Genomic DNA, 57,671 nt, shown 5'->3' with positions numbered 1-57,671 from the left:
TCCAGGCCAACCAGCTCGACGCGGTGGTGTGCATTGCTGCTGCGCTGCGCCGTGGCGTGCTGGATGAAGCCGAAGCCAACCGTTACCAGCGCCCCGCCGTGAACCTGCCGGCGCCCTGGGAACTCTCCGGCCTTGGCCAGTTGCACGAAGCGGCCCAGCTGGCTGATCGGCTCGTGTGTTTTGGAGGCGATTGATATGGCCAAATCGTTGTTGATCATCAGCCGCCAGGCCCCGTGGAATGGCCCATCGGCCCGCGAAGCACTGGATATCGCACTGGCGGGCGGTGCCTTCGACCTGCCCCTGGGCATGGTGTTTCTGGACGATGGCGTGTTCCAGCTTGCCAACGGCCAGCAGCCTGCCGCATTGCAGCAAAAAAACCTGGGGGCCAACCTGCAGGCGTTGCCGATGTTCGGCGTTGACGCACTGTTTGCCTGCGGGCACAGCCTCGCCAGCCGGGGCCTGGCAGCAGGCGACCTGGCACTGCCGGTGCAGGTGCTGGATGACGCCGCACTCACAGGGCTTATCGCGCAATACGACCAGGTGGTGACCCTCTGATGGCGACCTTGCATGTAATTGCCCACTCCCCCTTCGGCGATGAGCGGCTGCGCAGCTGCCTACGCCTGCTCGGGGCTGACGACGCAGTGTTGCTGTGCGGTGACGCCGTTTACGCACTGCGGCCCGGCGCTGCACCTCATCAGCAGCTGCAACAGGCCAACCTGGCGGATCGCCTGTTTGCCCTGGACGAGGACCTGCAGGCCCGCGCAATAGAGAACCCACTGGCAACGGCGGTCGATTACCCAGGTTTCGTCGCGCTTTCACTGCACTACGACAAGGTCAACAGCTGGTTATGAACACGCTCGATAGCGGCGGCCAGGCCATCGCGCTGGACAAAGACGGCTTTCTGGTGGACTTGCACGCCTGGTCCCACGAAGTTGCCCAGGGGCTCGCCGCCCGTGAAGGCATCGCCCTCACTGCCGACCACTGGGAAATCCTCGAACTGCTGCGCCAGTTCTACCAGGAGTACCAGCTCTCACCGGCCACGCGCCCGCTGATCAAGTACGCAGCGCTGAAGCTGGGCGCCGAGAAAGGCAACAGCCCACACCTGAACCGACTGTTCAATGGCACCCCCGCCAAACTTGCCGCCAAGCTGGCGGGCCTGCCCAAGCCGACCAATTGCATATGACCCAGCCCACCCCGCCCCGTCCACTCACCCTGCAGACGCCAGCTGAGCACCCATTTGCCGAATTCGTGCGCATTCTGGGCAAAGGCAAGCGCGGCGCCCGCGGCCTCACCCGGGAAGAAGCCTTCGCCGCCATGACCCTGCTGCTGGAAGGCAAGGTCGAGGACGCCCAACTGGGTGCCTTCCTGATGCTGCTGCGGCACAAGGAGGAAAGCGCAGAGGAGCTCGCCGGCTTCACCGAAGCCCTGCGCGCGCACCTGCAAGCCCCCGCCATTGCCGTAGACCTGGACTGGCCCACCTACGCGGGCAAGAAGCGCCACCTGCCTTGGTACCTGCTGGCCGCCAAGTGCCTGGCGGCCAATGGCGTGCGCATCCTGATGCATGGCGGCGGTGCACACACCGCAGGGCGGCTGTACACCGAGCAGTTGCTCGACTTGCTGCAGATTCCGCTGTGCCGCAGCTGGGGTGAGGTCGAGCGCACGCTGGGCCAAGACAAGCTGGCGTTCTTCCCCCTGCAGGACTGGGCGCCGCAGTTACAGCGCATGATCGACCTGCGCAACACCTTGGGCCTGCGCTCCCCCATTCACTCCCTGGCCCGGGTACTCAACCCGCTGGGGGCGAAGTGCGGCTTGCAGAGCATCTTCCACCCTGGCTACCAGGCCGTGCACCGCGAAGCCAGCCGGTTGCTGGGCGACCATGCCGTGGTGATCAAGGGCGATGGCGGCGAGATCGAGGTAAACCCGGATGTCATCAGCCACCTGTACGGGGCCACCGATGGCCAGGCGTGGGACGAAGAGTGGCCAGCACTAAGCGAACGCCGGCACGTGAAACCGGCGAGCCTGCAGCCCGAGTATCTGCTGGCCTTCTGGCGCGGCAACGTCGAGGACAGTTACGGTGAGAAGGCTGTCATCGCCACCATGGCCCTGGCCCTGCGGGGGCTTGGCCAGAACCGCGACACTGCCTTCGCCACCGCTCGCCAGTACTGGGACGCCCGCAACAGATCGATTTGATCGATCATATCGCCTGACTCTTTGGGTTATTCGTTCGAACCACATGCCCTAGACTGGGCTCCAACGACAAATCGCTTTTGTTAAGGAGCTCATCATGGGCCTGTTGATCGATGGCCGCTGGCATGACCAGTGGTATGAAAACGGCAAGGACGGCACGTTCAAGCGCGAGAACGCCCAGCGCCGCAATCAGCTGCCCGCCGCCGAGGCCGGTCGTTACCACCTGTATGTATCGCTGGCGTGCCCCTGGGCCCACCGAACCTTGATAGTACGCGCCCTCAAAGGCCTGGAGCCGCTGATAGATGTCTCGGTGGTGAGCTGGCTGATGCAGGACCAGGGCTGGACGTTCGATCAGCAGCAGGGCTCTACTGGCGACCATCTCGACGGCCTGCAGTATCTGCACCAGCGCTATACCGAGGACGATCCTAAGTACACGGGCCGGGTGACCGTACCGGTGCTGTGGGACAAGCAGGAAAAGCGCATCGTCAACAACGAGTCGGCGGAGATCATCCGCATCTTCAACACGGCGTTTAACGGGCTGACTGGCAATACGCTGGACCTGTACCCCGAGCACCTGCACGCAGCCATCGATGGGCTGAACGAGCGTATCTACCCGGCTGTAAACAATGGTGTGTACCGGGCTGGCTTCGCCACAACCCAAGCTGCCTACGAAGAGGCGTTTGATGACGTGTTCAGCGAGCTGGACCGTCTGGAAGCGCTACTCGACCGCAACCGCTACCTGACCGAAGCCGATGTTCGCCTGTTCACCACGCTTGTGCGCTTCGATGCGGTGTACCACGGGCACTTCAAGTGCAACCTGCGGCGCCTGTGTGATTACCCCAATCTGACCAACTGGCTGCGCGAGCTTTACCAGTGGCCGGGTGTGGCAGGCACAGTGAACATGGAACATATCCAGAAGCACTATTACCTGAGCCACACCAACATCAACCCGAACGGCATCGTGCCAAAAGGCCCGTTGCAGGATTTCAGCCAGCCTCACGAACGGGCGCGGCTGCCTGGTAAAGGGATCTATACCCGGTAGCCGACACCCCGTGTGGGAGTGGGTTTACCCGCGAAGCAGATACCGAGGTGGATGGCACCGGCTTTGCCGGTGTTCGCGGCTGAAGCCGCTCCCACAGGTACATGAGCTGAAAACAGGTTATGTAGCGGCCCCTTCGAACCAGGCCAGCTTGTCCCGCAGCTGCACCACCTCACCGACGATCACCAGGGTGGGCGCGTGCACCTCGTGCCGGGCCACTAGGTCAGGCAGGTCTGCCAGTGTGCCGGTGAACACCCGCTGGTTGCGGGTGGTGCCCTGCTGAACCAACGCCGCAGGCGTACTGGCCGCACGGCCATGACGGATCAGTTCGGCGCAAATTGTCGGCAAGCCTACCAGGCCCATGTAGAACACCAGGGTCTGGCCTGGCGCTACCAGGTCGGTCCACGGCAGGTTGCTGGTGCCGTCCTTCAGGTGACCGGTGACGAACCGCACTGATTGCGCATAGTCGCGATGGGTGAGCGGAATGCCGCCGTAGGCGGAGCAGCCGCTGGCAGCCGTGATGCCTGGCACCACTTGGAACGGGATGCCGTGCTCGGCCAGCTCTTCGATTTCCTCACCGCCACGGCCAAAGATGAACGGGTCGCCCCCCTTCAACCGCAACACGCGCTTGCCTTGCTGGGCCAGGTCCACCAACAGGCGGTTGATCTGATCCTGGGGCACGGCATGATCGGCGCGGCGCTTGCCCACGTAAATGCGCTCGGCGTCGCGGCGGCACATGTCGATGATCGCCGGCGCCACCAGCCGGTCATACAGCACCACGTCCGCCTGCTGCATCAGGCGCAAGGCACGGAAGGTGAGCAGATCCGGGTCGCCCGGCCCTGCCCCCACCAGGTACACCTCGCCGCCCTGTTGAACCGGAGCACCGTCGACCATGGCCTGCAACAACCGCTCGGCCTCGGCGCCCTGCCCGGCCAACTGGCGCTCGGCAATCGGGCCCTGGAATACGGTTTCCCAGAACCCGCGACGCTGGTTGACGTCCGGGTACAGGGATTTGACCCTGTTCCGGAAGCGCGCTGCCAAACCGGCCAGCTCGCCATAGGCGGCGGGTATCCAGGCCTCCAGCTTGGCGCGGATCAGACGCGCCAGCACCGGCGCATCGCCACCGCTGGACACGGCGATCACCAACGGCGAGCGGTCGACGATGGCGGGGAAAATCACCGTGCACAAGGCCGGCGCGTCCACCACGTTGACCGGCAGGCTCAACGCCTGCGCATCCGCCGACACCTGGGCATTGAGGCCAGGGTCGTCGGTGGCAGCGATCACCAGGCGGCATTCGGCAAGGTCGGCTGCCTGGTAACCACGCACCCGCACTTCACCGCCGCCTTCCCGGGCCATGGCGGCCAGCTGGCCGTCCACGTCCGGTGCGACTACGCGCAGCGCGGCGCCGGCCTCGGCCAGCAGGCGCGCCTTGCGCAAGGCAATTTCGCCACCGCCGACGACCAGCACCAGGGCGCCCTGCAGCTTGTGAAACAGCGGCAGGTAATCCATTTAGCGAATGACCTCGACGCCGCCCATGTACGGCTTCAGCACATCCGGTACGCGGATCGAACCATCGGCCTGCTGGTAGTTTTCCAGCACAGCCACCAAAGTACGGCCAACAGCCAGGCCGGACCCGTTGAGGGTGTGCACCAGCTCAGGCTTGCCGGTTTCCGGGTTGCGCCAGCGCGCCTGCATGCGGCGCGCCTGGAAGTCGCCACAGTTGGAGCACGAGCTGATTTCACGGTACTTGTCCTGGCTGGGCACCCACACTTCCAGGTCGTAGGTTTTCACTGCGCCAAAGCCCATGTCGCCTGTGCACAGGGCCAGTACGCGGTAAGGCAGTTCCAGCAACTGCAGCACACGTTCGGCGTTGGCGGTGAGGCCTTCCAGGGCTTCCATCGACTTGGCCGGCTCTACCACCTGCACCATCTCGACTTTGTCGAACTGGTGCTGACGGATCATGCCGCGGGTGTCGCGGCCAGACGCACCGGCCTCACTGCGGAAACACGGCGTGTGTGCGACCAGCTTGAGCGGCAGTTGCTTGGCATCGAGGATTTCCCCGGCCACCAGGTTGGTCAGCGACACTTCAGCGGTCGGGATCAGGTAGAAATCAGCCTCACCCTCACGGGTGATCTTGAACAGGTCTTCCTCGAACTTCGGCAACTGGCCGGTGCCCTGCAACGCCGGGGCCTGCACCAGGTAAGGGGTGTAGTGCTCTTCGTAGCCATGCTCACCGGTGTGCAGGTTGATCATGAACTGCGCCAGCGCACGGTGCAGGCGGGCGATGGGGCCACGCAGCACGGCAAAGCGGGCGCCGGACAATTTGGCAGCCGCCTCGAAGTCCAGGCCGCCGCTCACTTCACCCAGGGCAACGTGGTCCTTGATCTCGAAATCGAAGGCTGTCGGCGTGCCCCAGCGGCGCACTTCGACGTTGTCGTCTTCACTGGCGCCCACCGGTACGCTGGCGTCCGGCAGGTTGGGGAGGGTCAACAGAATGCCGTCCAGCTCAGCCTGAATACCGTCCAGCTCGGCCTTGCCAGCAGCCAGCTCGTTGGCCATGCGCTCGACGTCGGCCATCAGCGGTGCAATGTCCTCGCCCTTGGCCTTGGCTTGGCCGATGGACTTGGAGCGGGCGTTACGCTCGGCCTGCAGCTGCTCAGTGCGGGTCTGCACCGCCTTGCGGCGTTCTTCCAGTGATTCGATGCGCGCGACATCCAGGCTGAAGCCACGGGAGGCCAGGCGTTCTGCCACTTCCTGAAGTTGGCCGCGTAACAGTTTGGAATCGAGCATATCGTTCTCTCGTTATAGGTAGGTGTTGGTTCAGAATCGGGTAAGGCACAACCCGGCCCAGGTTGCGAGCAGGCCGCCCACCACACTGATACCGGTATAGCCCAATGCCAGGGGTACCTGCCCGCTTTCCAGCAAGCGTACGGTATCCAGCGAAAAGGAAGAAAAGGTGGTCAGGCCGCCCAAAAAACCCACGATTAGGCCGGCACGCAGCTCCACCGGCACCATGGGTTTGTGCAAGAACAGCCCGTACAAAAGACCGATAAGCAGGCAGCCGACCAGGTTCACGGCCAGCGTACCCAGATAGAAATGCCGTGGCCAGTGGGCGACCACCCAATTGCCGGTGGCAAAGCGTAGCAGGGTGCCGGCGATGCCACCGGCAGAGACTGCGGCGATCAATGCAATCATGGCTTTCTCCGTTGGCGAGGGCTGTTGCGGTCCAGGTCAGCCAGGTGCCGCAGCTTTTCGCCGATCTTCAGTTCAAGGCCGCGGGGTACAGGCTGGTAATAGGGACGCGGCTCAAGCGCATCCGGGAAGTAGTCTTCACCTGCTGCGTAGGCATCTGGCTCGTCGTGGGCGTAACGGTACTCGTCGCCATAGCCCAACTGCTTCATCAGCTTGGTCGGGGCGTTGCGCAGGTGCAGCGGCACTTCCAGCGAGCCATGCTCGGCAGCTTCGCGCAGGGCCGTCTTGAAGCCCACATAAACGGCGTTGCTCTTAGGGGCGCAGGCGATGTAGGTGATGGCCTGGGCCACGGCGAGCTCGCCTTCCGGGCTACCCAGGCGCTCCTGCACATCCCAGGCCGCCAGGCACAGGCTGAGCGCACGGGGGTCGGCGTTGCCGATGTCTTCGCTGGCCATGCGCACCACACGGCGGGCGATATACAGCGGGTCGCAGCCACCATCGAGCATGCGCGCGAACCAGTACAGGGCCGCATTCGGATCAGAGCCACGCACCGACTTGTGCAGCGCCGAAATCTGGTCGTAGAACGCTTCGCCACCCTTGTCGAACCGGCGGCGGCTGTCGCCCAGCAGGCTCTGCAGCAGTTCTACATTGATTTCGCTGCCGTCCTCGGCCAGGTCGGCGGCGTTTTCCAGAAAGTTGAGCATGCGCCGGCCATCGCCGTCGGCGGCGGCCATCAGCATCTTGAACGCCTCATCGCCAACGTGCAGGTTGCGCTTGCCCAGGCCACGTTCTTCGGTCAGTGCACGGTTCACCAGCTTGCGCAGGGCCGCTTCGTCCAGGCTCTTGAGCACGTACACCCGTGCCCGTGAAAGCAAGGCGTTGTTGAGTTCGAACGATGGGTTTTCGGTGGTCGCGCCGATGAACAGCAGGGTGCCGTCTTCCACAAACGGCAGAAAGGCGTCCTGCTGCGACTTGTTGAAGCGGTGAACTTCATCGACGAACAGGATGGTGCGCCGGCCGTATTGCCCGGCCTGCTGCTTGGCCACCTCCACCGCCTGGCGGATTTCCTTCACCCCGGCCAGTACCGCCGACACGGTTTCGAAATGCGCATCGCAGAACTGGGCCAACAGCCGCGCCAGGGTGGTCTTGCCCACCCCAGGCGGCCCCCAGAAAATCATCGAATGCAATGCGCCCTGCTCCAGCGCCTCACGCAGCGGCTTGCCGCGGGCCAGCAGGTGCTCCTGGCCCACGTACTCGTCCAGGTTGGACGGGCGCAGCCGCGCCGCGAGGGGCTGGGCGACAGGTTCGCTTCGAAACAGGTCCATGACGGGCTCTGGTTACTCCTTGATCACATCCGCGCCTTTGGGGATGTCGAACTTGAAGCGGCTATCGGCCACTGCCTGGTTGGCCTTGACGCCGTTGAACAGGATGTTGGTGCGCTGGCCGACACTGTCGATCAGCTGCATGTCGTTGATCAGGCCCTTGCGGAACGACACGCGCAGCGAATCGAACAAGGTGTCCTTGGTTTTGGGCTTGAGGGTGAAGTCCATCACGTCGCCCTGCTGCTTCGACGTAATGTCGAAGCTCTGGCTGATCTTCGAGACGTCACCGGACAACAACAGCGCCGGGGTCTGGTTCAGGCGCACGTCGAGCTTCTTGATGGTGGCCTGTTCCAGGTCAGGGTCCCACAGGGTGACGTTGATGCCGTCGGACACCACTACCTGCTCCTGGGGCGCATCGGTGTGCCAGTAGAACAGGCCTGGCCGTTTCACGGTCATCTTGCCAGACGTTTCCTGCAGGCTGGTGCCACCGGCATCCAGGGTCAGCTGGGAGAAATTGGCCTCGATGGTTTGCGACTTCTCCAGCAACTGGGTCAGGCGTTGTACGTCTTGCTCGCCGGCAAAGGCTGCAACAGGGCCCAGGGCAAGGGCAGAAACCAACAGCATGCGAATTGCGCGCATGGGAATCCTCATTGAGCGTTAATAGGCCGGCCGCCATGGCTGGCGACCGGCAGGGTGATCATCAGTCGCGCGGGCCGCCTGGGGCAATCACTTCGCGCGAGCCGTTGCTGTTCATGGGGGTGACCACACCGGCCATCTCCATGGCTTCGATCATGCGGGCAGCGCGGTTGTAGCCGATCTTGAGCTTGCGCTGCACGGCCGAGATGGACGCACGGCGGCTCTCGAGCACGAACTGTACGGCTTCATCGTACAAGGCGTCGCTTTCGGAATCGTCGCCATCACCACCGCCGCCACCACCTTCGAAGCCGCTGCCGGCTTCCTCGACACCGTTGAGGATGTCGTCGTTGTAGTCCGGGGCGCCGCGCTGCTTCCACGCTTCCACCACGCGGTGCACCTCATCGTCGGACACGAACGCGCCGTGTACGCGGATAGGCAGGCTGGTACCGGGCGGCATGTACAGCATGTCACCATGGCCCAGCAACTGCTCGGCACCGCCCTGGTCGATGATGGTACGCGAGTCGATCTTGCTCGATACCTGGAAAGCCATGCGGGTCGGGATGTTGGCCTTGATCAGGCCGGTGATCACGTCCACCGACGGGCGCTGGGTAGCGAGAATCAGGTGGATACCCGCCGCACGTGCCTTTTGCGCGATACGGGCGATCAGCTCTTCGACCTTCTTGCCGACGATCATCATCATGTCGGCAAACTCGTCCACCACCACCACGATGGTGGGCAGGGTTTTCAGTGCTGGCGGCTCGTCCTCCATGCTTTCGCGACGGTACAGCGGGTCGTGAATGATTTCACCCGCTTCCTGGGCGTCCTTCACCTTGCGGTTGAAGCCCGCCAGGTTACGCACGCCCATGGCCGCCATCAGCTTGTAGCGGCGTTCCATTTCGGCCACGCTCCAGCGCAGCGCATTGGCGGCGTCCTTCATGTCGGTGACCACCGGGCACAGCAGGTGCGGGATGCCTTCGTAAATGGACAGCTCAAGCATTTTCGGGTCGATCATGATCAGCCGCGCGTCTTCCGGGCTGGACTTGAACAGGATCGACAGAATCATGGCGTTCACACCCACCGACTTACCGGAGCCGGTGGTACCGGCCACCAGCAGGTGGGGCATCTTGGCGAGGTCGGTGATCACCGGTTTGCCACCGATGTCATGGCCCAGCGCCAGCGTCACCGGGGACTTCTGGTCATCGTACTGCGGCGTGGCCAGCACCTCGGAGAAGCGCACCATCTGCCGGTTTTCGTTGGGGATCTCGATACCGACGGTGGTCTTGCCCGGGATCACTTCCACCACGCGCACGCTGGTCACGGCCAGCGAGCGCGCCAGGTCCTTGGCGAGGTTGGCGATACGGCTGACCTTCACACCGGCCGCAGGCTGGATTTCATAGCGGGTGATCACGGGGCCCGGATGGATGGAATCCACCGTCACTTCGACGCCGAACTCCTTGAGTTTGATCTCCAGCAACTGACCTACGCCCGCCAACGATTCAGGCGAATACTCGATCTTTTTCTGTTCGGCCGGGTCCAGGATGGAAATGGACGGCAAGGTGCCCTCCACGGCGCTGTCGATGAACAGTGGCGCCTGCTTCTCTTTCATCACCCGCTTGCTGGGCTCGGGCGCCTTGGCGGCGGAAGGCGGCACGATCGTTGGCATGGCTGCCTGCGGGCGCGGTACCACGGGCTCGCGCTCCACCACCGGTTCGCGGGCCAATACAGGTTCACGCCCCAGGGTAGGCTCACGCGGCTCTACTGCCTGGGCAGGGGCTTCTTCGCGCTTGAACAGGCGCTCGCGCAGCGGTGTCTTGGCCGGTTCGCGTTTTTCAGGCGTAACGGGCGCGGCCTTGGCCGCAGGCACCACTGGTTCATCGTCGCGCAGCTGCGCCTCCAGGCGCTTGCGCTCATTGCGCGCCTCCCACCAGCGCGACGCGGCGCCTTGCACCAGTTCCAGCAGGTCGAGGGTGATCTTGCCGGTAAGGTCCATCACCTTGAACCACGACAGGTCTGTGAATACGGTCAGGCCGAACAGGAACAGGGCGATGAACATCAGGGTGCTGCCCTGCACGTTCAAGAAGTTGCGGGCCAGCTCGCCGAGGCTTTCGCCCAACGCCCCGCCAGCCGAGAACGGCATGCTGGCCGGGGGGTGGAAATGAATGTGCGCCAGGGCCGCGCCCGACAGCACCAGGAACACCAGGCCGATCAGCCGCCAGGAGAACAGCCAGCCGCTCCAGTCCCAGGGCTGGTGACGCTGACGGAAGATCTGCCAGGTCTTGAGCGCCAGCAGCAGCGGGAAGATGTAGGCGAAATAGCCGAGCACCATGAACAGGATGTCGGCGAAGTACGCCCCGGCACGCCCGGCGGCATTCTGCACCTGGTCGACCGTGGCCGTGTGGCTGAAGGCCGGGTCCGAGGTGTCGTAGGTGAGCAGCGCCATCCACAGGTACAGGCACAGGGCGCCGACAGCGATCAACGCGCCTTCCTTCAGGCGATAGTGCAGCTGCTGCCGCCACAGGGGCACAGGCAAGGGAGCTGGGGTTGCGGTGGATTTCTTCAAAACGCGTCTATTCCTGCGCGTGGTGCGCGTCCAGTAGTGACCGGCCAGGCCTGGGCCAACGGATCACTACTTTTAACATTACTGCCCGCCAGCCGCCATGGCGCTTAGCCATAAGGGGTCTGACCGGGGGCGACTTTCCAATAGCTGCAATTTGAGCACGCATTGCCTTCTGTGACAAAGGCTTATGCTGTGTTTTTGCACAGGTGTGACAGCAAATGTGGCAGATGGTGCCGACGCTTTCATGAATGCGTGGGAATTTGCCTATTCGGTCGTGAGGCGCCGCCGCACATCAGCACCCTCGGCATTGACCCTGGCAAGTACCCGCGCCATGCTGCCCCTCTCCCCTCCCCCACCGTTAGGCAGACCATGCTGACCTGGCTCACCCGCGACGCCCTCACCTTCCCGCCACTGGAAAAGGCCCTGCAAGAACCCAACGGCCTGCTGGCCGCCGGCGGCGACCTGAGCCCCGAGCGCCTGGTGCAGGCGTATCGGCATGGCTGCTTTCCGTGGTACCAGGACGGCCAGCCGATCATGTGGTGGTCGCCCGACCCACGCACGGTGCTGCTGCCCGGCCAGCTACATGTCTCGCGCTCGCTGGCCAAGCTGATGCGCCAGGGCCGCTACCAGGTCAGCTTCGACACGGACTTTGCCGGGGTGATCGCGGCCTGCGCCGCGCCGCGCAGCTACGCCGACGGCACCTGGATCACTGACAGCATGTGCGCTGCCTATTGCGAACTGCATCGCCGCGGCATCGCTCACTCCGTGGAGGTACGCCAGGATGGCGAGCTGGTGGGTGGCCTGTATGGCCTGGCCATGGGCCAGCTGTTTTTCGGGGAGTCGATGTTCAGCCACGCCGACAACGCCTCCAAGGTAGGCTTTGTAACCCTGGTGAACCACTTGCGCGAGGCCGGCTTCGTGCTGGTCGACTGCCAGATGCCCACCAACCACCTGCACAGCCTGGGCGCGCACGCCATCAGCCGCGCCGAGTTCGCCCGCTACCTCGACCGCCACCTGGACCAACCCAACAGTGCCAGCTGGGTCGCCTAGGCGAGTTTCTACAGCTGGCTTACACTTAAGGCAACGTCTTACCGAGGGGGTTGATCATGACAGAGCTGGCGCGGTTGAAGTTTTATGCCACTCAACCCCACTCCTGCAGCTACCTGCCAGACGAGCAGGCCACCACCCTGTTTCTGGACCCCAGCCAGCCAATGGACGCGCACGTGTACGCCGATCTGTCGGAAATGGGCTTCCGTCGCAGCGGCGATCACCTTTATCGCCCCCATTGCCAGAACTGCAATGCCTGCGTGCCGGCACGCATCCCGGCTGCACGCTTCGCCCCCAGCCGCCAGCAGCGGCGCATTCTCAAGCGCAACACCGACATGACGGTGACCGCAGCACGCCCCGCCTTCAAAGAAGAATATTTCGAGCTGTACCGGCGCTACATCGAGGCCCGGCATGCCGACGGCGACATGTACCCACCCAGCCGTGACCAGTTTTCCACCTTTCTGGTACGTGACCTGCCGTTTTGCTGGTTCTACGAGTTCCGTGCCGGCGGGCGCCTGCTGGCGGTAGCAGTGTGCGACCTGTTGCCCAACGGGCTGTCTGCCGTCTACACCTTTTACGAGCCTGACGAAGAGCGACGCAGCCTTGGCCGCTTCGCCATTTTGTGGCAGATCGGCGAGGCGTTGCGCCAGGGCCTGGAGGCGGTTTACCTGGGTTACTGGATCAAGAACTGCAAGAAGATGAACTACAAGACGCAGTACCGGCCCATCGAATTGCTGATAAACCAGCGCTGGGTCACCCTCAATTGAAAGCATTGGCTTGAAACACAGTTTTCCGGCATAATCCACGCCACTTTTTTGCCCGGTGCGGTTATGCGTCGGGCCAACACTGGATCCGAGGGCTCAACTGCATGTCGAAAGAAGACAGCTTCGAAATGGAAGGTACTGTCGTCGACACCCTGCCCAACACCATGTTCCGCGTGGAGTTGGAAAACGGGCACGTCGTAACCGCGCACATCTCCGGAAAGATGCGCAAAAACTACATCCGTATTCTCACTGGCGACAAGGTTCGCGTCGAGCTGACGCCATACGACCTGAGCAAGGGCCGCATCACCTACCGTGCGCGCTAAGCTCCAGCCATGAAAAAGCCCGGCCATGTGCCGGGCTTTTTTGTGGGCGACAGAGGGGCCGCAAGGCGGCCCCAACACCCTTACGCCACCTCGGCGGTAGTCTCGAAGTCGAACACCAGCTCGCCGTCGCGCAAGTCGACATGCACCACACCGCCATGCTCGGCCAGCTCCCCGAACAGGATCTCCTCGGCCAGCGGCCGCTTGATCTTGTCCTGGATCAACCGCGCCATCGGCCGTGCGCCCATCTGCACGTCGTAGCCCGATACCGCCAGCCAGCCGCGCGCGGCATCGCTGACTTCCAATAGCACGCGCTTGTCCTCCAGCTGCGCCTGCAGCTCGATAAGGAACTTGTCGACGATGCTCTTGATGGTCTCGGTGCTCAGGCGGCCAAACTGGATGATGGTATCCAGGCGGTTGCGGAACTCCGGCGTAAAGCTTTTGCGGATGACTTCCATGGCATCGGACGCATGGTCCTGGTGAGTGAAGCCGATCGAGGCCCGCGCTGCCGTTTCTGCCCCGGCATTGGTGGTCATGATCAGGATCACGTTACGGAAGTCCGCCTTGCGCCCGTTGTTATCGGTAAGGGTACCGTGGTCCATCACCTGCAACAGCAGGTTGAAGACTTCCGGGTGGGCCTTCTCGATTTCGTCGAGCAGCAATACGCAGTGAGGTTGCTTGGTGATGGCTTCGGTCAGCAGACCGCCCTGGTCGAAGCCCACATACCCGGGTGGCGCACCGATCAGGCGGGACACGGTGTGGCGCTCCATGTATTCCGACATGTCGAAGCGTACAAGCTCCACACCCAGGGCCTTGGCCAACTGCCGTGCCGCCTCGGTCTTGCCCACGCCGGTAGGGCCGGCGAACAGGAACGAACCGACAGGTTTGTCGGGCGATTTGAGCCCGGCGCGAGACAGCTTGATCGCGGTAGCCAACGAGTCGATGGCAGCATCCTGGCCGAACACGGTCAGCTTCAGGTCACGCTCCAGGTTACGCAGCAGTTCCTTGTCGGAGCTGGTGACATGCTTTGGCGGAATGCGCGCGATCTTGGCAACGATGTCTTCAACCTGCGGCACATCGATACGCTTCACACGGTTGGCTTCTGGCTGCAGGCGCTGGTAAGCACCCGCTTCGTCGATCACGTCAATGGCCTTGTCAGGCATGTGGCGATCGTTAATGTACCGCGAAGCGAGTTCCGCAGCGGCGCGCAGCGCCTCATCGCTGTACTCGATGTTGTGGTGGCTCTCGAAGCGGCCTTTCAGGCCACGCAGGATGCCCACGGTGTCTTCCACCGACGGCTCGCTCACATCCACCTTCTGGAAGCGGCGGGCCAACGCCCGGTCTTTCTCGAAGATGCCGCGGAATTCCTGGAACGTGGTAGAGCCGATGCAACGGATTTCACCCGACGACAGCAGCGGTTTGAGCAGGTTGGAGGCATCCATCACCCCGCCCGACGCCGCACCGGCACCGATGATGGTGTGAATCTCGTCGATGAACAGAATGGCCTGCGGGCGTTTGCGCAGCTCGCCAAGCAGCGCCTTGAAGCGCTTCTCGAAGTCGCCGCGGTACTTGGTACCGGCCAGCAACGCGCCGAGGTCCAGGGAGTAGACCACGCTTTGGGCCAGCAGGTCGGGCACCTGGCCATCAACGATGCGCTTGGCCAGGCCTTCGGCGATGGCGGTTTTGCCCACCCCCGCCTCACCCACCAACAGCGGGTTGTTCTTGCGGCGACGCGCCAGAATCTGCGCCACGCGCTCCACTTCCTGTTCGCGACCCACCAGCGGGTCGATACGCCCGGCACGGGCCAGCTCGTTCAGGTTGCTGGCGTAGGCATCCAGCGGGTTGCTGGAGGATGTGGTTTCGCCGCCGTCCTCGTCCTGCATTTCCTGGTCGCTTTCGGAATGCGGGCCGTGGCCAGGCACCTTGGAGATGCCATGGGCGATGAAGTTGACCACGTCGATACGGGCCACGCTCTGCTGCTTGAGCAGAAACACCGCCTGGCTTTCCTGTTCGCTGAAAATGGCCACCAGCACGTTGGCCCCGGTGACTTCGCGCTTGCCGGAGCTTTGCACGTGGAACACGGCACGCTGCAGCACGCGCTGGAAGCCCAAGGTGGGCTGGGTTTCACGGTCTTCGTCGCTGACCGGGATCAGCGGCGTGGTTGAATCGATGAACTCTTGCAGGTCGTGCTTGAGCTTGTCGAGATTGGCGCCACAGGCGCGCAGAACGGTCGCGGCAGCCTCATTGTCAAGGAGTGCCAGCAGCAGATGTTCGACGGTCATGAACTCATGACGCTTCGAACGGGCCTCCTTGAAGGCAAGATTGAGGGTGACTTCGAGCTCGCGGTTTAACATAGCTTCACCTCATACCCAAGTGGTCGGCGATTAACCGTCCTTCTCGATTTCACAGAGTAGCGGATGCTGGCTTTCCCTGGCGTATTGGTTGACCTGCATGGCCTTTGTTTCGGCGATGTCGCGGGTAAACAATCCGCACACTGCCCGCCCCTCGGTATGGACGGTCAGCATGATCTTGGTCGCCAGCTCGCGGTTCAGATTAAAGAACGTTTCGAGCACTTCGACGACGAAATCCATCGGCGTGTAGTCATCGTTGAATAAAACCACCTTGTACATCGGTGGGGCCTGCAGGATCGGCTTGGCTTCCTGAACCGCCAGACCAGCGCCATCGTCCTCGTTGGATTGAGGGCGATCCTGATTGAATGTTAGTCGAATCTGGCTGTGTGCATGCATGGAAAGAATTTCATCACATCGACAGGATAAGGTTATGGGTTGACCCTGCAGCAGGCCGTTGGTGCAGCCGCCGCATGACCTTGACTATCGGCAAAACGGTGTTACAACCAATAAGAACCCACCGTGGTCAATAAAGATCCGCGCAGTCAACCCGATTTTTTCGCAGGTTCGTATGCGGATGACGTGGATGATACTCCAGTGATGGAGTCCTTTGCAGAGGGACATAGGGATGGCAAGCGGTAAAGTCAAGTGGTTCAACAATGCCAAGGGCTATGGGTTCGTCCTTGAAGATGGCAAGGATGAAGACCTTTTCGCCCACTTTTCAGCCATCCAGATGGACGGATACAAAACCCTGAAGGCCGGGCAGGCCGTGACGTTCGATATCATCCAGGGGCCCAAGGGGCTACATGCGGTGAACATCACGAGCGCTGTCACCCAGGCCCAGGCTAGCACGGCTGCAGCCAGCAACACCGCCGACGCCTGACAGGGCTCGGCGCCTTTGCTCGGCCAGTGACCGGCCGCTTGCCTGCAAGGCAGCGGCCGGTTTGCCGTGCCGTTACATGTGCTTGATCATTGCCTCGCCAAAGCCTGAACTGCCCACCAGGGTGGCGCCATCCATCAGCCTTTCAAAATCATAGGTCACCGTCTTGGCGGCGATGGCCCCGTTGGTGCCCTTGATGATCAGGTCGGCTGCTTCGGTCCAGCCCATGTGCCTGAGCATCATTTCTGCAGACAGAATCACCGACCCCGGGTTGACCTTGTCCTGCCCCGCATATTTGGGCGCCGTACCGTGGGTGGCCTCGAACATGGCGACCGTATCGGACAGGTTGGCGCCCGGCGCGATGCCGATACCCCCGACCTCGGCGGCCAGCGCATCGGACAGGTAGTCACCGTTAAGGTTGAGGGTGGCGATCACATCGTATTCGGCCGGGCGCAGCAGGATCTGCTGCAGCATGGCATCGGCGATGGCGTCCTTGACGATGACCTCGCGGCCGGACTTCGGGTTCTTGAAGCGCATCCACGGGCCGCCATCGAGCAGTTCGGCGCCGAACTCGTCACGCGCCACCTCGTAGCCCCAGTCTTTGAAAGCGCCCTCGGTGAACTTCATGATGTTGCCCTTGTGCACCAACGTCAGCGATTCGCGGTCGTTGTCCACCACGTATTGCAAGGCCTTGCGCACCAGGCGCTTAGTGCCCTCGCACGACACCGGCTTGATGCCGATGCCGCAGTCCTGGTCGAAGCGGATCTTGGTGACCCCCATCTCTTCTTTCAGGAACTTGATCACCTTGTCGGCTTCAGGGGAGCCCGCCTTCCACTCGATGCCGGCATAGATGTCCTCGGAGTTCTCGCGGAAGATCACCATGTCCACGTCACCCGGCTTCTTGACCGGGCTGGGCACCCCCTGGAACCACAGTACCGGGCGCAGGCAGACGTACAGGTCAAGCTGCTGGCGCAGCGCCACGTTCAGCGAACGGATGCCACCCCCCACCGGCGTGGTCAGCGGCCCCTTGATGGACACCACGTAGTCGCGCACAGCATCCAAGGTTTCCTGAGGCAGCCAGGTATCCTGGTCATAGACCTGCGTGGCCTTCTCCCCGGCGTATACCTCCATCCAGGCGATCTTGCGCTTGCCGCCGTAGGCCTTGTGCACCGCAGCGTCGACCACCTTGATCATGACCGGCGAAACATCGATGCCGATGCCGTCCCCTTCGATGTAGGGGATGATGGGGTTGTCAGGCACATTGAGCGAATGGTCGGCATTGACGGTGATCTTGGCGCCATCGGCTGGCACCTTGATTTTCTGGTATCCCATGCTTGCACTACTCCGCGGTCGGGTGTGGGTTGGACATCATGCGATCCACACAGCCTAATCCAGCTTTCACACCCTGCAAGTTAGAAGCAGCAAGTTACAAAATCCCTAGCCTCGGCCGCCCCCCGCCAGCTGCGACAACCGGCCACATTGCCGCTACGTCTTTCGTCTTATAAATGGGCTGATATCACCTGGCCTTGCTGATTAGTCCGATTGGTTTGATATACTGCCCCGCGACCGTAGGGTCATCGGGGCGATCCCTTGGAAAAATGCGGACCGCCCTTGGCCATCGAAGGCCACGAAGCCCGGGTTGTTACCGCAGCTCGGCACTTGACGCTCGACTGATGCATCCACCATCACCGCTCGCAGCCTCTCGACTTTCCGCTCATGGCGCTGCCAGGGCGATGCGCCTACCCTGCGCAGCACGAGACTCGAGCACGCTCAGCACACAGAGAGTTAACCCGCATGCCCACCCGTTCCAAGATCATCTATACCTTCACCGACGAAGCCCCCGCCCTCGCCACCTACTCGCTGCTGCCGATCATCGAAGCCTTCACCGCTTGCGCTGACATCGCCGTCGAAACCCGCGATATCTCCCTGGCCGGTCGCATCCTCGCCGCCTTCCCGGAGCAACTGGGCGCAGAGAAGCAAGTAGGCGATCACCTGGCGGAACTGGGCCAGCTGGCTACCACCCCTGAAGCCAACATCATCAAGCTGCCGAACATCAGCGCCTCGGTACCGCAGCTCAAGGCCGCGATCAAGGAACTGCAAGCCAAGGGCTACAACATCCCTGACTACGCTGACGAGCCGGCCACCGCGCAAGAGAAAGAATCCCGCGCCCGCTACGACCGCATCAAGGGTTCGGCCGTAAACCCGGTACTGCGCGAAGGCAACTCCGACCGCCGCGCCCCGCTGTCGGTCAAGAACTACGCACGCAAGCACCCGCACAAGATGGGCGCCTGGGCCGCCGACTCCAAGTCGCACGTGGCTCACATGACCCAAGGCGACTTCTACGGCAGCGAAAAGGCCGCCCTGATCGAAGCTGACGACAGCCTGCGCATCGAGCTGGTCGGCAAGGATGGCACCACCACCGTCCTGAAAGAAAAAACCGCCGTCAAGGCAGCTGAAGTCATCGACTGCGCCACCATGAGCCGCAAGGCCCTGAAAGCCTTCATCGCCGAGCAGATCGCCGATGCCAAGGCGTCTGGCGTGCTGCTGTCGGTGCACCTGAAAGCCACCATGATGAAGGTGTCCGACCCGATCATGTTCGGCGTGATCGTCGAAGAGTTCTACAACGATGTGCTGGCCAAGCATTCTGCGGCGCTGGCCGAAGTCGGCTTCAACGCCAACAACGGCATCGGCGACCTGTACGCCCGCATCAAGGACCTGCCAGCCGACAAGCAGGCTGAGATCGAAGCCGACATCCAGGCCCTTTACGCCCAGCGCCCGGCCCTGGCCATGGTCAACTCCGACAAGGGCATCACCAACCTGCACGTGCCAAGCGACGTGATCGTCGACGCCTCGATGCCGGCCATGATCCGTGACTCGGGCAAGATGTGGAACACCGCAGGTGAGCTGCAGGACGCCAAGGCCATCATCCCGGACCGCTGCTACGCCGGCATCTACCAGGCCACCATCGAAGACTGCAAGGCCAACGGCGCCTTCGACCCGACCACCATGGGCAGCGTACCGAACGTTGGCCTGATGGCGCAGAAGGCCGAAGAGTACGGCTCCCACGACAAGACCTTCCAGATCCAGGCCGACGGCGTGGTACGGGTGGTCGACAGCAAAGGCACCGTGGTGCTGGAGCAGAACGTCGAAGCCGGTGACATCTTCCGCATGTGCCAGGTGAAAGACGCCCCGATCCAGGACTGGGTCAAGCTGGCCGTCAACCGTGCCCGCCTGAGCAACACCCCTGCGGTGTTCTGGCTGGACCCGGCCCGCGCCCACGACGGCGTCATGATCGAGAAGGTACAGAAGTACCTGAAAGACCACGACACCTCCGGCCTGGACATCCGCATCCTGGCCCCGGTAGAGGCCATCAAGTTCTCCCTGGCCCGCATCCGCGAAGGCAAGGACACCATCTCGGTGACCGGCAACGTGCTGCGCGACTACCTCACCGACCTGTTCCCGATCATGGAACTGGGCACCAGCGCCAAGATGCTGTCCATTGTCCCGCTGATGAGCGGCGGTGGCCTGTTCGAAACCGGCGCTGGCGGCTCGGCACCCAAGCACGTACAGCAACTGGTGGAAGAGAACTTCCTGCGCTGGGACTCGCTGGGTGAATTCCTGGCCCTGGCCGCATCGCTGGAGCACCTGGGCAACACCTACGACAACCCACGTGCAAAAGTGCTGGCCAGCACCCTGGACCAGGCCACCGGCAAGTTCCTCGACACCAACAAGTCGCCTTCGCGCAAGGTCGGCGGTATCGACAACCGTGGCAGCCACTTCTACCTGACCCTGTACTGGGCCCAGGCACTGGCCGCACAGAACGACGACGCCGCCTTGCAGGCTCGCTTCGCGCCACTGGCCAAGGCCCTGGGCGATAACGAAGAGGCCATCGTTGCCGAACTGAATGCGGTGCAAGGCAAGCCAGTCGACATCGGTGGCTACTACGCCCCGGATGCCGAGCTGACCGCCAAGGTAATGCGCCCAAGCCAGACCCTGAACAGCGCTATTGCAGCCCTGTAAGCTTGGCTTGAAGTAACCGCAAAAACCCCGGCCACGCACCGGGGTTTTTTTTAGCTGCAAGCTTGAAGCTGCAAGCGACAAGTAGAAGCAGTCCGCGCACGCCTTGGCTTGCAGCTTGCAGCTCCTAAGGAGTATTGATCGTGTCCTGGCAACCCCATATCACCGTCGCCACCGTAATTGAGCAAGACGGCAAATTTCTTTTTGTCGAGGAGTTCAAGGCCGGCAAAGCCGTATTCAACCAACCTGCTGGCCACCTGGAACCTGATGAAAGCCTGGCCCAGGCCGCCTTGCGCGAAACCCTGGAAGAAACCGCCTGGGAGGTCGAGTTAACCGGCCTGGTGGGTATCTACCTGTACACCGCACCCAGCAACGGCGTGACCTACCAGCGCGTCTGCTTTGCCGCACGCCCCGTGCGCCATCATGCCCACCTGGCCCTGGACAGCGACATTACCCGTGCGCTGTGGCTGACCCGCGACGAGCTGCTGGCCGACCCGGCGCGCTGGCGCAGCGAACTGGTACCGCGCTGCCTGGACGACTACCTGGCCGGCCCCTTGCACAGCCTTGCCCTGCTGCGCGACTGACGCGCCGCTGCGGGTTTGATAGAATCGGCGTTTTTCCCCCTTGATACACACCGGTAATCATGACCAGCCCAGTACTTAAAGACCCCGCCAAGACCCGCGTCATCGTCGGCATGTCCGGCGGCGTGGACTCTTCCGTCTCCGCCCTTCTGCTCATCGAGCAGGGCTACCAGGTGGAAGGGCTGTTCATGAAAAACTGGGAAGAGGACGACGGCACCGAATACTGCACCGCCCGCGAAGACCTGGCAGACGCCCAGGCCGTGTGCGACCGCATTGGCATAAAGCTGCACACGGCCAACTTCGCCGCCGAGTACTGGGACCATGTGTTCGAGCACTTCCTCGAAGAGTACAAGGCGGGCCGCACGCCCAACCCCGACATCCTCTGCAACCGGGAAATCAAGTTCAAGGCGTTCCTCGATTACGCCCTGTCGCTGGGTGCCGACCTGATCGCCACCGGCCACTACGTACGCCGCCGCGACACCGGCGCTGTCACCGAGCTGCTCAAGGGCCTGGACCCGAACAAGGACCAGAGCTACTTCCTGCATGCCGTGGGCGGCAAGGAAATCGCCCGCACCCTGTTCCCGGTGGGTGAGCTGGAAAAGCCCGAGGTGCGTGCCATCGCCGAGAAACATGGCCTGGCTACCGCCAAGAAGAAAGACTCCACGGGCATTTGCTTTATTGGCGAGCGCCGATTCAGCGACTTCCTCAAGCAGTACCTGCCGGCGCAACCAGGCGACATCGAAACCACGGACGGTGAAGTGATTGGCCGCCACCACGGCCTGATGTACCACACCATCGGCCAGCGCCAGGGCCTGGGTATCGGCGGCCTGAAAGACGCCGGTGACGAGCCGTGGTACGTGCTGCACAAGGACCTGGAGCGCAACGTGCTGGTGGTCGGCCAAGGCAACGATCACCCCTGGCTGTTCTCCCGCGCCCTGCTCGCCTCGGAGATTTTCTGGGTCAACCCGGTTGACCTCAGCGGCCCACGCAACCTCACCGCCAAGGTGCGCTACCGCCAGAGCGACCAGCCCTGCACGTTGGAGCGCACCGCCAGTGGCTACCGCGCTGTGTTCGACGAGCCGCAACGGGCCGTTACCCCTGGCCAGTCGGTGGTGTTCTACGACGGCGAGGTGTGCCTGGGTGGCGGCGTCATCGAAACCGCAGAGCCCTGGAGCCCGCGCTCATGACCAACCTGCAGGAGCAACTGGTAGCGCTGGGCGGGGTGTTCCAGGCTGCGGTGCTGGTCGACCGCATTGCCCGTACCGGCCAGGCCAGCGAGGCTAACATCGGCTGCATGCTGGGTAGCCTGCTGGTGCGTGACCCCAAGGACACCCTGGAGGTGTTCGGTGGCGACGACCTCAACCTGCGCGACGGCTACCGTGCACTGGTAGGCGCCCTGGAGCGCGACCCCAGCAGCCTGCAGCGCGAACCCCTGCGTTATGCCCTGTCGATGCTGGGCCTGGAGCGCCAGCTGAACAAGCGCGGTGACTTGTTGGACACCATCGGCAACCGCTTGCCGCAAATTCAGTCCCAGGCCGACCATTTCGGTCTGGTTCATGAAAACGTCATCGCCTCCAGTGGAGCCTTGTACCAGGACACCCTCAGCACCTTGCGCCAACGTATTCAGGTGCACGGCGACATGCGTTTCCTGCAGCAGGCCAGCAACGCCTCGAAAATCCGCGCCCTGCTGCTGGCCGGCATCCGCGCCGCCCGCCTGTGGCGCCAGCTGGGCGGCCACCGCTGGCAACTGGTATTCAGCCGCCGCAAACTGCTCAACGAACTTTACGACATGGTTAGGTAGCTTCAAGCGGTAAGCTGCAAGCTGCAAGTAGAAGCAGTTCGCCTTTAGCTTGTGGCTTGTGGCTTATGGCTTGTGGCTTGTGGCTTGAAGCTTGAAGCTTGAAGCTTGAAGCTTGAAGCTTGAAGCTTGAAGCTTGAAGCTTGAAGCTTGCAGCTTGCAGCTTGCAGCTTGCAGCTTGCAGCTTGCAGCTTGCAGCTTGCAGCTTGTGGCTTGCAGCTTCGTGGATTGTGGCTGCCTTTTAATGTATGATATGCGCCCTCCAAAAGCCTGACTGTCCGAGAACACCCCATGCAGCTTTCTTCGCTCACTGCGGTTTCCCCTGTTGACGGCCGTTACGCCGGCAAAACCCAGGCCTTGCGCCCCATCTTCAGCGAATTCGGCCTGATCCGTTTCCGCGCCCTGGTCGAAGTGCGCTGGTTGCAGCGCCTGGCGGCCCACCCGCAAATCGGCGAAGTGCCGGCGTTCTCGGCCGAGGCCAACGCCGTGCTCGACAGCCTGGCCACCGATTTCAAGCTTGAACACGCCGAACGCGTCAAGGAAATCGAGCGCACCACCAACCACGACGTCAAGGCTATCGAGTACCTGCTCAAGGAGCAGGCTGCCCAGTTGCCAGAGCTGGCCAAAGTCAGCGAGTTCATCCACTTCGCCTGCACCAGCGAGGACATCAACAACCTGTCCCACGCCCTGATGCTGCGCGCGGGCCGTGATGACGTGCTGCTGCCGCTGATGCGCCAGATCGCCGAGGCCATCCGTGCCCTGGCCCATGCCCACGCCGAGGTGCCGATGCTGTCGCGCACCCACGGCCAGCCAGCCTCGCCAACCACCCTCGGCAAGGAACTGGCCAACGTCGTGTACCGCCTGGAGCGCCAGATCGCCCAAGTGGCTGCCGTGCCGCTGCTGGGCAAGATCAACGGTGCCGTGGGCAACTACAACGCCCACCTGTCGGCCTACTCGCAGGTCGACTGGGAGCAGAACGCCCGCGCCTTCATCGAAGACGAGCTGGGCCTGCAGTTCAACCCCTACACCACGCAAATCGAGCCGCACGACTACATCGCCGAGCTGTTCGATGCCATTGCCCGCTTCAACACCATCCTCATCGACTTCGACCGGGATGTGTGGGGCTACATTTCGCTGGGTTACTTCAAACAGAAGACCGTGGCTGGCGAAATCGGCTCATCGACCATGCCGCACAAGGTCAACCCGATCGACTTCGAGAACTCCGAAGGCAACCTGGGCATCGCCAACGCGCTGTTCCAGCACCTGGCCAGCAAGCTGCCGATCTCGCGCTGGCAGCGCGACCTCACCGACTCCACCGTGCTGCGCAACCTGGGCGTGGGTTTTGCCCACAGCGTCATCGCCTACGAAGCCAGCCTGAAAGGCATCGGCAAGCTGGAAGTGAACGAAGCCCGCATCGCGGCCGACCTCGACGCCTGCTGGGAAGTGCTCGCCGAGCCGATCCAGACCGTCATGCGTCGCTTCAACATCGAGAACCCCTACGAGAAGCTCAAGGAGCTGACCCGTGGCAAGGGCATCACCCCTGATGCACTGCTGACCTTCATCGACGGCCTGGACATCCCAGCCGACGCCAAGGCCGAGCTCAAGCAGCTGACCCCCGCGACCTACATCGGTAACGCGGCAGCCCAGGCCAAGCGCGTCTAAAGCAACCGTCGCGCCCAACGCCCGGCCTGGCCGGGCGTTTTTATTCCCGTACGAAAATTACGATTTTTCAATAGGTTGAACATGAATCCTGATACTCCACTGCAGCTGCTGGGCGGCATTTCTGCCCGTGAATTCATGCGCGACTACTGGCAGAAGAAGCCGCTGCTGGTGCGCCAGGCGTTCCCCGATTTCATCAGCCCGATCGACCCCGACGAACTCGCGGGCCTGGCGCTGGAAGAAGAAGTCGAGTCGCGGATCGTGCTGGAGCACGGCGCCCACCCCTGGGAACTGCGTCGCGGCCCGTTCAACGAAGACACCTTCGCCGAGCTGCCAGAAAAAGACTGGACCCTGCTGGTTCAGGCGGTGGACCAGTTTGTGCCGGAAGTGGCCGAACTGCTGGAAAACTTCCGTTTTCTGCCCAGTTGGCGCATCGATGACGTGATGATCAGCTTTGCGGCCCCAGGCGGCAGCGTTGGCCCGCACTTCGACAACTATGACGTGTTCCTGCTGCAAGGCCACGGCCAGCGCAACTGGAAAGTGGGCCAGATGTGCAGCAGCGACAGCGCGCTGCTGGAACACAGCGACCTGCGCATCCTGGCCGAATTCGAGCAGAGCGGTGAGTGGACCCTGGAGCCCGGAGACATGCTCTACCTGCCACCGCGCCTGGCCCACTATGGCGTGGCGGTGGACGACTGCCTTACCTACTCTGTCGGCTTCCGCGCGCCGAGCGCCGCCGAAGTACTGACCCACTTCACCGACTTCCTCGGCCAGTTCCTGCCGGACGAAGAGCGCTACAGCGACGCCGACGCGCAGCCCGCCAGCGACCCTCACCAGATCCAGCACGATGCCCTCGACCGCCTCAAGGCGCTGCTCGAGAAGCACATGGGTGACAAGGACCTGCTGCTGACCTGGTTCGGCCAGTTCATGACCGAGCCGCGCTACCCCGAGCAAATCGTCGGCGAAGAGCTGTCGGAAGAAGAACTGATCGATGCCCTCGAGCAGGGTGCGATCCTGATCCGTAACCCGAGCGCGCGCATGGCCTGGTCGGAGTTCGAACAAGACCTGTTGCTGTTCGCCAGCGGTCGCAGCTGCCCGCTGCCTGGCAAGTTGCGCGAATTGCTGAAGCTGGTGTGCGCAGCCGATGCCCTGCACATCGACAACCTCGGCCAATGGCTGCAGGATGAAGACGCACTGATGCTGGTGCAGCAACTGGTCAAGCAAGGAAGCCTGGGATTCGCCAATGAATAAAATTCGTGTGCGCCTCGCCGATTGGCACAAGGACAACGCCGACATCCGCCGCATCCGTGAAGCGGTGTTCATCGCCGAGCAACACGTGCCGCCTGAACTTGAATGGGACTCCGACGACCCGACGGCGGTGCACTTCCTGGCCGTTGAAGGTGACTATGCGATCGGTACGGCCAGGCTGCTGTCTGACGGCACCATCGGCCGTGTGTCGGTGCTCAAGGACTGGCGGGGTTTGAAGGTGGGCGATGCCTTGATGAATGCGGTGATCGCCGAAGCGCAGCACCGTGATCTGAAAACGCAGCGCCTGAGTGCCCAGGTGCATGCCACACCGTTTTACGAACGGCTGGGCTTTCGCGTGGTAAGCGAGGAATTCCTGGAGGCGGGTATTCCGCACGTGGACATGTTGCGCGACGCTCAAGGCTGACCCGCAGGGCCGCGCTGCGGCCCTGTCACGCGGTGCGCTCGCGCCTACCGAATGGGTAAACGAGCGAGCGCATGCCGTGATGACAGAACACAAACACTCACAAAAACCTGTACATCCATCCAGATAAAACTTGCCTCCCGGCGCCTGCTTGCGCATCCTAGTGCCCATCTACCTGATGAAGCGTCTGCGGCCATGCGCCTGTTCCTCTGTGAAAAGCCCTCCCAGGCAAAAGACATCGCCAAGGTGCTCGGCGCCCATCGCAAGGCCGACGGCTGTTGGCAGGGTACCGACGTCTGCGTAACCTGGTGCATCGGCCACCTGCTGGAAACCGCCCCGCCAGACAGCTACGACGAGCGCTACAAGCGCTGGAACCTCGCCGACCTGCCGATCATCCCGGCGCAGTGGAAGATGCAGGTCAAACCCAAAACGGCCAGCCAGTTCAAGGCGGTCAAGCGCCTCCTGGGCGAAGCCCGCGAGCTCGTCATCGCCACCGATGCGGACCGCGAAGGCGAAATGATCGCCCGCGAGCTGGTCGAGCATTGCCGTTACCGAGGCCCGGTACAGCGGTTGTGGCTGTCGGCCCTGGACGATGCGTCCATTCGCAAGGCCCTGGCCCGCCTGCTGCCCGGCCACGAAACCTTCAACCTGTACCATTCGGCCCTGGGCCGCTCCCGGGCCGACTGGCTGATCGGCATGAACATGAGCCGGCTGTTCACGCTGCTGGGCCGGCAATCGGGCTATCAGGGGGTGCTGCCAGTGGGCCGGGTACAAACCCCTACCCTGCGCCTGGTGGTCGACCGCGACCGCAGCATCGCCGATTTCGTGCCTGTCCCCTTCTGGGCTATCGATGTGCAACTGGCCCACGCCGGCCAGGCCTTCAACGCCCAGTGGCGGGCACCGGAAGACACCTGCGACGAGCAGGGCCGCTGCCTGAACCAGGCACTGGCGCAACAGGCCGCAGCAGACATCAGCAATGCCGGGGTCGCACAGGCCACCCAGGTGAGCACAGAGCGCGTGCGCGAAGCCGCCCCCCTGCCCTTTGATCTCGGCACCTTGCAGGAGCTGTGCTCGAAAAAATTCGGCCTGGGTGCCCAGGAAACCCTGGACATCGCCCAGGCCCTGTACGAAACACACAAACTGATCACCTACCCACGCAGCGACTGCGGCTATCTGCCGCTCAGCCAGCACAGTGAGGCGCCTGGCATTCTGGCTGCACTGCAGCGGGCCGATGCCAGCCTGGCACCGCTGCAGCCACACCTGGAGCCCCAGCGCCGCTCCCGGGCGTGGAACGACGCCAAGGTCAGCGCGCACCACGGCATCATCCCCACGGCTGCAGCCAGCGACCCGGCGCGGCTACCGGCCAAGCACAAGGCTGTGTATACCCTGATCCGCGCCCGCTACCTGGCGCAGTTTCTGCCAAACCACGAATACGACCGCACCCAGGCCGACTTCGATTGCGCCGGCCACGCCCTGCGGGCCGTCGGCAAACAGATTGTCGAGCCGGGCTGGCGACGCGCCCTGCCCGAAGCCCTCACACCCGCCAAGGGCCGTGAAGCCGCCCCGCCTCAGGTACTGCCGGCGCTGAGCCAGGGCCAGAGCTGCGCCGTACAGGCGGTGCAACTGAAGGACCTGTGGACCCAGCCACCCAAGCCGTTCACCGAGGGTGATCTGATCAAGGCCATGAAGAACGTGGCCAAGCTGGTGGACGACCCGCGGTTGAAACAGAAGCTGAAAGAAACCACCGGCATCGGCACGGAGGCCACCCGCGCCAGTATCATCCAGGGCCTGCTCGACCGCGGCTACCTGGTCAAGAACGGCAAGGCGCTGTCTGCCACCCCTGCGGCGTTCAGCTTGATCGATGCAGTGCCCCGCGCCATCGCCGACCCAGGCACTACCGCTATCTGGGAACAGGCATTGGACATGGTGCAAAGCGGCGAGATGAGCCTGGACGAATTCGTCACCCGCCAGTCGGCCTGGATGGGCAAGCTGGTAGAACGCTGCAGCGGATTGCGCATGACCATCAGCGGGCCAGCAGCCGGCGTGGCCCCGCCGTGGAAAAAGAAGCGCAGAAGCGGCGGCAAAACCAAGGCTGCTGCAGGCAAAGCGGCAACCGGTAAGGCCGCAGGGGATAAAGCAAGGGTAACCCGCAGAAAGGCCAGCACCTGACCCAGGCCAAGGGTCCAGCACGCGGGCCTGGCACCGGGTAGGGCTTCTGCTAGATTGGAGTGGAAACCCTCTCGGATACGTTTCATGAGCTCAGGCTTGGACAGCACGGCCAACACCACCACCAACTTCCCCGACCTGCCCAGCGAAGTGCGCGCATTCAGGGCGCGCTACCCTGAGGTACGCTATGTCGATCTGCTGTGCCTCGACATCCCTGGCCACTTCTACGGCAAGCGCTACCCCATCGACATGCTGGAAAAGGTTGCTGCAGGCAGCCCCCTGAAGCTGCCACAAAATGCCGTGCTGCTAGGGGCACAGGGCGGCTTGTTCCCCATCGGTGATTACTGTTTCAGCGATGGAGACCCGGATGCCGTGCGCCGGCTGATACCCGGCACACTCAAGCCGGTGACCTGGGAGCAGCAACCGCTGGGGCAGATGCTGATCACCACCGACGGCACCCCCGCGCCCATCGAGTTCGAACCCCGTGAAGTACTGGCCAGGGTGCTGCAACGCCTGGCGCGGCGGGGTATCCACCCGGTAGTCGCATTCGAATTGGAGTTCTATCTGTTCGACCGCGCGCTGAAAGACGGCTTGCCGCAGTTCCCCCGCGACAGCCTGACAGGCGATGCGGATAACCAGCCGAACATGCACATGGAGCGGCTGTCGCGCTTTGGCGACGTGCTGCGTGACATGGTCGACACCGCCAACCTGCAAGGCGTGGACGCCAACGTGATCAGCGCGGAGCTGGGGCCCGGCCAGTTCGAGATCAACTTTGGCCACTGCGATGATGGCCTGCGTGCGGCAGACTGGGCCGCACTGTTCTGCCGCAGCACCCGTGGCGTCGCGCTCAAGCACGGCAACCGCGCCTCGTTCATGAGCAAACCCTACCTGCAGGCACCTGGCAGCGGCATGCATGTGCACGTCAGCCTGTACGATGCAGCGGGCAGCAACCTGCTGGCAGTGGACGGCCAGCGCCCGCTTCGCCACGCTGTGGCCGGCTGCCTGGCACTGCTGCCCCATTGCATGCCGATTTTTGCTGCCAACCACAACGCCTTCCGCCGCTACGGCGCCATGGTCAATGCGGCCAGCCGCGCCAGTTGGGGCTTCGAAGACCGCGACGCATGCATCCGCATCCCGGAGTCGGACCCGGCCAATTTACGCATCGAACACCGGCTTGCCGGTGCCGATGCCAACCCTTACCTGGTCTTGGCGGCTATCCTGTGCGGTATGGAACAAGGGCTGGATGCCAGGCAGGAACCGATCGCCCCGCTGAACGAGGACCGCAGCAGCGGCATCGATTTCCCCACGGACATGCTCAGCGCCGTGGCCGCCATGCGGCACCACCCGGCGGCCAAACGAGGCCTGGGGGAGGAGTTCGTGATGGTGTACTGCGAAAACAAGCGCCAGGACCACCTGGCGTTCATGCAAGAGGTGAGCGCCCGGGAATACCGCTGGTTCCTGTGACGAGGCCAGCAAACGGCATGCTGTGCGTGCTGCAAAGCACTCGGCACTGGCACCGGCCCCTTCACGGCATTACCATGGGCTGCTTCGCACGCGGCTTGTTGTCGCACCCAGCCTCCCTGCCTGCCAGAACGCCATGCCCTTCGAGCTCACCGTTGAACCCCTCACCCTACTGATCCTGGTCCTGGTTGCCTTTGTCGCCGGTTTCATCGATGCCATCGCTGGCGGTGGCGGCCTGCTGACCACCCCCGCCCTGCTGACGGCTGGCATGCCGCCGCACCTGGTGCTGGGCACCAACAAGCTCAGTTCCACATTTGGCTCTGCTACGGCGGGGTTCACCTACTACCGGCGCAAGCTGTTCCACCCGGTGCAATGGCGGCGGGCATTGCTCGGCACCTTGGTCGGGGCGCTGCTGGGCGCAGTGGTGGCCCACTACATGCCGGCCGAATGGCTGAACAAGATGCTGCCCGTGATCGTGTTTGCCTGCGGTATCTACCTGCTGTTCGGCGGCACGCCCAAGGCGCCGCTGGATGCCGAAGCGCCAATCAGCAAGAAGTGGCAGGCGCCGCAGGGCCTGGCCCTGGGCTTCTACGACGGCGTTGCCGGCCCCGGCACTGGGGCATTCTGGACGGTGAGTACACTGCTGCTGTACCCCATCGACCTGGTGCGTGCCAGCGGCGTGGCCCGCAGCATGAACTTCGTCAGCAACATCGCAGCGCTGACGGTGTTCGTGTTGTCCGGGCAGGTGGATTACATAGTAGGCCTGTGCATGGGCCTGTCGGTGATGGTCGGCGCGTTCTTTGGTGCGCGCACCGCCATCAGCGGGGGCAGCAAGTTCATCCGCCCCGTGTTCATCACCGTGGTGCTGGCGCTGACCGTGCGCCTAGCGTGGCAGCACTGGTTCGGGCAGGCCTAACCGCCGCGCCACATACAGGTCGATGAGGTGGCGGGCGATGGAGCGGCCCGCCGGCAGCGGTGGCAGGTGGTGCACACTGAACCACTGCGCATCCTCGATTTCATCGGGCTGCATCACGATGTCGCCACTGGCGTACTCGGCATGAAAACCCAGCATCATCGAGTGGGGAAATGGCCAGCACTGGCTGCCCACGTACTGGATGTTCTTCACCTGCACCGCCACTTCTTCGTGTACCTCGCGCACCAGGCAATCCTCGGCCGACTCGCCGGGCTCGGCGAAACCTGCCAGGGTGCTGTATACGCCGGCCACAAAGCGCGGGGAGCGTGCCAGCAGGATCTCATCGCCACGGGTCACCAGCACGATCATGCTCGGTGAAATACGCGGGTAGCTGCGCAGGTCGCAGGCCGTACAGTGCATGGCCCGCTCCCAGCGGATTTGCGTCATGGCCTGCCCGCAGCTGCCGCAGAACCGGTGTTCCCGCGCCCAGGTGCCAATCTGTGCGGCATAGCCCAGCACCTTGTAGGTGTCGAAATCACCCTCCAGCATGAACGCGCGCAAGCCGCGCCAGCTGCAGCCTGGCAGGGCCGCTGCGCTGTGCAGCTCCAGCAGGAACACTGGCTGGCCGTCGAAATGGCCGATGCCGTGTTCACACAGCACGTCCAGGCCCTGGCGTTTCAGCCAGTCCCGGGGGAACATTGCCCCCTCGTCGGCCACCAGAAACCCTTCCGGGCTACGGGCCACTGCCAGGCCGCCGGTGATCTGGGGGTCGAGTACTGCAGTGGTCCAGCGTGCTGACATATCAGGGTTCCTGTAAGGCGCGTCCCCCGGGGTTGTCAGTCGGTGAACGTCGGTTTCTGTTTGCTCATGTGCGCTGCCATCGCCAGCCGAAGGTCTTCGGACTGCAGCATCGCAGCGTTCCAGGTAGCGATGTAGTCGAGGCCGTCATCAATGCGGTGGTCGCGCATGTAGCTGAGCAGGTGCTTGGTGCCGGCCACGGCAATGGGCGATTTTGCGGCAATGTCCCGGGCCATGGCAAAAACCCCGTCCAGCAGGGTAGCAGCGTCATCGTACACGCGGTTCACCAGGCCAATGCGCAGCGCCTCGTCAGCCTCCACATTGCGCCCGGTGTAGGCCAGCTCCCGCATCATGCCGTCGCTGATGATACGTGGCAAACGTTGCAGCGTGCCGACATCGGCCGCCATGCCCATGTCGATTTCCTTGATGGAAAACTGCGCGTCAGCGCTGCAATAGCGCATGTCGCACGCTGATATCAGGTCGATGGCCCCGCCGATGCAATAGCCCTGCACCGCCGCCAGCACCGGCTTGCGGCATTGGTCCACCGCATTGAACGAAGCCTGCATGCGCAGGATGGTCTTGCGCAACAGCCGCGCATTACGCCCCACATCCTTGCCCAGCTGGCCCGCCACCGACGCCAGTAGCGCCAGGTCGATGCCGGCAGAAAAATGCTTGCCGGCGCCACTGATGACCACCACCCGTATGGCATCGGTGTCGTCCACCCACTGGAAGATGTCGATGATCTCCTCCCAGAATGCCGCATTCATGGCATTGAGCTTTTCAGGCCGGTTGATCTGGACGTGTGCGATGTTGTCGATCAGTTCGACCTTGAACGCGCTGTATTCGGCCATGGGCGACACTCCTGGGGGTATAAGGCGATGCCATCGATGGTAACTCAGGCAGGTGGCTGCACGTCTGCCAAAACCGGGACTGGTGCATCGTGCGATTGCGCACAACTTTTGCTCGCGCCCGGCATCGAAACAGTCAGGCACCCAACTTCCGGGAGAAACGCAATGGCGATACGCAAGGCATTGATGCTTTCCTGCATGGCCCTGGCCCTTTACGGCTGCGCCGGCAACGATCACCCAGCCCCGCCGCGCACTCAGCAAGTGGACCTGCAACGCTACCAGGGCACCTGGTACGAACTGGCGCGCCTGCCAATGTTCTTCCAGCGCAACTGCGTGCAGTCCGAGGCCCACTATGCCCTGCGCACCGACGGCCGCATCGACGTCACCAACCGCTGCAAGGAGAAGGACGGCGAGTGGAACGAGGCCAAGGGCATTGCCGAGGCCCAGCAGGCTGGCAGTACCGACAAGCTGTGGGTACGCTTCGACAACTGGTTCAGCCGCCTGGCACCGGACCTGACCAAAGGCGAGTACTGGGTGCTGTACCACGACAAGGACTACCGCGTGGCGCTGGTAGGCCACCCGAACCGGGAATACCTGTGGCTGCTGTCACGTACCCCCGCCATCCCCGACCAGACCCGCGACCAGTTGCTGGGCATCGCCCGTGAACAGGGTTACGACACCAGCAAGCTGGTGTGGCGCCAGGCTGATACCAAGGCCATGAACTGAACACCGCCCCGGCATAAGCCGGCCATTACAGGGGTAAGAATGGACCTGCTGTTTCTCGGCACTTCGGCCGGAGTGCCGACCAAGGCCCGCAATGTCAGCGCAACAGCACTGCTCGAAACCACGGGCAGAGGCTGGTACCTGGTGGACTGTGGTGAAGGTACCCAGCACCGCCTGTTGCACACGCCGTTGTCCACACAGGATCTGGCGGGCATTTTCATCACCCATGTGCATGGCGATCATTGCCTGGGCCTGCCCGGCCTGTTGTCCAGCGCAAGCATGAATGGCCGGCGCGATCCCCTGGACGTGGTGTTGCCTGAGGCGTTGCACCCTTGGCTGCGCCTGAGCCTTGCGGCTACCGACAGCCACCTGTCTTTCGAGCTGCGGCTACTGGCGGTGGAAGGTTTCGAGGGTTGGCAGAACGGCACGGTCAGGGTCACCACTGTCGCGCTCTCCCATCGAGTGCCCAGTGTGGGGTATGTATTCGACGAAGTGTGTCCGCAGCCGCGCCTGAACACCGACCGCCTGGACGCCGAAGGCGTCCCGCGCGGCCCGCTGTGGGGGGATTTGGCAAAGGGCCTGCCTGTGCAGCATGGTGAACGTGCACTGGATGCCGCCGATTACCTGAACCCCGGCCGTGCACCGCGTCGGGTCATCATCTGCGGGGATAACGATACCCCCGACTTGCTGGCAGGGGTGGCAGCCGATGCCGACGTACTGGTGCACGAGGCCACGTTTACCCAGCCGGCGGTGGAACGCACAGGGGTTACCTACGGCCACAGCACCGCCGCTGATGTGGCGCACATGGCCGAGAGCGCCGGGGTACGAAACCTGGTGCTGACGCACTTCAGCGCCCGCTACCAGGCAGACCCCCAACGCAGCCCCTCCATCGACGACGTACGCCACGAAGCCCAGGCGCATTATCGCGGCAACCTGACCTTGGCCGCCGACCTGCAGCGCTACCACCTGGGGCGCGATGGCTTGCTGGTGCCAGCATCCTGACTAGGCCACCAGCTGCGCCTTGGCCACCGCCTGGGAAGCCGCCAGCATCGCTCGCAGCAACACCGCACAGCCCGCAGCCAAGTCCTCTGCCGTGGCGTTCTCGATCTCGTTGTGGCTGATGCCATTCTCGCAGGGCACGAAAATCATCCCTGCCGGGCCCAGCTCTGCCAGGAAGATCGCGTCGTGCCCTGCCCCGCTGACGATGTCCATGTGCGGTAAACCCAGCGCCTCGGCCGACTGGCGCACCGCGTCGACACAACCTTTGTCGAAGTACAAGGCCGGGAAGTCTGCCGTAGGCACCAGCTCATGGGTCAGGCCATGGGTGGCACAGGTGGCCTCGATCACCCCGCGCACTTCAGCAATCATCGCATCCAGCCGTTCACCTTCAAGGTGCCGGAAGTCCAGAGTCATGCGCACTTCCCCGGGTATCACATTGCGCGACCCCGGGTACGCTTGCAGGCAACCCACAGTGCCACAGGCGTGGGGTTGGTGAGCCAGCGCGGTACGGTTTACCGCCTGCACCACGGCCGCCGCACCTACCAGGGCGTCCTTGCGCAGGTGCATGGGGGTGGGGCCGGCATGCGCTTCGACCCCGCGCAAGGTCAGGTCGAACCACTTCTGGCCCAGCGCCCCCAGCACCACACCGATGGTTTTGGCCTGGTCTTCCAGAATCGGGCCTTGTTCGATGTGTGCCTCGAAGTACGCACCCACCGGGTGGCCGGTCACGCTGCGGGGCCCGGCATAGCCTATGGCACCCAGGGCCTCGCCGACGCTGGTGCCCTGGGCATCACGTTTGGCCAACGTGTCAGCCAGGCTGAATTTGCCGGCGAACACGCCTGAGCCCATCATGCACGGCGCAAAACGCGAGCCCTCTTCGTTGGTCCACACCACCACCTCCAGCGGCGCCTCGGTTTCCACGCCCAGGTCGTTGAGGGTGCGGATCACCTCCAGGCCAGCCATCACCCCAAAGCAGCCATCGAACTTGCCGCCCGTGGGCTGCGTATCGATGTGGCTGCCCGTCATCACCGGTGGCAGCGCCGGGTTGCGCCCGGGGCGGCGGGCAAACAGGTTGCCTACACCATCGATGCTGACCGTGCACCCGGCCTGTTCGCACCACTGCACGAACAGGTCCCGGGCCTGGCGGTCCAGGTCGGTCAGGGCCAGGCGGCAGACACCGCCTTTTGCAGTGGCCCCCAGGCGGGCCAGGTCCATCAGCGATTGCCACAGGCGTGCGCTGTCGACGTGCTGGTCAGTGCTTTGCAGAATGTCTTGGGCTGGGTTCACGGGTTCATCCTCAGGCATTGTTGTGATCGTGGCGCACGGCGTGTGTGCCGGCTTCAAGGCAACGGCTTGGCCACCCGCGCAGGGCTGCGGGCGGCCAGCCCGGCGAACAGGTAATACAAGGCGGCCCCGAGCAACGACCCGGTGAACCAGCCATAGTCGTAGAACCAGCTGAAGCGGCTGTTGCCGATGGCCATCACGGTCAATGCCACCGGCACGCCAAAGGCGGCAAACCCGGCCCAGTTCCAGGCCGGGTAAACGTCGTCGCGGTACAGCCCGGCCAGGTCCAGCTGCTGGCGACGCACCAGGAAGTAGTCCACCACCATGATGCCGGCAATCGGCCCCAGCAGGCTGGAGTAGCCCAGCAGCCAATTGGAATACACGCTTTCAAGGCTGAGGTCGGACACAATCAAGCCCAGCTTCTTCAGCAACTCGTGGCCCATCAGGGCCAAGCCGATGAACCCGGTAAGCCATACCGCCCGGCTGCGGCCAATCAAACGCGGGGCAATGTTCTGGAAGTCGTTGGTGGGCGAGACGATGTTCGCCGCCGTATTGGTCGACAGAGTGGCTATCACGATCAGCGCCATGGCCAGGGCCACCCAGAACGGGCTGTGGATCTTGCCGATCAGGCTGACCGGGTCCGACACGGTTTCGCCCACCAGCGACGCGGAAGCCGCCGTGAGTACCACGCCCAATGACGCAAACAGGAACATGGTCAGCGGCAAACCGAAAATCTGCCCCAGAATCTGGTCCTTCTGGCTGCGGGCATAACGGCTGAAGTCCGGTATGTTCAGCGACAGCGTGGCCCAAAAACCGACCATGGCGGTAAGCCCGGCGCAGAAGTAGCCGACCATGCTCGCCCCCTCGGGGCGTTTGGGCGGCTGGGCCAGCAGTTCGGTCATCGACATGTGCGGCAGTGCCCATACCAGCAGGCCCAGGCCCACCGCCACCAGCAACGGCGCCGAAAGGGTTTCGAGCCACTTGATGGACTCGGCACCGCGCAGCACCACCCACAGGTTCAGGCACCAGAAAATCATGAAGCCGATCACCTCGCCGGTGCCGCCCAGGGCCTTCCAGCCCTCGAACACCGAGCCCAGGAACAGGTGGATGGCCAGCCCGCCGAACAAGGTCTGGATGCCGAACCAGCCGCAGGCCACCACCGCCCGCACCAGGCACGGTACATTCGAACCGAACACACCAAACGACGAGCGCAGCAGTACCGGGAACGGGATACCGTACTTTGTCCCAGGGAATGCATTGAGCGTCAGCGGAATCAGCACGATCAGGTTGGCCAACAGGATGGCCATCAACGCTTCGCCCACGCTCAGGCCAAAATAGGCCGTGAGCACGCCCCCGAGGGTGTAGGTGGGCACACACACCGACATGCCGACCCACAGTGCAGTGATGTGCCATTTGTTCCAGGTGCGCTGGTGCACCTTGGTAGGTGCGATGTCGGCGTTGTAGCGCGGGCTGTCGAGTACATCGCTGCCCTCGCACAGCTCGAACAGGCCATTTTGCTCGACCACTTGCGATCTGCTCTGTTGCATGGGGCCTTCTCCAGATTTGTTGTAGTTGTTTGCTCATCGGGCTAATGCGATGGCCGGAGTACACACGCTGAATGTGGTTAAAATCTTGACCAGATCTGCATCTTGTCAAGTCAGTCAATCTCCTCTGAAACCCGCATGCTAGACCGCGAAATAATTATTTGTTGTTTACTTTCAACAACTTAAAAACCACAAAATTCGTGGGAATTATTTCTTGCTGAATGCGCAATCAGCATCTAGCCTCGATTCTTGTCAGTACTGACAGGATCAAAACCTGCCAGGCCTGCCCCGACAATTCCAAGAACCGGCCAAGACCGGTCAGCCTGCGAGGAAGACGGTATGCCCCTGTTGATCCGTGGCGCCACCGTGGTCACCCACGAAGAAAGCTACCCCGCCGATGTGCTGTGTGCCGAGGGCCTGATCCAGGCCATCGGCCAAGACCTTGAAGCGCCCACCGACTGCGAAATACTCGATGGCAGCGGCCAGTACCTGATGCCCGGCGGCATCGACCCGCACACTCACATGCAACTGCCGTTCATGGGCACGGTGGCCAGCGAAGACTTCTTCAGCGGCACCGCTGCCGGGCTCGCGGGCGGTACCACGTCCATCATTGATTTCGTCATCCCCAACCCTCAGCAATCGCTGCTGGAGGCCTTCCACACCTGGCGCGGCTGGGCACAGAAAAGCGCCAGCGACTATGGCTTCCACGTCGCCATCACCTGGTGGAGCGAGCAGGTGGCCGAAGAAATGGGCGAACTGGTGAGTCAGCATGGGGTGAACAGCTTCAAGCACTTCATGGCGTATAAGAACGCGATCATGGCCGCCGACGACACCTTGGTGGCCAGCTTCGAGCGCTGCCTGCAACTGGGCGCGGTGCCCACCGTGCATGCCGAAAACGGCGAGCTGGTGTACCACCTGCAGAAAAAACTGCTGGCCCAGGGCATGACCGGGCCCGAAGCGCACCCGCTGTCGCGCCCCTCCCAGGTCGAGGGAGAAGCGGCAAGCCGAGCCATCCGCATCGCCGAAACCCTGGGCACCCCGCTGTACCTCGTGCACATCTCCAGCCGCGAGGCCTTGGACGAAATCACCTATGCGCGCAGCAAGGGCCAACCGGTCTACGGTGAAGTGCTGCCGGGCCATCTGCTGCTGGATGACAGTGTGTACCGCGACCCCGACTGGGCGACCGCCGCCGGCTACGTGATGAGCCCGCCGTTCCGCCCACGCGAACACCAGGAGGCCCTGTGGCACGGCCTGCAGTCTGGCAACCTGCACACCACGGCCACCGACCATTGCTGCTTCTGCGCCGAGCAGAAAGCCATGGGGCGGGATGACTTCAGCCGCATCCCCAATGGCACTGCGGGCATCGAGGACCGCATGGCCGTGTTGTGGGATGCCGGGGTGAACAGCGGGCGCCTGTCCATGCACGAGTTCGTCGCGCTGACCTCCACCAACACGGCGAAAATCTTCAATCTGTTCCCCCGCAAGGGCGCCGTGCGCGTGGGGGCTGACGCCGACCTGGTGCTGTGGGACCCGCACGGCACCCGCACCCTCTCGGCCAAGACCCACCACCAGCGCGTGGATTTCAACATCTTCGAAGGGCGCACGGTACGTGGCATACCCAGCCACACCATCAGCCAGGGCAAGGTGGTGTGGGCCGATGGTGACCTGCGCGCCGAAGCCGGGGCGGGCCGTTACGTGCAGCGCTCAGCGTACCCGTCGGTGTACGAGGTACTGGAGCGACGGGCCGAGCACCAGCGCCCTACACCCGTGCAGCGCTGAGCACCTGCCACGCAACCCTCGCGTTGTCTGCACTCATAAAAAAAAGAGGCTACCACCGTGATCGATCCCCTGAACCATCTGCCGCGCCCCCAGGCCCGTGCAGACCAGCTGGCCGAGCGCTTCAGCGACCTGGCCCCACCCCTCACCGCCCGCCAGGCCGCCGTAGAAAGCGCGCGCTGCCTGTACTGCTACGACGCCCCGTGCATCAATGCCTGCCCCAGTGAAATCGACATCCCGTCGTTCATCCACCGTATCAGCGACGAAAACCTTCAGGGGGCGGCCCAGCGCATTCTCTCGGCCAACATCCTCGGCGGCAGCTGCGCCCGCGTATGCCCTACCGAAATTCTCTGCCAGCAGGCCTGCGTGCGGAACAATGCCCAGGAATGCGCACCCGTATTGATCGGCCAGTTGCAACGCTATGCACTGGATAACGCGCACTTTACAGAACACCCGTTTCGGCGCTCACCGGCCACCGGCAAACGTATCGCCGTGGTCGGTGCCGGCCCGGCCGGGCTGTCGTGCGCCCACCGCCTGGCACTGCATGGGCACGAGGTGGTGGTGTTCGAAGCCAGTGACAAGCCAGGCGGCCTGAACGAATACGGCATCGCCCGCTACAAGCTGGTGGACGACTATGCCCAGCGTGAAGTGGCATTTCTGCTGGGCATTGGCGGTATCGAAATCCGCCACGGCCAGCGCCTGGGCGGCAACCTCAGCCTGGCCAGCCTGCGGGAGCAGTACGACGCGGTGTTCCTGGGCCTGGGCCTGAATGCCGTGCGCGCCTTGGGCCTGCCGGATGAACATGCCCCGGGGCTGCTGCCGGCTACCCACTACATCCGCGAACTGCGTCAGGCCGATGACCTGAGCCAGTTGCCCCTGGCCGACCGCTGCCTGGTGATCGGCGCCGGCAACACTGCCATCGACATGGCCGTGCAGATGAGCCGCCTGGGTGCACGCGACGTCAACCTGGTGTACCGCCGCGGCCACGCCGACATGGGCGCCACGGACCACGAGCAGAGCATCGCCAAGGCCAACCAGGTGCGCCTGCATACCTGGGCACGCCCCGACACCGTGCTGCTGGACGAAGCCGGGCAGGTGCGCGGCATGCGCTTTGCCCGCACCACCCTGGCAGAGGGCCGCCTGAGCGACACGGGCGAAACCTTCGAACTGGCCGCCGACGCCATTTTCAAGGCCATCGGCCAGTGCTTCGACGATGCCAGCCTGGCCGACCCGGCCGCCGCCCAGCTGGCGCGCGAGGGGGAGCGCATTCGGGTAGACGCGCACATGCGCACCAGCCTGCCGGGCGTGTACGCCGGAGGCGACTGCACCGCGCTGGGCCAGGACCTCACCGTGCAGGCAGTGCAACACGGCAAGCTGGCGGCTGAAGCCATCCAAGCCCAACTGATGACCAACGTGGAGGCTGCGTAATGGCTGACCTGTCGATCGAATTTGCCGGCATCAAGGCACCCAACCCGTTCTGGCTGGCGTCAGCGCCGCCAACCGACAAAGCCTATAACGTGGTACGGGCCTTCGAGGCGGGCTGGGGCGGCGTGGTGTGGAAGACCCTGGGCGAAGACCCGGCTGCGGTGAACGTGTCGTCGCGCTACTCGGCGCACTACGGCGCCAACCGCGTGGTGCAAGGCATCAACAATATCGAGCTGATCACCGACCGCTCGCTGGAAATCAACCTGCGTGAAATCACCCAGGTAAAGCGCGACTGGCCTGACCGGGCGCTGATCGTGTCGCTGATGGTGCCGTGCGAAGAAAACGCCTGGAAATTCATTTTGCCTCTGGTGGAAGCTACCGGTGCAGATGGGATCGAGCTGAACTTCGGCTGCCCCCACGGCATGCCCGAACGCGGCATGGGCGCCGCAGTGGGCCAGGTGCCGGAGTACGTGGAAATGGTCACGCGCTGGTGCAAGGCCTACTGCTCGCTACCCGTGATCGTCAAGCTCACGCCCAACATCACCGATATCCGCCAGTCGGCACGCGCCGCGCACCGGGGCGGGGCCGATGCGGTGTCGTTGATCAACACCATCAACTCCATCACCAGCGTCGACCTGGAGCGCATGGTGGCCCACCCCATCGTTGGCGACCAGAGCACCCACGGCGGCTATTGCGGGTCGGCGGTAAAGCCGATTGCCCTGAACATGGTGGCAGAGATCGCCCGCGACCCGGCGACCCACGGCCTCCCCATCTGCGGCATTGGGGGCATTGGCAGTTGGCGGGATGCCGCCGAGTTCATCGCCCTGGGCAGCGGTGCGGTGCAAGTGTGCACGGCGGCGATGCTGCATGGCTTTCGCATCGTGGAAGACATGAAAGACGGGCTGGCGCGCTGGATGGACCAGCACGGGCATCGCAGCCTGGAAGCATTCCGTGGCCAGGCGGTGGGGCACACCACTGACTGGAAGTATCTGGACATCAACTACAAGTCCATCGCCCACATCGACCCGCAAACCTGCATTGGCTGTGGTCGCTGCCACATCGCCTGCGAAGACACATCACACCAGGCGATCGCCAGCACCCCTGCAGCCGATGGCACCCATGTTTACCAGGTGATCGAGGAAGAATGCGTGGGCTGCAACCTGTGCCAGATCACCTGCCCGGTGCAGGACTGCATCGAGATGGTGGCCCAGGACACCGGCAAGCCCTACCTGAACTGGACCCAGGACCCACGCAACCCCTACCGCGAGGCCAGTTGAGGCCAAGCCTGCGCATCAGGGCTCCAGGCCGATGCCCCGCAGGATCACGCAGGTCACTGTCTGCACCGCGCTTTCAAAGGCGCGGTCAGACAGCGGCTTGCCGCCGTTGAGCAGGGTTACCTGGAAACCGAAGTCCGCGTAGTGCTGGGTGGAAGCCCAGATCATGTACAGCAGCGCAGACGGCTCCACCGGCTGAATGCGCCCCTCTTCTACCCAACGGCGGATCTTGGCCTCCTTCAGCCGGGCCCAGGGCACCAGGCTTTCGCTGAGGTTGATGCCCAGCACCGGGGCACCGTGCAGCATCTCCTCGGCCCAGATCCGCGAACCCAGCGGCCGCGACCGGGAATGGCCCATCTTCGCCCGTATGTAGCTGGTCAGCACCACACGCGGGTCATCGAAATGCTCGAAGCACTGGGCGTCCTGCTTCCATTCCTCCAGCAAGTCTTGCAGCACGGCACGGAACAGCTCGTCCTTGGTGGTGAAGTAGTAGTGCAGGTTGGAACGCGGCAGCCCGGCCTGCTCGGCGATGTCGCCCATGGACGTGCCGCCGTAGCCCTGCTCGGCGAACACTTTTTCCGCCGCTTGCAGAATTTTTTGCACGTTACGCCGGCGTATCTCGATCTTGTGGTTGGCCATCAGCCCACTGCCATCTGAAGGTAATACGCAAGATTACCCCATGTAGGACGGTAGGCCGCAAAATGGCCACGTCTGCTACCCACACCTCGCCCTGTCCCGCGCCGGGCACTGTGCCCGGTGCAAGTTGATGGCCGTATTGATAATGCCGATATGGCTGAACGCCTGCGGGAAGTTACCCAGCATGCGCTGGTCGGCCGGGTCGTACTGCTCGGCCAGCAGCCCCACGTCATTGCACAGGCCGGTCAGCCGCTCATACAGCGCCTGCGCTTCGGCCTGGCGCCCCAACAGCACATACACATCCGCCAGCCAGAACGAACACACCAGGAACGTGCCCTCGCCTGCAGTCAGGCCGTCACCGCAGCTGTCGGTGTCATAGCGCAGCAGCAGGCCGTTTTTCAGCAGGCGCTGCTCGATCTGCTCCAGCGTGCGCAGAAAACGTGGGTCTTCTGCGGGCAGGAAGCCGGTCAGGGCAATGTGCAGCAGGCTGGCATCCATCTCCGCAGAACCATACGCCTGGACGAAGTGACTGCCCCCGGCATCCAGGCCCTGCTCGCATACCTCCTGGTGGATCTGGTCGGCCACCTGGCGGTAATGGCGGGCCTGTTCGCGGCCTTCTTCCGTGGTTTCGGCAAGCCCGGCGGCACGGTCGAACGCCACCCAGGCCATGACCTTGGAGTGCACGAAGTGCTGCCGACCGCCGCGCACTTCCCAGATGCCTTCATCCGGGTCACGCCAGATGCTTTCGAGGTACGGCAGGATCAGCCGGGCGATGGCGGCACTGCGTGGGTGCCGAGGCAGCCCGCCGCGAATGGCCTGGCTCATGGCATCGGCGAGCTCGCCGTAGATGTCCAGCTGGGTCTGCGCCGATGCCGCGTTGCCTACGCGCACCGGCTGGGAGTGCTCGTAACCGGCCAGCCACGGCAGGGTGTACTCCTGCAAGTCCCGTTCACCGGCCAGGCCGTACATGATCTGCATCTGCTCGGGGTTGCCGGCGACCGAGCGCAGCAACCATTCGCGCCACGCCTGCGCCTCTTCGAAGTAACCCAGGTTCATGAACGCCAGCAAGGTCATGGTGGCATCGCGCAGCCAGCAGAAGCGGTAGTCCCAGTTACGCTCACCGCCCAGGCGCTCGGGCAGCGAGGTGGTCACTGCGGCGACGATGCCCCCGGTAGGTGCGTAGGTCATGGCCTTGAGCACCAGCAACGAGCGGCGCACCAGCGCGGTGTACGGCCCCACCTCCGGGCAACGGAAAGCAAAGGTTTCCCACTGGTCCACAGTGTCCTTGAGCGAGGCGTCGACATCCTGGTCAGGCTGCACCGGCAGGTGCGACAGCTGGTGGCGCAGGCTGAAGACCTGCCGCTCGCCAGCGCCCACCCGGAACCGCGCACCGGTGTGGTGATCGCGGGCGTGGGGCGGCACGCTGGTCGCCAGAATCAACCGGTCCGGCCCCGCCACGGCGCTGAGGGTAAGGGGCGCCAGGCGCTCGACCCAGGGCACCGTGCGCCCGTAGTCGAAGCGCATCACCAGGTCCATCTCGAAGTTGATTTCGCCGCTGATCCCCTCGACGATGCGCACCACCGAATTGACCTCACCCAGCGGCATGAAATCCAGCACACGGGCACGCCCGGTGGCCGTTACCCAGGTGGTTTCCAGCACCAGCGTGTCGTCCAGGTAGCGCCGGCTGCAGTGCTCCACGGGGTCGCACGGCGCCAGGCGCCACCGGCCGTTTTCTTCGTTGCCCAGCAGCGCCGCGAACACCGCAGGGGCATCGAAACGCGGCAGGCACAGCCAGTCGATCGAGCCGTCCTTGCTGACCAGGGCAGCACTGCGGCAGTTGCCCAGCAGGGCGTAGTCTTCAATATGAGCGGGCATTGAGGCTCCTGTGTGTGATTGCTGTTGGGCTCAACCCAAGCGGTGCCACTCGCGCTTGTCGCGGGCGAGCAACGCATTGCCCGCTTCGGGCCCATCTTCCCCTGCCGCGTAATCGTGCACCTCGCCGCCCGCTGCCCAGGCATCCAGAAACGGCTGCACCGCCCGCCAGCCGTTCTCGATGTTGTCGGCGCGCTGGAACAACGTCTGATCGCCGGTGAGGCAGTCGTAGATCAAGGTCTCGTACCCGGTGGCAGGGGTCATCTTGAAGTAGTCCTTGTAGGCAAAGCCCAGCTCCACGTTTTCCATCACCAGCTCGGGGCCAGGGCGTTTGGCCTGCAGGTCGAACCACATGCCCTCGTTGGGCTGGATCTGGATTTTCAGGTAGTTGGGCTTGGGCCGCTCCAGCTCCGACTCGCGGAACTGGGCATAAGGCGCAGGCTTGAAGCAGATGGCGATTTCGGTGTCACGCACGCTCATGCGTTTGCCCGTGCGCAGGTAGAACGGCACGCCGGCCCAGCGCCAGTTGTCGATCATCACCTTCAGTGCGACGAAGGTCTCGGTCTGGCTGTCCTCGGCAACGTTCTCTTCCTGGCGGTACCCGGCAATCTGCTTGCGCCCCTGCTTGCCAGCCACGTACTGGCCACGCACGGAGTTCTTCAATGCCATCTTGGTGGACCAAGGCCGGATGGCACCGATGACCTTGGCTTTTTCGCCCCGCACGGCATCGGCGGCAAACGCGGCAGGCGGCTCCATGGCCACCATTGCCAGCAGCTGGAACAGGTGGTTGGGTACCATGTCGCGCAACGCGCCAGTGCTGTCGTAGAAGGCCCCCCGGGTTTCTACGCCCACGGTTTCAGCTGCCGTGATCTGGATGTGATCGATGTAGTGGTTGTTCCAGAATGATTCGAACAGGCCGTTGGAGAACCGGCTGACCATGATGTTCTGCACCGTTTCCTTGCCCAGGAAGTGGTCGATGCGGTAGATCTGCCGCTCGTCCATCACCTTCAACAAGCAGGCATTGAGCGCCTGTGCGCTGGCCAGGTCGGTGCCGAAGGGTTTTTCAACCACCAGGCGGCGAAAACCACCGCCCGATTCATCCAGCAGGCCCGCCTCACCTAGCCGCTGGGCCACTTCGGGGAAAAAGCGCGGTGAGGTGGCGAGGTAGAAAATGGCGTTGCCGTGGCGGGTTTTGTTGACCCGTTCGGCGATGGCCTGGTACGTGGCCGGGTCCATGAAATCGCCGGTCTGGTAGTCCAGGCGTTTGGCCAGGCCGGCCCAGAGGGTTTCGTCCAGGCTGGCAGGCGCACCTTCGCCGCCCTTGTCGCGCTCGGCGATGAAGGTGTGCAGGCGTTCGGCAAATTCCTCGGCGGTGGCAGTGTTGTGGTCCACACCCACAATGCGCAGGTTGCGGTCCAACAGGCCATCACGGCTGAGGTTGTAAAGCGCCGGCATCAGCAGGCGCTTTACCAGGTCGCCATTGGCGCCAAACAGAAACAGGGTGCACGGTGGGGCAGCGGGGGTTTTCTGTTTTTTGCTCATTCAGGTTTTTTCTCGACGTGGCCACCAAACCCCAGGCGCATGGCCGAGAGCACTTTGTCACCGTAGGTACCCTGTTGCTGCCGGGAGCGGAACCGTGCGAACAGCGCGCTGGACAGCACCGGCACCGGCACCGCCTGCTCTACCGCGGCGTCGACCGTCCAGCGGCCTTCGCCGCTGTCCGACACCGAGCCGCTGAACTGGGCAAGCTGAGGATCGGCCGCCAGCGCATCGGCGGTGAGGTCCAGCAGCCAGGACGTCACCACGCTGCCGCGTCGCCACACTTCGGCAATTTCCGCAACGTTCAGGTCGAAGCGCTGGTCCTCGGGCAATTCGGTACCGCCCTTGCTGCGCAGCAGGTCGAAGCCTTCGGCATAGGCCTGCATCAGCCCGTACTCGATGCCGTTATGCACCATTTTCACGTAGTGCCCGGCGCCAGGCGGGCCAGCGTGGATGTAACCGTGCTCGGCACGCTGGTGTTCACCGCTCAGGCCATGGGTACGCGGGATTTCACCCACGCCAGGGGCGAGTGCCAGAAACAGCGGCTCCAGCCGCTCGAACACGTCCTTTTCGCCGCCAATCATCATGCAGTAGCCACGCTCCAGCCCCCACACGCCACCGGACGTGCCCACGTCCAGGTAATGCAACCCGCGCGTGGCCAGCTCGGCGGCGCGGCGCATGTCGTCCTTGTAGAAGGTGTTGCCGCCGTCGATGATCGCATCCCCCGGTTCCAGCAGGTCGGCAAGCTGGGCGATGGTCTGTTCGGTAGGCTCGCCTGCCGGCAACATCACCCACACCGCACGGGGTGCCTGCAGTTGTGCTACCAATGCGCCCAGATCCTGGGCAGCCTGGCTGCCCTCACCTTCCAGCGCGGTAACGGCATCCAGGTTGCGGTCGTGCACCACGGTGTGGTGGCCGGCGCGCATCAGCCGCCTTGCGATATTGCCGCCCATGCGGCCAAGCCCGACGATTCCCAATTGCATGAGCCGATGCTCCCCTTCTGAATTCTGGAATGGATGACGACAGTTCAACCTTTCAGGTTAGTCCAGCGCGCTGCGCGAGGGTTCAGCGACGAACGGCACAAGGCCATGCGCCGCTTCGTGGACCACGCTGCATTATGACGCACCATCACAGTGCAGCCATGATGTTCAGTGCCCCGCAGCCTGCCCTCGGATGTGCCCCACCCGGGCCCGCTTGCGCTGGCGGCGCAAGCGCCAACGTTTGCGTCTGGCACGGGGCCTGACAATAGTGACCAGCGGGTCACATTTGTCACATTTTCTACCCTACACTCGATTGTCGGCCCAGCTTTTGCTGGGGGTGTAAGTGACGAAAATAAGTCGAACTTTCACGAAAGCCGGCAGGTCAGGACATAAGTAGGCCAACGCAATGGGAAATTCGCCCAATCGGCCCACCCACCCCAGACAGTCCATTTGCCTTTCGGCCGGAATGCCGATTGAGCCGCGCTCGTGCGCATGACCCAGGGGCATGGAACGCAGTACGCAGAATTTAGAAACAGAGAGAACCACATATACGTAATACGGCCGCGTTATCAGCACCCGGCCAAGCTTAGGGATGGAGAGAAAGAATGATCAGTGCCGCTGTCGAGCCACATGTAGCTACCTTATTCACCACGGACCATCGCGAACCGCTCATCCCGGAGCTCCCCCCGGCAGGCAAGGCACCCGGCGCCCAACGCCAGAACAACCCGAACAAGCGCAAGGTGCTGTTCGTGACTTCGGAAATTGCCGACCTGGTCAAGACCGGCGGCCTGGGTGACGTCTCCGCCGCCCTGCCCCGCGCCCTGGCGCACCTGCATGATGTACGGGTGCTGATCCCCGGCTACCCCCAGGTGATGGACAGCGACAACCCCATTCACATCGTGGGTGAACTGGGCGGCCACGCGGCCCTGCCCCCCTGCAAGATCGGGCGCATGGACCTGCCCGACGGCCTGGTGATCTATGTGCTGATCTGCCCTGAGCTGTACCAGCGCCCCGGTACCCCGTACGCTGCCGAAAACGGCCGCGACTGGCCGGACAATCATATCCGTTTCGCCCGCCTGGGCCTGGCCGCCGCCGAGATTGCCGCCGGTGAAGGCATGATCCACTGGAAGCCCGAGCTGGTACATGCCCACGACTGGCCTGCCGGTTTGGCGCCTGCCTACATGCACTGGCGCGGCCTGAGCACCCCTACCCTGTTCACCATTCACAACCTGGCCTACCAGGGCGTGTACAGCCGTGCCTGCAGCCCGGAACTGGCGATCCCCGACCACGCCATGCAGCAGGAAGGCATGGAGTTCTACGGCAAGCTGTCGTTCCTCAAGGCAGGCCTGGCTTACTCCAGCCACATCACCACCGTCAGCGCCACCTACGCACAGGAGATCACCACGCCGGAGTTTGGCTGCGGCCTGGATGGCTTCCTGGCCAGCAAGGCCCAGCAGGGGCTGCTGGGGGGTATCCCAAACGGTATCGATGACAGCTGGGATGCCGCCACCGACACCTACCTGCAGCACAACTTCAGCCTCAACGATTGGGACGGCAAGGCGCGCAACGCCGAGGCGGTGCGTGAACTGTTCGAACTGGAACCGTCCGAAGGGCCGTTGTTTGCCGTGGTGTCGCGCCTGGTCTACCAGAAAGGCCTGGACCTGACCTTGGGTGTTGCCGAATACATTGTCGAGCAAGGCGGCCAGATCGCGATCATCGGCCGCGGCGAGCCCGAAGAAGAGCAGGCCATGCGCGAGCTGGCCCTGCGCCACCCGGGCCGTATCGGTGTACGCATCGGCTTCAACGAAACCGATGCTCGGCGCATGTTCGCCGGCAGCGACTTCTTGCTCATGCCGTCGCGCTACGAGCCCTGCGGCCTGAGCCAGATGTATGCCCAGCGCTTTGGCTCGCTGCCGGTAGCCCGCAACACCGGCGGCCTGGCCGACACCATCGAGAACGGCGTCACTGGCTTCCTGTTCAATGAATCGACCGTCGAAAGCTACCGCGAAGCGCTGAGCCGTGCCTTCTACATCTACCAGAAGAAGGACCTGCTCAACGCCATGCGCTGCCTGTCGATGACGCAGCCATTCAACTGGTGCCAAGCCGTTGAACCCTATGCGCGCCTTTACGAGGACCTGGTCAAGCAGGCTCACCTGGCTTATTACTGAAAAAGGGGTCGAAGATGCACAGGCATGGCGCACACTCACTGGACGCCACGTCGGCGCGCTTCGCCCTCTGGGCACCCGACGCGCGCAGCGTGAGCTTGGAACTGCAGCAACAACCTGGGGTTGAATTAAAGGCAGAGGGTGGCGGCTGGTTTACCGTTGATGCACCTGCCAAGCCCGGGGACCGCTACACCTATCGCATTGACGGCAAGCTGCAAGTGGCCGACCCGGCATCGCGCTTTCAGCCTGAGGGCGTTCACGGCCCAAGCCAGCTGGTGGATCTGGCTGGCTATGCCTGGCAACACACCTGGCAGGGCCGGCCTTGGCATGAAGCAGTCATTCAGGAAGTGCACGTCGGCGTGCTGGGTGGCTATGACGGCGTGGCACGCCAGCTGCCACGCATGGCCGCAACCGGCATCACCGCTATCGAACTGATGCCCGTTGGCGAGTTCCCGGGCACCCGCAACTGGGGCTACGATGGCGTGCTGCCCTACGCGGCGCAGCACACCTATGGCACCCCCGTGCAGCTGTGCAGCTTGATCGACCAGGCCCACGGCCATGGCCTGATGGTGATGCTGGACGTGGTTTACAACCACTTCGGGCCGGACGGCAACTTCCTGCATGCCTACGCTGGCCCCTTCTTCCGTGAAGACCGCCAGACCCCTTGGGGCGCGGCCATCGACTTCCGCCGCCCGGAAGTGCGCGAGTACTTCATCCAGAACGCCCTGATGTGGCTGTGCGACTACCGCTTCGACGGGCTGCGCCTGGATGCCGTGCACGCCATCGACCAGCCCGACTTCCTGGTTGAACTGGCCCGTCGCGTGCGCGAGGCGGTGGAGCCTGGCCGGCAGATTTGGCTGGTGCTGGAGAACGAGCACAACCAAGCGTTTCTGCTGGAACAAGGCTTTGATGCGCAGTGGAACGATGACGGCCACAACGCGCTGCATGTATTGCTCACAGGCGAGACCGAGGGCTATTACGAAGACTACAAGCACCAGCCGATCAACAAGCTGGCCCGGTGCCTGAGTGAGGGCTTTGTCTTCCAGGGCGAACCCAACCGCCATGGCCAACCCCGCGGCGAACCGAGCGGGCACCTGCAGCCCAGCGCCTTTGTGCTGTTCCTGCAGAACCACGACCAGATCGGCAACCGGGCGATGGGCGAGCGCCTCACCCGCCTGGCACCGCCTGCCGCGCTGCGCGCTGCCACGGGGTTGCTGTTGCTGAGCCCGATGATTCCGCTGCTGTTCGTGGGCGATGATGACGGCAGCCGTGCACCGTTCCTGTTCTTCACCGACTTCCACGATGAGTTGGCCGACGCGGTGCGCGAAGGCCGCCGGGGCGAGTTCGAGCACTTCGCCGCGTTTGCCGACCCGGAGCAACGGGCGCGCATCCCCGACCCCAACGCCCGGCAGACCTTCGATGACTCGCGGCCCGATGCACAGGATGTGCTGGCGGGCTGGCACGGGCTGTACCAGCAGTTGCTGGCGGTACGTCGGCAACAGTTGATGCCGCGCCTGCCTGGCACCCGTGCTCTGGGTGCAGAAGTGTTGGCAGACAAGGCACTCAGCGCCCGTTGGCAGCTGGGTGATGGCAGCACGCTACGCATCGACCTCAACCTCTCCGAGCAGCCGCTCACGTTGCATGCGCCGCCTGCCGGTGCCTGCCTGTTCGACAGCGGCGACACGGCCCACCCGGGCTCTACCCTTTCCCCTTACAGCTGCGTGGTCACCTTACTGCCCGCTGGCCAGGAGGCGCCATGAGCGAAACCTTGCTCCATAAACTGGCCAGCGCAGCCGGGTTGGCACGCGACTGGGTCGATGCCAACAACAAGCCGCAGCAAGTCACTGATGACGTGTTGCGCCAGGTGCTTGAAGCGCTCGGCCATGCTGCGGCGGATGATGCGCAGGTTCGCGAAAGCCTGGCAGACCTCCAGCACAGCGACGATGCCGACCATGTGCCCCCGTTGTTGACTGCAGACCAGGGCGAGCCGCTCGACCTCTCACGCTATTTTGCCAGCGGCGCAGCAGTGCGCTGTGAACTGGAGGACGGCAACCAGACGGAACTGGCGCTGGACGCCCATGCCCGGCTGCCCGGCACCCTGCCGGTGGGTTACCACCAGCTTGAGGTGTCAGGGCATGCGTTCACGCTGGCCGTGGCACCAGCCGGCTGCCTGTCATTGCACGAGGTAGCCGAAGAAGCCCCCGCACGTTGCTGGGGCCTTTCAGCGCAGCTCTACAGCCTGCGCCGCCCCGGTGACGGGGGTTATGGCGACTGCCTGGCCCTGGAACAGCTGGCCCGCAGCGCCGCCGAGCGCGGCGCAGATGCACTGGCCATAAGCCCTATTCACGCATTGTCCGCCTTCGAGCAGGAGCACTACAGCCCCTACTCACCCTCCAGCCGCCTGCTGCTGAACACCCTATATGCCAGCCCGGCCGCCATCCTGGGGGAGCGCGCTGTAAGGACGGCCATCGTCAGCAGCGGGCTTGAGCAGGCACTCGAAGCGCTGGAGCAGGAACCGCTGGTGGACTGGCCGCGCGCAGCCGACTTCCGTTTCCAGCTGCTGCGTGCGCTGTACAAGGATTTTTGCCAGGGCGACCACCCCCTGCGCGCCGATTTCGAAAGCTTCCGCGACGACGCCGGCGAAGCGCTGGAGCATCACTGCCGCTTCGAAGTACTGCAAGCCAAGGCGGTGGACGAAGGCCTGGGCGCCGACTGGCGCAAGTGGCCAGCCGAGTGGCGCGACCCGTATCACCCAAGCGTGCAGAGCCTAGCCGAAAGCTACCCGTCCAGCGTGGAATTCCATGCGTTCTGCCAATGGCTGACCGAGCGCAGCGTGCGCCGTGCTCAACAGGCCGCCACAGGCAACGGCATGGGCATCGGGCTGATTGCCGACCTGGCGGTGGGGGCCGATGGCGCGGGTAGCCAGGCCTGGAGCCGCCAGGACGAATTGCTGGCCAACCTCACCGTGGGCGCTCCGCCCGACATCCTCAACCGCGCCGGCCAGGACTGGGGCATTTGCGGGTTCTCACCCGAGGGCCTGAAGCGCAACGGCTACCGCGCCTTCATCGAAATGCTCAGGGCCAACATGGCCAACGCCGGCGGCCTGCGCATCGACCACGTCATGGGCCTGCGCCGGCTGTGGTTGATCCCCCGTGGCGCCAAGCCCAGCGAAGGTGCCTACCTGAATTACCCGCTGGAAGACCTGCTGCGGCTGCTGGCGCTGGAGTCGGTGCGCAACCAGGCGGTCATCCTGGGCGAAGACCTGGGCACAGTGCCGGACGGGCTGCGCGAAGCCTTGGCGGCCAAGAATGTGTTGGGCATGCGTGTATTGCCGTTCGAGCAAGCCTCGCCCGGCAAATTCACACCCATCATGGACTGGCCCGACGACGCCCTGGCCACCACCGGCACCCACGACCTCGCCCCCGTGGCCGGTTGGCTGCAGAACCGCGATATCGACTGGAGCCACCGCCTGGGGCTGGTCGATGCCGCCACCGAGCAACACTGGCGCGCCGACCGCCAGAAGGAACACGACGGCCTGCGCCGTACGCTGGAAACCAACTATGGCCCGCTTGAGGACACCTCTGCCGTGATCGATGCCGCTATCCGTTATGTAGGCCATACCCGCGCACCCCTGGTACTGGTCCCGCTCGAAGACCTGCTCGGCTTGGACGAACAGCCCAACATGCCCGGCACCACCGATGGCCACCCCAACTGGCGCCGCCGCTTTGCCCTGCCCGCCGACCGCATGCTGGACGATGCAGACGCCGCACGGCGCCTGGAGCTGCTGGCCCAAGCCCGCGAGCAAGCCTGGGAGCGCGACCGATGAAGCCGCTTACCGCCACGCTGCGCCTGCAATTTCACAGCGACTTCACCCTCGACCACGCCCTGCCGCTGGTGCCCTACTTCGCCCAGCTGGGCATCAGCCACCTGTACGCATCGCCCCTGCTGAAAGCCCGCGCAGGGTCGCGGCACGGCTACGACGTGGTCGACCCTACACAGGTAAACCCGGAACTGGGCGGTGAGGCTGCCCTGGAGCGCCTGGTGGCCGCTTTGCGCCAGCACGGCATGGGGCTGATCGTAGACACGGTATCCAACCACATGGCCGTGGGCGGGGCCGACAACCCGTGGTGGCAGAGCCTGCTGGCGTGGGGCCGGCGCAGCCCCTATGCCGAATTCTTCGATATCCAGTGGCACTCGGCCGACCCATTGCTGGCTGGCCAGTTGCTGCTGCCGTTCCTGGGCAGCGACTACGGCGTGGCCCTGAAAGAGGGCGAGATCCCGCTTGAATTCGACAAGGCCAACGGCGTACTCCAGATTGCCCATTACGAGCACCGCTTCCCGATTTGCCCGGTGGACTATGGCTGGATCCTGGCGCTAAGTCCGGACCCGGCGCTGGCAGCCCTGGCTGAGCACTTCACTGCCTTGGGCGATTCGGCTGCACCCGTGGAGGAAGCCCTCCCCCTGCAAGCCGAATTGGCGCGCCTGGTGCGCGAAGGTGCCGACCTGGAGTCGGCATTGGTGGCCTTCGACAGCCGCAGCGAAGCGGGCTTCAAGCGCCTGCACCTGCTGCTGGAACGCCAGACCTATCGCCTGGCCAGCTGGCGCACGGCAGCGGACGACATCAACTGGCGGCGTTTCTTCGACATCAACGAACTGGGCGGCCTGCGGGTCGAACGCTCGGTGGTGTTCGAAGCCACCCATGCCAAGCTGTTCGAACTGATCGAGCGCGGCTTGGTGGACGGCCTGCGCATCGACCACATCGACGGCCTGGCCGACCCACGCGGCTACTGCCGCAAGCTGCGCCGCCGCGTCACCAGCCTGATGGCCAGCCGCCCGCCGCAGGCGTCGCTTGAGCACTTCCCCATTTATGTTGAGAAGATCCTGGGCGTGGATGAGCACCTGCACCGCGACTGGCTCACCGACGGCACCACCGGCTACGAGTTCATGAACCAGGTGTCGCTGCTGCAGCACGACCCCGCCGGCGAAGTGCCACTGACGGAGCTGTGGGCGAATGTGAGCGAGCGCCCGGACTACGCCGAAGAAATCCGCCTGGCGCGGCACCTGGTGCTCAACGCCAGCCTGGCCGGTGACTGCGAGTCGGTGGCCCAGGCATTGTTGCAGGTGGCGCGCAACGACCTGATGACCCGCGACCTGTCCTTGGGTGCCATTCGCCGAGCGTTGCAAGCACTGGTGGCGCACTACCCGGTGTACCGCACCTACTTCAACGCCTGCGGCAGGCCGGCTGAGGACGAGGGCTTTTTCCAGCAGGCCCTGGAAGGCGCCCGGCAAGACCTCAGCGAGGCAGACTGGCCCTTGCTGGAGCAAATGGAGAAGTGGCTGGGTGGCGAAGGCTGGCGCCAGCTGCCGCCAGGGCGGGCACGCAAGCAACTGCGCCATGCCTGTGTACGCTTCCAGCAACTGACTGCCCCCAGCGCCGCCAAGGCCGTGGAGGACACCGCCTTCTACCGCAGCGCACGCCTGCTGTCGCGCAACGATGTGGGCTTTGAAGCCGAGCGCTTTGGCGCACCACTGGACGACTTCCACATTGAGGCGCAGCGGCGCTTGCGGGACTTCCCCGATAACCTGCTGGCCACTGCCACCCACGACCACAAACGCGGCGAGGATACCCGTGCCCGCCTGGCGGTGCTCAGCGAACGTGCGCCCTGGCTTGCCAGCCGCCTGGAGCACTGGCGCGAGCTGGCCGAGCCGCTGCGTGAGCCGCTGGACGACGGCGTGGCCCCCAGCCCCGGCGACGAGTACATGCTGCTGCAAACCCTGCTGGGCACCTGGCCTCTGGGCCTGGATGTGCATGACCACCAAGGCCTGGAGCAGTACGCCGAACGGGTTCGTCAATGGCAGCAGAAGGCCCTGCGCGAGGCCAAATTGCGCAGCAGCTGGAACGCACCCAACGAAGCCTATGAAGCCAGCTGTGTACGCTACCTGGATGGCCTGCTGCTGAACGACGACCACCTGCAGCTGCGCAAGTCCGTGGCGGATGCCACGCAGCTGATCAGTTGCCCCGGCGCGCTCAACAGCCTGGTGCAGGCCCTGATGCGCATGACCGTGCCTGGTGTGCCCGACCTGTACCAGGGCAACGAGTACTGGGATTTCAGCCTGGTCGACCCAGACAACCGCAGGCCGGTGGATTACCCGGCGCGGCGCGCCTCGCTGACCGACAGTGCGCCGCTGCCCGAGCTGCTGGCTAATTGGCAGGACGCACGGGTCAAACAGGCATTGGTTGCGCGTGTGCTCGACTGCCGCATGGCCCACCCTGAGCTGTTCCGCCGTGGGGCCTACCTGCCCCTTGCCGTGCAAGGCAAGCACGCCGACAAGGTAGTGGCATTTGCCCGCCTGGGGGACAGCGAACGGGCGGTGATCATTGCGCCACGCCTGGCCAGCTCGCTGCTGGGCGCGGCTGCGACGCCCCTGATCCCACCTCAGAATTGGGACGATACGCGGGTAATTCTGCCGTTTGCCTTTTCCCCGGCCAACTCGACTGGACTTTTCGGCGCAAGCGTTGTCAGCCCTGTAAGAGAGTTGAAGTTAAGCGCCGTACTTTCCGAGTTTCCGGTCAACGTGTTGATCGAACACAACTAGCATTCAGGAGCGTCACGATGAGTGTCAACGATAAGCGGATACGCGAGTTTGCCTATCAGATCTGGGAGTCGGAGGGCAAACCGGAAGGTCACGAAGAGCGCCATTGGGAAATGGCGCGCAAGCTGGTCGAAGCGGAGGCCCTGGCCCCCGATGCAAAAGCCAAGGGCAAGGCCAAGCCTGCACCAAAGGCCAAACCCGGGGACAAACCCGCTGCCAAGCCCAAGGCATCTGCGGCGCCCAAACCACCGGCCGACCCCAAGGTTGCAGCGCTGCCTGCAGGCGACAAGCCTGCCGCTGCCAAAAAACCTCGCGCTGTGAAAAAACCCACCGCGAGCTGAGCCTTCAACGGTTCTGCCGCTGGCAGGCAGCCACTGACCACGAGCGATTCGTGAACCAGGCCTGTCGGCGGCAGAGGCGTAGCAATACCCACACTATCCAGCCCTATACGGCCATTCGAGGATTGCCATGAGCCCGCGCACCCCAAAGAAAACCCGCTCCGTTGCACCATCGCGCATTCGCGAAGGCTTACCGTTCCCCCTCGGCGCCAACTGGGATGGCCTTGGCGTCAACTTCGCCATCTTCTCGGCCAATGCCACCAAGGTTGAACTGTGTATTTTTGACGCCTCTGGCGAGAAGGAACTCGAGCGCATCGAGTTGCCGGAATACACCGACGAGATCTACCACGGCTACCTGCCCGACGCTCACCCTGGGCTGGTTTACGGCTACCGCGTACACGGCCCCTACGAGCCGGAAAACGGTCACCGCTTCAACCCCAACAAGCTGCTGATCGACCCCTACGCCAAGCAGCTGGTGGGCGAACTGAAATGGTCCGAAGCCTTGTTCGGCTACACCATCGGCCACCCCGATGGCGACCTGTCGTTCGATGAGCGTGACAGTGCCCCCTTCGTGCCCAAGTGCAAGGTCATCGACCCGGCCTTCACCTGGGGCCGTGACCAGCGCGTGCAAACCCCGTGGGACCGCACCATCGTCTACGAGGCCCACGCCAAGGGCATCAGCATGCGCCACCCGGCAGTGCCGGAGAAGCTGCGCGGCACCTTCGCCGGCCTTGCCAATGACGAGCTGCTCAAGCACATCAAGGACCTGGGCGTTTCCAGCATCGAACTGCTGCCCATTCATGCCTTCGTCAACGACCAGCACCTGCTGCAGAAAGGCCTGAACAACTACTGGGGCTACAACAGCATCGCCTTCTTCGCCCCGCACCCGGCGTACCTGGCCAGTGGCAAGATCGCCGAATTCAAGGAAATGGTTGCGCACCTGCATGATGCCGGCCTGGAGCTGATTCTGGATGTGGTCTACAACCACACCGCCGAAGGCAACGAGATGGGCCCCACGCTGTCGATGCGCGGCATCGACAACGCTTCGTACTACCGCCTGATGCCGGACAACAAGCGTTACTACATCAACGATTCCGGCACTGGCAACACCCTGGACCTGAGCCACTCCTGCGTGCTGCAGCTGGTCACCGATTCGCTGCGCTACTGGGCAGGCGAGATGCACGTCGATGGCTTCCGCTTCGACCTGGCGACCATTCTGGGCCGCTACCACGACGGCTACAGCGAACGCCACAGCTTCCTGGTAGCTTGCCGCCAGGACCCACTGCTGCGCCAGGTGAAGCTGATTGCCGAGCCCTGGGACTGCGGCCCTGGGGGTTACCAGGTGGGTAACTTCGCGCCGGGCTGGGCTGAATGGAACGACAAGTTCCGTGACACGGTGCGGGCCTTCTGGAAAGGTGACGAGGGCCAGTTGGCAGACTTTGCAGCGCGCATGACGGGCTCTGGCGATCTGTTCAACAACCGCGGGCGCAGGCCGTACTCGTCGGTGAACTTCATCACCGCCCACGACGGCTTCACCCTGCGCGACCTGGTCTCGTACAACGAGAAACACAACGAAGACAACGACGAGAACAACCAGGACGGCACCAGCAACAACGTGTCGTGGAACTGCGGCGCCGAGGGCCCTACCGAGGACCCGGAAATCAACGCCCTGCGCATGCGCCAGATGCGCAACTTCTTCGCCACCCTGCTGTTCGCCCAAGGCACGCCGATGATCGTGGCGGGGGACGAGTTCAGCCGCACCCAGCATGGCAACAACAACGCCTATTGCCAGGACAGCGAAATTGGCTGGGTGAACTGGGACCTGGATGACGAGGGCCAGGCCCTGCTGACGTTCGTCCGCCGCCTCACCCGCCTGCGCCTTAAATACCCCGTGCTACGCCGCTCGAGCTTCCTGGTGGGTGATTACAACGAGGCCATTGGGGTGAAGGACGTCACCTGGCTGGCGCCGGACGGCAACGAGATGAGCGTGGAGCAGTGGGAAGACCCGAATGGCCGTTGCCTGGGCATGCTGATCGACGGCCGTGCCCAGGTCAGCGGCATTGCACGGCCGGGTGCCGAGGCGACGGTGCTGCTGATCGTCAACGCGCACCATGACACCGTGCAGTTCAAGTTGCCGACCGTACCTGAGGGTAACCACTGGGGTTGCGTGATCGACACCGACCGGCCGGAGCTGCGTAAAGCGCAGCAGCTGGAATTCGACAGCACGTTCGATGTGACCGGGCGTTCGGTGGTGTTGATGGTGTTGGAGCGAGAAGAGGAGTAAGGCCAGGTCGCGGCTGGGGGTTTTGCCGTGGCGTAT

General features: G+C 63.7%; 48 protein-coding genes (1 of these 48 running past the window's edge). 31 read left to right on the top strand and 17 right to left on the bottom strand.

Annotated features, from left to right (window positions below; all coding sequences use genetic code 11):
• The 6 genes from tusD to APH25_RS18555 all read left to right on the top strand — a co-directional run.
• Positions 1-194: the end of a sulfurtransferase complex subunit TusD gene (gene tusD / locus APH25_RS18580; RefSeq protein ID WP_028633597.1), read on the top strand. The gene continues 199 nt to the left of window position 1, outside the view; 194 of the gene's 393 nt are visible here — the last part of the coding sequence; its start codon lies beyond the left edge, outside the window; it ends in the stop codon at positions 192-194.
• Between the two features lies 1 nt (position 195).
• Entirely contained in the window at positions 196-555 is a 360-nt protein-coding gene (gene tusC / locus APH25_RS18575) for a sulfurtransferase complex subunit TusC (RefSeq protein WP_060482947.1), read from the top strand.
• Complete coding sequence (tusB, locus tag APH25_RS18570; RefSeq protein WP_028633599.1) at positions 555-851, top strand: sulfurtransferase complex subunit TusB; 297 nt, start codon at positions 555-557, stop codon at positions 849-851. The genes tusC and tusB overlap by 1 nt, the downstream gene beginning before the upstream one ends.
• Positions 848-1,183, top strand: coding sequence for a TusE/DsrC/DsvC family sulfur relay protein (locus tag APH25_RS18565; RefSeq protein ID WP_028633600.1), 336 nt, complete (start codon positions 848-850; stop codon positions 1,181-1,183). Before tusB ends, APH25_RS18565 begins: the two co-directional genes overlap by 4 nt.
• Entirely contained in the window at positions 1,180-2,190 is a 1,011-nt protein-coding gene (locus APH25_RS18560; protein WP_060482946.1) for a glycosyl transferase family protein, read from the top strand. The genes APH25_RS18565 and APH25_RS18560 overlap by 4 nt, the downstream gene beginning before the upstream one ends.
• A 94-nt stretch (positions 2,191-2,284) precedes the next feature.
• Positions 2,285-3,229 (top strand): glutathione S-transferase family protein, encoded by a 945-nt coding sequence (locus tag APH25_RS18555; protein ID WP_060482945.1) that lies wholly within the window; start codon positions 2,285-2,287, stop codon positions 3,227-3,229.
• A 117-nt stretch (positions 3,230-3,346) separates the two neighbouring features.
• On the opposite strand, the gene cysG is transcribed toward APH25_RS18555, so the two are convergent.
• From cysG to APH25_RS18525, 6 genes are all read right to left on the bottom strand, one after another.
• Positions 3,347-4,735 carry a siroheme synthase CysG gene (gene cysG, locus APH25_RS18550; RefSeq protein WP_060482944.1) on the bottom strand — a complete coding sequence of 463 codons (1,389 nt, stop codon included), beginning with the start codon at positions 4,733-4,735 and terminating at the stop codon, positions 3,347-3,349.
• Complete coding sequence (gene serS / locus APH25_RS18545) at positions 4,736-6,016, bottom strand: serine--tRNA ligase (RefSeq protein ID WP_060482943.1); 1,281 nt, start codon at positions 6,014-6,016, stop codon at positions 4,736-4,738.
• A 30-nt stretch (positions 6,017-6,046) separates the two neighbouring features.
• On the bottom strand, positions 6,047-6,421 hold the full coding sequence (gene crcB, locus APH25_RS18540; RefSeq protein ID WP_060482942.1) for a fluoride efflux transporter CrcB: 375 nt from the start codon (positions 6,419-6,421) through the stop codon (positions 6,047-6,049).
• Positions 6,418-7,743: a replication-associated recombination protein A gene (locus APH25_RS18535; RefSeq protein WP_060482941.1), complete on the bottom strand. Its 1,326-nt coding sequence runs from the start codon at positions 7,741-7,743 to the stop codon at positions 6,418-6,420. Before APH25_RS18535 ends, crcB begins: the two co-directional genes overlap by 4 nt.
• Before the next feature lie 12 nt (positions 7,744-7,755).
• On the bottom strand, positions 7,756-8,379 hold the full coding sequence (lolA, locus tag APH25_RS18530) for an outer membrane lipoprotein chaperone LolA (RefSeq protein WP_028632346.1): 624 nt from the start codon (positions 8,377-8,379) through the stop codon (positions 7,756-7,758).
• A 61-nt stretch (positions 8,380-8,440) separates the two neighbouring features.
• Positions 8,441-10,984 carry a DNA translocase FtsK gene (locus APH25_RS18525; RefSeq protein WP_371262515.1) on the bottom strand — a complete coding sequence of 848 codons (2,544 nt, stop codon included), beginning with the start codon at positions 10,982-10,984 and terminating at the stop codon, positions 8,441-8,443.
• Between the two features lie 318 nt (positions 10,985-11,302).
• Here APH25_RS18525 and aat point away from each other — a divergent pair, with 318 nt between their 5' ends.
• The 3 genes from aat (at position 11,303) to infA (ending at position 13,067) form a co-directional block, all read left to right on the top strand.
• Entirely contained in the window at positions 11,303-11,983 is a 681-nt protein-coding gene (gene aat / locus APH25_RS18520) for a leucyl/phenylalanyl-tRNA--protein transferase (protein WP_060482940.1), read from the top strand.
• Between the two features lie 56 nt (positions 11,984-12,039).
• Entirely contained in the window at positions 12,040-12,747 is a 708-nt protein-coding gene (locus APH25_RS18515; protein ID WP_060482939.1) for an arginyltransferase, read from the top strand.
• 101 nt (positions 12,748-12,848) lie between these two features.
• The gene (infA, locus tag APH25_RS18510) at positions 12,849-13,067 is read left to right on the top strand and encodes a translation initiation factor IF-1 (RefSeq protein ID WP_002553999.1); all 219 of its coding nucleotides are present in this window, start codon (positions 12,849-12,851) and stop codon (positions 13,065-13,067) included.
• Between the two features lie 80 nt (positions 13,068-13,147).
• Here the strand turns inward: infA and clpA are convergent, their stop codons facing one another.
• A complete protein-coding gene (gene clpA, locus APH25_RS18505) occupies positions 13,148-15,418 on the bottom strand; it encodes an ATP-dependent Clp protease ATP-binding subunit ClpA (RefSeq protein ID WP_028632342.1) in 2,271 nt (756 codons plus the stop codon).
• Between the two features lie 30 nt (positions 15,419-15,448).
• Positions 15,449-15,811, bottom strand: coding sequence for an ATP-dependent Clp protease adapter ClpS (gene clpS / locus APH25_RS18500; protein ID WP_023534830.1), 363 nt, complete (start codon positions 15,809-15,811; stop codon positions 15,449-15,451).
• Between the two features lie 229 nt (positions 15,812-16,040).
• On the opposite strand from clpS, the gene cspD reads away from it, so the two are divergent.
• Entirely contained in the window at positions 16,041-16,295 is a 255-nt protein-coding gene (gene cspD, locus APH25_RS18495) for a cold shock domain-containing protein CspD (RefSeq protein WP_028632341.1), read from the top strand.
• A 72-nt stretch (positions 16,296-16,367) separates the two neighbouring features.
• On the opposite strand, the gene icd is transcribed toward cspD, so the two are convergent.
• Complete coding sequence (gene icd / locus APH25_RS18490; RefSeq protein ID WP_060482938.1) at positions 16,368-17,624, bottom strand: NADP-dependent isocitrate dehydrogenase; 1,257 nt, start codon at positions 17,622-17,624, stop codon at positions 16,368-16,370.
• 462 nt (positions 17,625-18,086) lie between these two features.
• On the opposite strand from icd, the gene APH25_RS18485 reads away from it, so the two are divergent.
• The 10 genes from APH25_RS18485 to APH25_RS18440 all read left to right on the top strand — a co-directional run bounded on the left by APH25_RS18485 (position 18,087) and on the right by APH25_RS18440 (position 30,559).
• Positions 18,087-20,312: an NADP-dependent isocitrate dehydrogenase gene (locus APH25_RS18485; protein ID WP_060482937.1), complete on the top strand. Its 2,226-nt coding sequence runs from the start codon at positions 18,087-18,089 to the stop codon at positions 20,310-20,312.
• A 140-nt stretch (positions 20,313-20,452) separates the two neighbouring features.
• The gene (locus tag APH25_RS18480; RefSeq protein ID WP_060482936.1) at positions 20,453-20,893 is read left to right on the top strand and encodes an NUDIX hydrolase; all 441 of its coding nucleotides are present in this window, start codon (positions 20,453-20,455) and stop codon (positions 20,891-20,893) included.
• Positions 20,894-20,952: 59 nt separating this feature from the next.
• On the top strand, positions 20,953-22,077 hold the full coding sequence (gene mnmA, locus APH25_RS18475) for a tRNA 2-thiouridine(34) synthase MnmA (RefSeq protein WP_060482935.1): 1,125 nt from the start codon (positions 20,953-20,955) through the stop codon (positions 22,075-22,077).
• On the top strand, positions 22,074-22,691 hold the full coding sequence (hflD, locus tag APH25_RS18470; RefSeq protein ID WP_028632336.1) for a high frequency lysogenization protein HflD: 618 nt from the start codon (positions 22,074-22,076) through the stop codon (positions 22,689-22,691). Before mnmA ends, hflD begins: the two co-directional genes overlap by 4 nt.
• A gap of 288 nt (positions 22,692-22,979) precedes the next feature.
• On the top strand, positions 22,980-24,350 hold the full coding sequence (gene purB, locus APH25_RS18465) for an adenylosuccinate lyase (RefSeq protein ID WP_060482934.1): 1,371 nt from the start codon (positions 22,980-22,982) through the stop codon (positions 24,348-24,350).
• Between the two features lie 81 nt (positions 24,351-24,431).
• Positions 24,432-25,598, top strand: a complete 1,167-nt coding sequence (locus APH25_RS18460; RefSeq protein ID WP_060482933.1) for a cupin domain-containing protein — start codon at positions 24,432-24,434, stop codon at positions 25,596-25,598.
• The gene (locus tag APH25_RS18455) at positions 25,591-26,019 is read left to right on the top strand and encodes a GNAT family N-acetyltransferase (protein ID WP_028632333.1); all 429 of its coding nucleotides are present in this window, start codon (positions 25,591-25,593) and stop codon (positions 26,017-26,019) included. Before APH25_RS18460 ends, APH25_RS18455 begins: the two co-directional genes overlap by 8 nt.
• 192 nt (positions 26,020-26,211) lie before the next feature.
• The gene (locus APH25_RS18450; protein ID WP_060482932.1) at positions 26,212-28,185 is read left to right on the top strand and encodes a DNA topoisomerase III; all 1,974 of its coding nucleotides are present in this window, start codon (positions 26,212-26,214) and stop codon (positions 28,183-28,185) included.
• Positions 28,186-28,269: 84 nt separating this feature from the next.
• A complete protein-coding gene (locus tag APH25_RS18445) occupies positions 28,270-29,646 on the top strand; it encodes a glutamine synthetase family protein (protein ID WP_060482931.1) in 1,377 nt (458 codons plus the stop codon).
• A 133-nt stretch (positions 29,647-29,779) separates the two neighbouring features.
• Positions 29,780-30,559 (top strand): TSUP family transporter, encoded by a 780-nt coding sequence (locus APH25_RS18440; protein ID WP_028632330.1) that lies wholly within the window; start codon positions 29,780-29,782, stop codon positions 30,557-30,559.
• Here APH25_RS18440 and nudC read toward each other — a convergent pair.
• A complete protein-coding gene (gene nudC, locus APH25_RS18435) occupies positions 30,527-31,357 on the bottom strand; it encodes an NAD(+) diphosphatase (RefSeq protein WP_060482930.1) in 831 nt (276 codons plus the stop codon). The genes APH25_RS18440 and nudC overlap by 33 nt on opposite strands.
• Positions 31,358-31,392: 35 nt before the next feature.
• Positions 31,393-32,205, bottom strand: coding sequence for a crotonase/enoyl-CoA hydratase family protein (locus APH25_RS18430; RefSeq protein ID WP_028632328.1), 813 nt, complete (start codon positions 32,203-32,205; stop codon positions 31,393-31,395).
• Between the two features lie 162 nt (positions 32,206-32,367).
• On the opposite strand from APH25_RS18430, the gene APH25_RS18425 reads away from it, so the two are divergent.
• Together APH25_RS18425 and APH25_RS18420 are read left to right on the top strand one after the other, a co-directional pair.
• Complete coding sequence (locus tag APH25_RS18425; protein ID WP_060482929.1) at positions 32,368-32,928, top strand: lipocalin family protein; 561 nt, start codon at positions 32,368-32,370, stop codon at positions 32,926-32,928.
• A 39-nt stretch (positions 32,929-32,967) separates the two neighbouring features.
• Entirely contained in the window at positions 32,968-33,927 is a 960-nt protein-coding gene (locus APH25_RS18420) for a ribonuclease Z (RefSeq protein WP_060482928.1), read from the top strand.
• On the opposite strand, the gene APH25_RS18415 is transcribed toward APH25_RS18420, so the two are convergent.
• Complete coding sequence (locus tag APH25_RS18415; RefSeq protein ID WP_371262513.1) at positions 33,928-35,229, bottom strand: Zn-dependent hydrolase; 1,302 nt, start codon at positions 35,227-35,229, stop codon at positions 33,928-33,930.
• 35 nt (positions 35,230-35,264) lie between these two features.
• The gene (locus APH25_RS18410) at positions 35,265-36,755 is read right to left on the bottom strand and encodes an NCS1 family nucleobase:cation symporter-1 (RefSeq protein ID WP_060482927.1); all 1,491 of its coding nucleotides are present in this window, start codon (positions 36,753-36,755) and stop codon (positions 35,265-35,267) included.
• Between the two features lie 336 nt (positions 36,756-37,091).
• On the opposite strand from APH25_RS18410, the gene hydA reads away from it, so the two are divergent.
• From hydA to preA, 3 genes are read left to right on the top strand one after another with little or no spacing between them, the layout of a single operon-like run.
• Positions 37,092-38,531 (top strand): dihydropyrimidinase, encoded by a 1,440-nt coding sequence (hydA, locus tag APH25_RS18405; protein ID WP_060482926.1) that lies wholly within the window; start codon positions 37,092-37,094, stop codon positions 38,529-38,531.
• A 57-nt stretch (positions 38,532-38,588) separates the two neighbouring features.
• Positions 38,589-39,956, top strand: a complete 1,368-nt coding sequence (locus APH25_RS18400; RefSeq protein ID WP_060482925.1) for an NAD(P)-dependent oxidoreductase — start codon at positions 38,589-38,591, stop codon at positions 39,954-39,956.
• On the top strand, positions 39,956-41,230 hold the full coding sequence (gene preA / locus APH25_RS18395; protein ID WP_060482924.1) for an NAD-dependent dihydropyrimidine dehydrogenase subunit PreA: 1,275 nt from the start codon (positions 39,956-39,958) through the stop codon (positions 41,228-41,230). Before APH25_RS18400 ends, preA begins: the two co-directional genes overlap by 1 nt.
• Positions 41,231-41,245: 15 nt before the next feature.
• Here preA and APH25_RS18390 read toward each other — a convergent pair whose 3' ends face one another.
• From APH25_RS18390 to gnd, 4 genes are all read right to left on the bottom strand, one after another.
• Complete coding sequence (locus APH25_RS18390) at positions 41,246-41,866, bottom strand: TetR/AcrR family transcriptional regulator (protein ID WP_060482923.1); 621 nt, start codon at positions 41,864-41,866, stop codon at positions 41,246-41,248.
• Positions 41,867-41,941: 75 nt separating this feature from the next.
• Positions 41,942-43,738: a glycoside hydrolase family 15 protein gene (locus APH25_RS18385; protein WP_028632319.1), complete on the bottom strand. Its 1,797-nt coding sequence runs from the start codon at positions 43,736-43,738 to the stop codon at positions 41,942-41,944.
• A gap of 30 nt (positions 43,739-43,768) precedes the next feature.
• Positions 43,769-45,277 (bottom strand): glucose-6-phosphate dehydrogenase, encoded by a 1,509-nt coding sequence (gene zwf, locus APH25_RS18380; RefSeq protein WP_060482922.1) that lies wholly within the window; start codon positions 45,275-45,277, stop codon positions 43,769-43,771.
• Positions 45,274-46,257: a phosphogluconate dehydrogenase (NAD(+)-dependent, decarboxylating) gene (gene gnd, locus APH25_RS18375; protein ID WP_060482921.1), complete on the bottom strand. Its 984-nt coding sequence runs from the start codon at positions 46,255-46,257 to the stop codon at positions 45,274-45,276. The genes zwf and gnd overlap by 4 nt, the downstream gene beginning before the upstream one ends.
• A gap of 602 nt (positions 46,258-46,859) precedes the next feature.
• Here gnd and glgA point away from each other — a divergent pair.
• The 6 genes from glgA (at position 46,860) to glgX (ending at position 57,635) form a co-directional block, all read left to right on the top strand.
• Positions 46,860-48,422 carry a glycogen synthase GlgA gene (gene glgA / locus APH25_RS18370; RefSeq protein WP_060482920.1) on the top strand — a complete coding sequence of 521 codons (1,563 nt, stop codon included), beginning with the start codon at positions 46,860-46,862 and terminating at the stop codon, positions 48,420-48,422.
• Between the two features lie 14 nt (positions 48,423-48,436).
• Positions 48,437-50,179: a malto-oligosyltrehalose trehalohydrolase gene (gene treZ, locus APH25_RS18365; RefSeq protein ID WP_060482919.1), complete on the top strand. Its 1,743-nt coding sequence runs from the start codon at positions 48,437-48,439 to the stop codon at positions 50,177-50,179.
• Positions 50,176-52,245 carry a 4-alpha-glucanotransferase gene (gene malQ, locus APH25_RS18360; protein WP_060482918.1) on the top strand — a complete coding sequence of 690 codons (2,070 nt, stop codon included), beginning with the start codon at positions 50,176-50,178 and terminating at the stop codon, positions 52,243-52,245. Before treZ ends, malQ begins: the two co-directional genes overlap by 4 nt.
• Positions 52,242-55,016 carry a malto-oligosyltrehalose synthase gene (locus APH25_RS18355; protein ID WP_060482917.1) on the top strand — a complete coding sequence of 925 codons (2,775 nt, stop codon included), beginning with the start codon at positions 52,242-52,244 and terminating at the stop codon, positions 55,014-55,016. The genes malQ and APH25_RS18355 overlap by 4 nt, the downstream gene beginning before the upstream one ends.
• Positions 55,017-55,033: 17 nt before the next feature.
• The gene (locus tag APH25_RS18350; RefSeq protein ID WP_060482916.1) at positions 55,034-55,354 is read left to right on the top strand and encodes a DUF2934 domain-containing protein; all 321 of its coding nucleotides are present in this window, start codon (positions 55,034-55,036) and stop codon (positions 55,352-55,354) included.
• Positions 55,355-55,481: 127 nt separating this feature from the next.
• Positions 55,482-57,635: a glycogen debranching protein GlgX gene (gene glgX, locus APH25_RS18345; protein ID WP_028632312.1), complete on the top strand. Its 2,154-nt coding sequence runs from the start codon at positions 55,482-55,484 to the stop codon at positions 57,633-57,635.
• Positions 57,636-57,671 lie beyond the last annotated feature (36 nt).

It is taken from the genome of Pseudomonas sp. NBRC 111119 (assembly GCF_001320125.1).
GTDB lineage: Bacteria > Pseudomonadota > Gammaproteobacteria > Pseudomonadales > Pseudomonadaceae > Aquipseudomonas > Aquipseudomonas parafulva.
This window is presented reverse-complemented; position numbering and strand designations above follow the sequence as displayed.

Bases quoted from the DNA above. Each gene is read 5' to 3' on its own strand.
- zwf (WP_060482922.1), bottom strand. From the start codon at position 45,277: ATGAGCAAAAAACAGAAAACCCCCGCTGCCCCACCGTGCACCCTGTTT.
- tusB (WP_028633599.1), top strand. From the start codon at position 555: ATGGCGACCTTGCATGTAATTGCCCACTCCCCCTTCGGCGATGAGCGG.
- APH25_RS18565 (WP_028633600.1), top strand. From the start codon at position 848: ATGAACACGCTCGATAGCGGCGGCCAGGCCATCGCGCTGGACAAAGAC.
- cysG (WP_060482944.1), bottom strand. From the start codon at position 4,735: ATGGATTACCTGCCGCTGTTTCACAAGCTGCAGGGCGCCCTGGTGCTG.
- APH25_RS18535 (WP_060482941.1), bottom strand. From the start codon at position 7,743: ATGGACCTGTTTCGAAGCGAACCTGTCGCCCAGCCCCTCGCGGCGCGG.
- APH25_RS18460 (WP_060482933.1), top strand. From the start codon at position 24,432: ATGAATCCTGATACTCCACTGCAGCTGCTGGGCGGCATTTCTGCCCGT.
- APH25_RS18445 (WP_060482931.1), top strand. From the start codon at position 28,270: ATGAGCTCAGGCTTGGACAGCACGGCCAACACCACCACCAACTTCCCC.
- APH25_RS18385 (WP_028632319.1), bottom strand. From the start codon at position 43,738: ATGCCCGCTCATATTGAAGACTACGCCCTGCTGGGCAACTGCCGCAGT.
- mnmA (WP_060482935.1), top strand. From the start codon at position 20,953: ATGACCAGCCCAGTACTTAAAGACCCCGCCAAGACCCGCGTCATCGTC.
- APH25_RS18430 (WP_028632328.1), bottom strand. From the start codon at position 32,205: ATGGCCGAATACAGCGCGTTCAAGGTCGAACTGATCGACAACATCGCA.
- serS (WP_060482943.1), bottom strand. From the start codon at position 6,016: ATGCTCGATTCCAAACTGTTACGCGGCCAACTTCAGGAAGTGGCAGAA.
- purB (WP_060482934.1), top strand. From the start codon at position 22,980: ATGCAGCTTTCTTCGCTCACTGCGGTTTCCCCTGTTGACGGCCGTTAC.
- APH25_RS18415 (WP_371262513.1), bottom strand. From the start codon at position 35,229: ATGCCTGAGGATGAACCCGTGAACCCAGCCCAAGACATTCTGCAAAGC.
- icd (WP_060482938.1), bottom strand. From the start codon at position 17,624: ATGGGATACCAGAAAATCAAGGTGCCAGCCGATGGCGCCAAGATCACC.
- clpS (WP_023534830.1), bottom strand. From the start codon at position 15,811: ATGCATGCACACAGCCAGATTCGACTAACATTCAATCAGGATCGCCCT.
- APH25_RS18420 (WP_060482928.1), top strand. From the start codon at position 32,968: ATGGACCTGCTGTTTCTCGGCACTTCGGCCGGAGTGCCGACCAAGGCC.
- APH25_RS18410 (WP_060482927.1), bottom strand. From the start codon at position 36,755: ATGCAACAGAGCAGATCGCAAGTGGTCGAGCAAAATGGCCTGTTCGAG.
- aat (WP_060482940.1), top strand. From the start codon at position 11,303: ATGCTGACCTGGCTCACCCGCGACGCCCTCACCTTCCCGCCACTGGAA.
- APH25_RS18485 (WP_060482937.1), top strand. From the start codon at position 18,087: ATGCCCACCCGTTCCAAGATCATCTATACCTTCACCGACGAAGCCCCC.
- clpA (WP_028632342.1), bottom strand. From the start codon at position 15,418: ATGTTAAACCGCGAGCTCGAAGTCACCCTCAATCTTGCCTTCAAGGAG.
- APH25_RS18450 (WP_060482932.1), top strand. From the start codon at position 26,212: ATGCGCCTGTTCCTCTGTGAAAAGCCCTCCCAGGCAAAAGACATCGCC.
- crcB (WP_060482942.1), bottom strand. From the start codon at position 6,421: ATGATTGCATTGATCGCCGCAGTCTCTGCCGGTGGCATCGCCGGCACC.
- hflD (WP_028632336.1), top strand. From the start codon at position 22,074: ATGACCAACCTGCAGGAGCAACTGGTAGCGCTGGGCGGGGTGTTCCAG.
- APH25_RS18555 (WP_060482945.1), top strand. From the start codon at position 2,285: ATGGGCCTGTTGATCGATGGCCGCTGGCATGACCAGTGGTATGAAAAC.
- tusC (WP_060482947.1), top strand. From the start codon at position 196: ATGGCCAAATCGTTGTTGATCATCAGCCGCCAGGCCCCGTGGAATGGC.
- treZ (WP_060482919.1), top strand. From the start codon at position 48,437: ATGCACAGGCATGGCGCACACTCACTGGACGCCACGTCGGCGCGCTTC.
- infA (WP_002553999.1), top strand. From the start codon at position 12,849: ATGTCGAAAGAAGACAGCTTCGAAATGGAAGGTACTGTCGTCGACACC.
- lolA (WP_028632346.1), bottom strand. From the start codon at position 8,379: ATGCGCGCAATTCGCATGCTGTTGGTTTCTGCCCTTGCCCTGGGCCCT.
- APH25_RS18515 (WP_060482939.1), top strand. From the start codon at position 12,040: ATGACAGAGCTGGCGCGGTTGAAGTTTTATGCCACTCAACCCCACTCC.
- nudC (WP_060482930.1), bottom strand. From the start codon at position 31,357: ATGTCAGCACGCTGGACCACTGCAGTACTCGACCCCCAGATCACCGGC.
- APH25_RS18355 (WP_060482917.1), top strand. From the start codon at position 52,242: ATGAAGCCGCTTACCGCCACGCTGCGCCTGCAATTTCACAGCGACTTC.
- cspD (WP_028632341.1), top strand. From the start codon at position 16,041: ATGGCAAGCGGTAAAGTCAAGTGGTTCAACAATGCCAAGGGCTATGGG.
- APH25_RS18455 (WP_028632333.1), top strand. From the start codon at position 25,591: ATGAATAAAATTCGTGTGCGCCTCGCCGATTGGCACAAGGACAACGCC.
- APH25_RS18425 (WP_060482929.1), top strand. From the start codon at position 32,368: ATGGCGATACGCAAGGCATTGATGCTTTCCTGCATGGCCCTGGCCCTT.
- APH25_RS18390 (WP_060482923.1), bottom strand. From the start codon at position 41,866: ATGGCCAACCACAAGATCGAGATACGCCGGCGTAACGTGCAAAAAATT.
- gnd (WP_060482921.1), bottom strand. From the start codon at position 46,257: ATGCAATTGGGAATCGTCGGGCTTGGCCGCATGGGCGGCAATATCGCA.
- preA (WP_060482924.1), top strand. From the start codon at position 39,956: ATGGCTGACCTGTCGATCGAATTTGCCGGCATCAAGGCACCCAACCCG.
- hydA (WP_060482926.1), top strand. From the start codon at position 37,092: ATGCCCCTGTTGATCCGTGGCGCCACCGTGGTCACCCACGAAGAAAGC.
- malQ (WP_060482918.1), top strand. From the start codon at position 50,176: ATGAGCGAAACCTTGCTCCATAAACTGGCCAGCGCAGCCGGGTTGGCA.
- APH25_RS18440 (WP_028632330.1), top strand. From the start codon at position 29,780: ATGCCCTTCGAGCTCACCGTTGAACCCCTCACCCTACTGATCCTGGTC.
- APH25_RS18350 (WP_060482916.1), top strand. From the start codon at position 55,034: ATGAGTGTCAACGATAAGCGGATACGCGAGTTTGCCTATCAGATCTGG.
- glgX (WP_028632312.1), top strand. From the start codon at position 55,482: ATGAGCCCGCGCACCCCAAAGAAAACCCGCTCCGTTGCACCATCGCGC.
- APH25_RS18560 (WP_060482946.1), top strand. From the start codon at position 1,180: ATGACCCAGCCCACCCCGCCCCGTCCACTCACCCTGCAGACGCCAGCT.
- glgA (WP_060482920.1), top strand. From the start codon at position 46,860: ATGATCAGTGCCGCTGTCGAGCCACATGTAGCTACCTTATTCACCACG.